We start from the raw sequence: 54,903 nt of genomic DNA, 5'->3' as shown, positions 1-54,903 counted from the left end.
CAAGGACGAGCTGCCGGTGGACCTGCCGCCGGCACCGAGCGATCCGACCGGCGTCCGTCGCCTTTACGGGCGCGGCTTGCTGGCGATGGCCAACGCCGGGCCGAACACGAACGGTTCGCAGTTCTTCGTCGTCTACGGCGACTCCGCGCTGCGGCCGAACTACACGGTGTTCGGCACGGTCGGTGCCGCCGGCCTGGAGACGCTCGACAAGATCGCTGCTGGCGGTATCGAGCCAACTGCGCAGGACCCGGCGCCTGTCGACGGCACGCCCGTGCTGCGGACCGAGCTGCTCAGCGTCCGGCCGTCCTGCCGGCCCTGATGAACTGCGGTGCTCGATCAGGCGGCATTCGGTCTGGGCGCGCTTGCCGGAGCGCACGTCATCGGGGCGGCTGCCGTCCTCGCACACCAGGCTTACAGCACATCCTTCCCGGCCTGGGGCAGGTCCTGGCCGCGCTGGCCCTGTTCCTGCCCTGGGGACGCGGGACGCGGGGCCAGGCCCCGTCACCCCGCCGGTCCCCGTACGGCCGACGCACAGAGGAGGCCGGCGGCAGGGATGAGGCCGGGGTCAGGCCACCGGTGGCTGGCTGGAGGGGGCGGCCTGGTCGGCGGGCTGGTCCAACTGCTGCTGGCGGCGGCGCTGTTCGTTCCGGTGGTCCTCGACGCGCTGGGTGAACAGCTTCAACGCCTCAACCTCCCCGACGTCGTCGAACTCGCTGTAGGGGCCAATACCAAGGAGAACGGCGTTGGCCTCCTGCTCGATGGCGTCGGCGGCCTGCTGGAGGAAGTAGCTGCGCTCGCGCAACTTGTAGTAGCCGGCGAACATCGCGGCCACCGTGATGGCGAAGCTGATCCCAGTCAGGGTGACGCTCTGCCAGGTCAGCTCCTTGCCGGTATCCAGGGCCGCGATCGTGGTCGTGGACGCGGAACCGATCATGATGAGGGACTGCAGGCTGTTGTGGATCCGCCGGTACTTGCGGCTGTCGTCCTGGTACTTCTCGATCGCGGTCGCGACTCCTCGAAGTAGAGCTGTCGCCGCTGAGGCAGGTCAGGGCGCCGTACGGCCTTCTGCTGCCACAGCGACTCCTGCGCGGGCGAGCTGCGCCTCAACGCTGGAGGGTGGGCAGGCCCCGCCCGGCGAAGCGCATCGCGACCAGCGCCAGCAGGGACAGCAGGAGCAGACACCCGCAGATCAGATCGCCCAGGATGAACCCTGCGGGGGTGCCCATGGTCAGCGCGGCGATGCTCGTGCCGATGACGGCGGCGAGCACCAGCCAGCTGACCGCCCATCCGGCACGCCAGATCCGGTCCAGCCGCCGGCGCCGGGCGAGCTTCTCCTTGGCGTCGATGACGAGGTTGGTGGTCACCACGTGAATCCGTTCCTTGGTGTCCCGCTGGCGGGCGCGGACCAGGTCGTCCGCAGCTCACATCCGGCGAATCGCGTCATCGTCGAAGTCCCGTGCCACGGGCTCAGCGGTCAAACGCTTCGGTCAGGCGCACCCGGTAGCCATCCTCTTCCATCAGCACGACGGTGACGCCGAACGGGTCGGGGTGGTCCAGCTCGATCGGGGTGAAGGAGAAGTCCACCGCGGCCTGGATCGGCGGCACCAGCTCGCCGCCGGGCTGCGGCCCGGGGGCCGGCCTCCAGTCCGGGGCGACCAATGCCCAGCACTCGGGACTGCGGGACAGGAGCTGCTCGGTGTAGGGGAACTGGTGCAGGACGTGCCCGTCGCGAGTGGCCACCACCATGTTCAGACACGGTGCCGGGCCAACGATGGGCAGCTCGCAGGCGGTGGCGACGTCGTGGGTCTCCCACGCGAGGACGACCTCGTCCGCCCGGGCGGCGGCGGCGATGTTCGAGAGTTCCGCGATCCCAGTGAGCGCGTCCCGGCCGACCTTGAGGGGGCGGACCCAGATCATCCCGACCAGCTCGCCGCGCACCATCGGCATCATGAGCGGGCGCGGGACCGCGCCCTCGCCCAGCCCGGCGGTGTACGCCTTCTTCGCCACGCTGACGAGTGCGTCCCACATCCGTGCTTCCACGGAAGCCCCCTCTGTCTGCCGAATCGATCACTGCCGACCCTGCCACGTGGAGTGATGCGGTGTCAGGGTGATGATCGGCCAGCCCCTTCAAGCGGCGGGTGCTGGGCTGATGAGAGGGGAGCCGCCAGACAGTGCCATGTGGTGTGAATCACAGCAGGTGCAGGGAAGATGAGTGCCGGATCAGCTCTCTCCCGCTGCAGGTAGGTGAACAGACCTACCCAAGCGACAAAGGAGGCCCGAGATGCCTGCGGATTCAACGTCGGACTCGGCACCCGAGGATGCCGAGCAGCGGCCTGCTGCAGCACCGTCCGAGGCAACAGGAGCGCTGCTCGTTGCCTCAGCGGAAGGATGCGGCTCGCCCGAAAACGTGGCGCTCGACGATCCGGGCGACGCCGGACTCGCAGCGCCGATGGACGGGCCCGACCTGGACCACGCTGTCTTCCCACTGATTGACGACGCCGTCCTGCACTCGGGCAGCCTGGCTGGTGTCGTGGACACGGCTTCCTTCATGTCAGGCATCAGTGACTCCCTCCAACCGCTGATCGGTCTCAACAAGATGCTCAGCGAGTTCACGGAGCGGGCGAACTTCGGCCTCGCTCCGGTCCTCGCCGGCATCGAGCTGGCAGTTCCCCGGCTACCCAACATCGGAGAGATGGTTGGCCAGTCGCTGCTGGACGGATCGAGGGCCCGCAATGCCGCCGTGTCGGCGCTGGCCGGCATGCAGCCCCAGGTCCTCTCGCTGTCCGAGACCGTGAACTCGGTAGTGCCCTCCGTCGTGAACACGCGGGGACTGCTGGACGGACTCAGCCAGGCCAGGGCGGTCTTGTCCGTGGTCGAACCGCAGGTCAGCAACCTGGCGAGCGTGGTGGGATCAGCCGCTCGCCTGACATCGATGGCTGACGCCTTCCAGCCGCTGGTCGGTCTCGGTGAACTCGTTCGTCAGTCACACCTCGGCCTGGCCCCGGTGCTCGAAGGTCTACCGGCTCTGATTCCCCCGGTACCCAGTCTGGCGAAGATGGCAGAAACACTCGCACCATGCTTCGCCGTCCAGGTGGGAGTGCCGCGGATGATGCAGGAGGTCCTACGCACCCTGCCGCCGGTGGCGGACGTCATCGGCGGCCATATGGCCAACCTCTTCGCCGGAGTCCGGTCTGTCGCCGACTGGGCGAAGCGGCTGAGGCCGTCCGTCCTTGCCGAGGCCCGCTACGCCTTCGACGCGTATATGAAGGGCGACACGGAGCCGATGAAGGACTTCCTGCGCCGCTGCCTGCGTCTGTGGCCGGTGCTGGAGGATCATTGTCAGGCCCTGGCTGTGGCGATGTTCGAGCGCGCATGGGAGCAGGAGGCCGACCTCACCGACGATCAGTCGGTGCGCAGAGTTTTGGTCCGGTACGCCCGCCAGGGCTGCGACTTTGAACGCGATCACCAGATCCGCGGTGCCTCGATCGGTTACATCCCGGAGGGTTGGGAGCAGCCGGACACCGTTCCCGGGCCGGAGGATCTGGTGATCCCCCGCCTCGTTCCCTGGGCCCAGCAGTTCGAGACCGCTCCGGTGCGCTACGTGGCAGGCCGGCTCAACGAGCAGGAACAGGCCCTGGTCCGTGCCTGGTCGGAGAACCACCCCATGACGTGGCCCAAAGCGTCGGACCTGGTACAGCAGGATGAGGCGCAAGGAGAGCGGGCCCGACGCAAACTGCACCGCCTCGGCAAGGAGTGGCGCAGGCGCGAGAACAACTTCCAGGAGCTTCCGTGAGTGCGCCGTCCGACCGATCGCAGGAGCCGCTGATGACGGTGCGTGCCGCGGTCATCTTGATGCTGGGCGCGCAGATCTCCGTGGCCGCCGGGGTGCTGACCGTGCTGGCAGGGAACGCGTGGGCTGTCGCAGTACTGGCTGCTGGGGGCGCCTTCGCCGGCACTGTCGCCTTCGCCCGGTCCGTGATCGGCTGAACCGGGCCCGGGCGGACAGACGCCCGGGCCGACGCCGTGGTCACAGCGAACTATGCAGATCCTCGCGGCGGGCGGTGACCAGGCCTCGCCATTGCCGCCGCGTGTGATGGGCTCCGTCGATCCAGCATGCCGGTGAGGCCTCCTCGAGGGGCAGGTCGGCCATGAAAGCGGCGATGTCGCTGTAATGGGCGAAGTCGCCGCCGCGGGTGTTCTCGCGCAGCCGGGCGGTCGTCGCGGCCACCTGGTCCCGGTCGTCGCGGACGGCGTGGTGGAAGGCGAGGGCGAGGTCCAGGGCGAGCTCGGTGTACGTCACGCCCGCTGTACGGATGTCGGCGCGCAGCATCTGGGCGCGGTCGTCGACGTCGGCGTCGGTGCGGCCGGCGTCGCGTGCGAGCGCCGCGATATGGGTGATCAGGGTCGTGGCGCGCAGTCCCACGTCGGCCAGAAGCTGCTCAGCGAGGGCGAGTTCGTCGTCGGCGACGACCGGGTCGGTGAAGGCCAGAGCGAAGGCGCGGGCCTGGCTGTTGCCGCGCTCTTCGGTGACGCCGTGGTGTTGCGTTCGGCGGGGCGCACGCCGGCCGTCGAGCCGGAGCGCTGATCCCTGCGATCATGGCGTGTCCCCCGACTTCGGCGGTGTTGTGTCCGCGAGGAAGTCGAAGGCGAGGCCGCTGTGGCCCTCGCCGCGGCCGACGCCGCGCTGGGCGCTGAGCCAGACGGAGACCCGGCCATCGCGCCAGCGGGTCCGGTTGTAGGACACGGTGAGCCTGGTGCCGGACTGCGGCACCTCCTCCTCGTTGACGAAGTACTGGAGTCGCGCGTCGAACCCCTCGCGCAGCAGGGACGTACGGGGACGGACCGGCAGGCCGTCGACGACGCCCGGCATGGCGGCGCGCTGGAGCTGGATGTCGCGGTTCTGGCCCGGCGTGTGCACGGGGACGAAGGGGATCCAGTTCTCGGGCACCGAGTTCATCGCCTCGTACCTGACCGGCGCGACCGGAGCCGGAGGCGTGGGCGGGGGATGCAGGACGAGGCGGTGGGCGAGGATCTCGGCGGCGACCTCGCTGCCGCGCCGTGACTCGCCGGTGGCGAGGCGCACGGTCTGCTCCACGCCCCACACCATGTTTGCGCTCTCGTCCCGGATGAGTGACACCTCCTCCAGGACCGGGCCTTCGGCGACCTTCGGCACGCTCGGCGGCAGCAGCAGACTGGTGTCCGCCGCGATGTCGTCGTCGCCGATGGTGTCGAGGGTGAACATCGTCCAGCGCTGCCAGTTCGCGTCGCTGCCCGAACCGGCGGGTGTGATCCACCGCTGCTGCCCGAAGACGTCGGTCACCGCGAGCCCCTGGATGGAGGCCAGTGTCCCGGCGGGCAGGTCGCAGGGGAGCTGGTACCAGTCGTTGCTGTAGACGAGAGCGAACTCCAGGAAGATCAGCCGCGCGAGGTCGGTGCTGTCCGGGCGTACCGCGGCGAAGTTGGTGCGCTCGTCCTCCAGGGCCCACCAGCGGGGCAGCGGCATGCCGGAGAAGCGGACGGGCGCGGGGAAGACGGTGCGGTGCAGGGCGGCCGCGGCGGGACCGGTGCCGCCGAGCGGGCCCTTGGGGTCGATCGAGAAGGCGTGCCAGTCGAGGGTCCCGCCGGGGTACTCCTGCGCGGTCAGGACCTTCTCCGTGGCGGTCCCGCCCTCGGGCGGGCGGGCCGAGACGGAAAAGCGGTGCTCGAGGCGGCGTGGGTCCCACGTGGCATTGGTCGTATGGGAGTTGGGGTCCACGGTGGGCTGGTCGATCAGTGCGTCGAACCAGGCGACCAGGCGTTTGCTGAGCCGCACCAGCTCGTTGCGGTGCAGCCCGAGCAGGCCGCTGATGCCGTCGTAGGCCGCCCCGCCGCCCTTGAGGAACAGATAGAACTCGTACCCGTCCATCCGTCGCCCCGCCAGCGCCTGCATCGTCGACCAGACCTCGGGGTGTGCCACCCGCGGGGTGTCGGCGTCGACGGTCGGGTCGGGCAGGGCGATGGGGTAGCGCGCGATGTACTTGCCGCGCACGTTCAGGCTGACGACGTTGAGGAGCAGGTTCTGGGCGAGCAGCTTCATCCAGCGGCGGCCGATGGCCAGGCGCAGGTCGAAGGAGATCCGGTCGGCGCCGAACGCGAACGGCAGGGCCCGCCGCTCGGCGACCGTCTCCAACGGCCGGTCGGACGGCAGGGGTTCGACGGCGCCGCCCGCGGGCCGGAACCGGGTCGGCGTTGTGGTGTTCACCGAGTACGTTGCGGTGACCGGTGACCCGGCGTCCGCGCCGCGGAACTCGCCGAGCTGCCACTGCCGCGTGAGCATCCACAGCGGGTCGCGGACCTCCGCGCGCAGCGCCCGGTCGAAGTCGGTGGTGCGGGGCCTGCCCTCGAGCCGGTTCCACAGGCCGACGGTCGGCGCTGTGCGGCCGTCGAGCGCCGCCCGGAGGTTGTCGATACGGGGCTCAGCCATGGGCCTGGGCCTTCCACCGGAGGTTGGAGACGGCGAGATCAGTGCTGATGGTGATCGGCTGCCGGGTCGCCGACAGGACGGTGGCGGGCAGCAGTTGGGCGTACGCGGTGTCGTCGAGGTGGTGCGGTTCGACGGCCCGGATCTTGGCCAGGTCGAGGGTCTCGTTGACGGCGGCCAGCAGGTCGTCCCACTTCCAGGTCTGGCTCTTCACGGGCGGGACGACCAGGAGCAGCGCCTGGGGCGGCTCGGAGTCCGGACGGTCGATGTGCACCGCGATCCCGGTGGTCTCGCGCTCGGCCGGGATCACCTCGGTCCACTCGTCCAGGAGCAGGCCGCAACGCTGCGCCGTGCCGAGGAGCGGTTCGGTGGCGTAGTGCGCGGTGAACAGCAGCCTGTCCTCGACGATCCGGGTGCCCGCCTTGAACTCCATGGCCAGCCAGTGGTCGTCCTCCCGGTAGGGCAACTGGACCGGTGTCAGGGCCGGTTCCTGCCATCCGGCGATGTTGCCGAGCAGTCCGCCGGGCCCGCGCAGTGCGTCCCCGAGCGCGACGGACTTCTCCCACAGGCGGAGCTTCTCCCGTACGCGTGCCATGCCGTGCACCCAGTCGTCGACCGGGAAGTCCCGGTCGAAGTCGTCGCCGAGGTGCTTGACGAGCCGGGCGCTGTCGTTGCGGGCCTTCTTCCACTCCGCCGCCAGCGGGTCGGACGGGGTGAACTCCGGTACGACCAGGACGTCCTGTCCGAGCAGCGACTTGAGGGCGTCGGTCGCGGCCAGGACCTGGTCGGGTCCCGTCACCGCGGCGTCGTACGCGAGCAGCGACGCGTCCGCGCCCTTGATCCGGTCGTCGGTGTCCTTCTTCAACGCCTGGGCCCGGGTGAGGAGATCGTGGCCGAAGGCAACGACCCGGTCCACGAACGGGGTCAGGTCGAGGCCGGTCGGGTCGAACGCGGTCAGCGGCAGCAGATCGGCCACCTCGGCGAGCAGCCCGCTCAGCGTCGTCGTACGGGTGGTCGCCACGTCCTTGAGGTCCCGCAGCCGGTTGTTGAACGCCGCCCGCCGATTGGCGACCGTGGCGCGTAGTTGCGCGGGGCGCGCGGGCCGGGGGCTGGTCGGCTGCGTCGCGAGCAGCCGCTCGGCCTGCTCCAGCAGGGCGAAGCGGTCCGCGTCCGCGGCGGCCTGCGGCAGTGCGTCGTAGCGCGTGAGGAGCGCGTCCGCCTGGGCGAGGGACTGGCCCATCCGCGCCGCGGCCACGGCGACCGCGGCCAGCACGTCCGCGAACACCTTGCGGCGCCAGCCGGTCAGCTCGCCCCAGCCGCTGCGCATCATGCCGAACTGGCCTGCGGTGGCGACGAGTTCGGCGTACCGGGTGAGGAAGGAGTCGATGTTCTGGATCAGGTCGTCGCGGTGCGGGGGCGCCGGGTCGGCCGGGTACAGCGGCGCGAGATCGGCGATGTACGCAATCACGTCGGTCCGCAGACCGTCGAGGGCCTCGCGGACGGCGGCCGGCCGCTGCCGGGGCAGGGACACGGCCTCGTCGGCGGACCGGTCGACCGTTGTGGTCCCGGCCGTGGCCACGAGATCGCTGGGCCGCAGCGGGCGGGCCGTGGTCACCAGTGACCGCAGCGCGTCCACCAACGGCGACAGCTCGAACAGGGTGATCTTTCCCGGGATTTGGCGGGTGTAGCGGATGGTGAGCTGTGCGTCGGGGCGTGGCCGGTCCCGGTCGACGACGAAGCCGATGATCCGGTCGTCCAGGTCCGTCATCGCGCTCTCGCCCGCAGGACGCAGCGCCCACAGCAGATCGATCGGTTGCAGGCCGAGGTCGGACTGCGTGACGACCCGGCTCTGCGCGTCGCCGTCCACGGGGTCGGTCCAGGTGACCAGGACGGCCACCTCCAGGCGGTTCGGCAGCAGAGCCGGAAGCCAGGCGTCGACCGCGGGCTCCGCCATCGCGCGCGGGGACGCGCCCGGGCGAAGCCCCGAGGTCAGCTGAAGAGCGAAGCGGTGGGTGAGGGTGACGCCACTGCGCGGGGTCTGCACCACCGTGGGATCCGGCGGGAAGCCCTCCTTGGCATACGCGTCGAGGGTCGCCGCCGCGCGCTCGGTGTTGCCGAGCAGGGCCTGGTGGGTGCCCTCGGCCACGGCGAGGTCGGCGAGCGCGTCGTGCAGGTCGAGGAGGCGCTGCACCTCCAGGTTCATCGCACGTTTCTCGTCGTCGGTGGCCGTCGGCATGTTCGGTGCGCCGAAGGGATAGGTGGGCACGGCCGGCGGCCGGGTCGCGCGCCGCACCAGCTCCAGACCGTCGACCACGTTGCGGGCCTCGACCACGTCGAGCGGCACCCCCGGTCCTGGCGTGACGTCGGACAGCTTGCCCGCGCGCAGCGGGAAGGCGCCGCGCAGCGCGGGCAGGAACTTGTCGAGTTCGACGCCGGCCGGATGGCCCGCCCCTTCGTGCAGGCCGCGCTCGAACCGGTAGCCGAGCAGCGCGCTGAGTGACTGGCCCTGCCGCAGCCCGTCGAGGACGGAAAGCGCCACCCGCACGCGCTCCGAACTCAGGTTCACGGCAAAGGAGTTGGCGTTGTTCGGAGATCCGTTGGCGAGGTACCCGGCCCGCAGCACCGCGGCCGTACGCGCATGCGCGGGCGACGGTGCGTGGATGTACCCGCCGTTCTTCGGGTCGTGCGCCATGGACGTGGTCCCGAACACCTGGGCCGCCTTGCCCGTCAGCGGGACCTGCGTGAGCTGCTGCCCTGTCTGCGGCGCGACGTTCTCCAGCCAGCCGTACGCGCCTACGTGGATGCCCCGACGTGGCGCCGATCCGCCGGTCCCGTACCGCAGTTCGGCCAGACGCTCGTTGGCGAGTCCGAGCAGCCACGCGTCGAGCCGGTACGTCGCAAGGTCGAGGTGCTCGGCGAACACCCGCTCCAGGCGGGCGGTCGGCAGGTCGGCGAGGAGCCCGATCGCCTTGGTCTGCTCGTCGAGCAGCGTGGTCGCCGGGTGGGTGCCGAGGACGCTCGGGATGTACTGGTGGACGAGCAGGCCGGGGTCCGCGCTTCCGGTGACAGCCTGGTCGGGCGCGTAGAGCTGACGGAAACGGCTCTCGCTCACCGGCGGCACGGGCTGGCCCGGCCGCTGCGTCCTGATGTGGACGAACAGCGGGTCCGCGAGCGAGGCGGCCGGGCGGCCCGCGGCGACGGCGAGGCGCCGTGCCGTGTCCTCCCAGCCCAGCAGCACCGCGTGCCGCAGCAGCAGGTAGAGCAGCGCGGCCGGTGGACGGCCGTCGGCGAAGCCGTCCTCCAGGCGGATCTTCTCCAGGTCGGTGCGCGCGAACTCGGCCAACCACCGCAGATAGTTGCGGGAGTTGGGATCGGGCGTGTAGCCGCGTACGGGATCGGTCTCCGACAGCGGCCGGTCGTCGACGAACGGCCCCGTCAGCGGGTACTGGGTGCCGACGAATAGCCGCCGGATGAGGTCGGGGTCCGGGTGGTCGGGGTCCTGCACGGTGTAGCCGAGGCGGGCCAGCAGGGCGCGGATCGGCTGCGGCATGTGCAGTTGGTCACGCAGGGCGTCCAGGACGGTGGGGCCCGCGGCGCCCAGGTTCTCCCGGTTGTAGAGGTCCTCGACGCTCTGCGCGTACCGCTGGTGGTACTCGGCCGACGTCGGGTGCAGCGCCAGGATGTCGAGGAGCCGCTGGTGCGGATCGGTGCTGCCGTTGTCGAGGTGGGCGACCTTGCCGGTGGCGGCGGTCCAGTCGTTCTGGGCCTCCCTGAGGAGGTGGTAGAGGACCCGCCGGGGCGCGGCCGTGTCCGGCCAGGCCAGACGGCTGAACGCGGTCGTGGGCAGGATCCCGTATGGCTGCCTGCCGATCTTGACAGCGGGCAACGGTCCACGGCCCGACACATGGCGCAGGAAGAAGTCCCTGGTCTGCGCCACGGCCGAAGGCGACAGGATCGGGTGGAGCGTCGTCTGCAGGAAGGTGCCCCAAGTGGCGGGCCACAGGGCGGTGTTGGCGGCCCGGGCGTCGCGCTGGTCGGTGCCGTCGGCGTTGGGCATGCCGGTGAGCACGGCCGGATCGAGACCGAGCAGCTCGGCGAAACGCCGGCCGTCTGTGACGGTGGTCCAGTCACTCGGCGCCGCCTCGGTGCGCAGTCCCGAGACCGACCGCAGTCCGGCCTCGGCCTCCGGGCGGGCACCCTGACCGGCCGGTTTCTGTTCGGAGTTGTTGGTGGCGGTGCCCTGGGGCAGCAGGCTGTAGCCCGCCGGGCTCTGGAGCTGCCGGGTGATGAGCGCGGTCAGGTCGGCGCCCGACTGGTCGGGGGTCTTCTGCTCGCGCAGCCCGAGGACGACGAGGCGGTGCAGGCCGCCGCGCCAGTGGTCGTCGAGCGGGATCCTGAGGCCCATGCCCCGGCGGACCGCCTCGTCGAAGTCGGTCAGCCACAACAGGTCGGTGGGGACGTGCAGGACGCCGGTCGTCTCGTCGATCTTCAACTGGTCGGTGGCGCCCGGGTCGGGGCTGACCTTGAGATCCCCGGTGATGGGCGCGCCGGTCGCCGTCATGACCTGCTGCCCGTCGCGGTAGCCGAACACGACGAACCGGTCGGGCAGCAGCCGGGCGGTGGCCGGAGTGGTCCACGAGTCGGGGGCGAGCGTCGGCCTGGGCAGCACCATGAAGGCCACGACGACCCCGTCGTGCGGGTTGGCCGGTGCCGCGTCGACGCCGGACGGCGGGCGGGCCCGGATGGCCTTGGCGCGGGCGGCCCCGACAGCGCTGAGCAGTGCGGCCTCGGCGGCCCGCAGCTTGACGCGGTCCCCGTGCGCCCGCCATACGGCCGTCCAGTACGTGACCGTCGGCTGCCGGTCGTTCGCGGGCAGCGCCGCAGGACTGACGATCACCAGGACCGTCGTGTCGGCAGGTACGTTCGCCGGTTTGTCGGGGCGGTTGGCGGGTGGGTACGTGGCCACCAGCCACGTGGCCCGGCCGCTCGCGACCCGCCTGGTGAACTCGTGCCAGGCCGCCTGCTCGGCGACGGCGTCGCCGCCTGCCCGCCACAGCGCCGTCCAGTACGCGCTGAGCGCCCCGAACTCGGCCTCACTGGGCAGCGGTTCGGACTTGTCGATCGCCCACTCGTCGGGGAACACCCGCACGAGGAGTTCGGTCGCGGTGAACCGCGTCTCCAGTCGGACGGGCCCGAGCAGCACCGGGAAGTCGTCACTGAGCGGCATCGATCAACATCTCCTGTGCGTGTACGGCGATCAGTACCGGCGCCTGGAACAGCATGTAGGCGATGTCGGCGGAGCTCAGCCGCGCGTTCCACAGCGGCAGTGCGATGTCCTCGCGCCGCTGCTCCTGCTTCTCCGGGTCGTCCTCGGACCCGTCGAACGGCACGAGCGGCACGGTGACGGCCGGGTCCAGCTCGATGAAGCGGCGGTCATGCGGGTCGACGTCCTTCCAGGACAGGTCGTTCCACACCTCGACCGGAGTCTCCTCCTGACCCTCGTCGACCCCGAACCGCGGATCGCCCGGCCGCTCCTTGAGCACGAAGAACCACCCCGGGTCGTCAGGCACGTGCCCGCGCGCCGCCTTCGAGGTCAGATCGAAGCCGAGCAACGTGATGTCGGGGTCGACCTTCGCCTCGTAGATCGGCAGCCTGACCAGATCCGTGGGCGGGTGCTCCAGGTCCGGGAAGTCGGCGAGCACCCGCTCCAACTCCGGGTGCGGAACGCCCTGTTCGTCACGGGCCCAGTCGGCCTTGTGCGCGTAGACGGCGGCAGTCGGGTACTTCTTGAGGAGCTCGCCGCGGATCACCAGGACGAGCTCGTTCTCCTGTGTCTGCCCGACGTCCCGGTTGTCGTGGGTGCCGAGCTCCGTGTCCGGGGCCCATTCGGCGATGCGCGTGATGTCGTACAGCCGCTCTTTGCGCACCTCGGGTGGCTCCCCGGGCAGTGCGGGAGCGGGACGCGGATCCCAGAACTGCCGGAAGGGCGTGCCCCGTTGGTCGGTCGGGAACTCGCGCCACAGCAGCTCGCGGGCCATCTCGTGGTTGAGGCCCACCATGAACGCCTCGATGAACTCCTGGTCGGTCTCCAGGAGCGTGATCGAGTTGGGCGGGACCAGGTTGAGGTTCGGCACGAACGTGTCCGCGGACAGGTCGATCAGCGCCTGGAACATCGGCAGGTCGATCACGGGATACGCCATCACCGGGATGAACCGGTTCGCGAACGGTTCCAGGCGCTCGCTGAGCAGCCGCACCGAGGCGAGCAGGCTCTTGGGTACGGTCTCGTCGGCCCGCAGCCCGTCGAGCATCTGGCCGGTGGCGGCCGCCACGCCGAGGAGCGGTCGCTCCGGCGTCCGCCCGCCGACCGCCGCGTCGTCCCAGCCCCGGTAGATGTCCCGCAGCCCGTCCTTGAACAACTGCGCCTCCCGGCTGTCGTCGCCGCCGGTGGGCGGCACGATGTGTTCGTCGGGCACGCTGAGGACGAAGTGGGAGCTGGTCGCGAGCCGGTCGACCGGATCGTCCTCCGCCAGACCGAGTGGTCGCGGATGGAGGATGCCGTCGAGCTGCTCGGGGGTGACGACCGCGGCCGGTGTCTTCTTGGGGGCCGCGGCGGTGACCGCGCCGGTCGCCCGGTCCATCTTCGGTACGAGGTCGTCGGGTTCCGCGGCGCTGAACAGGGTCCGCATGAGGGGCGACCCGGGCCGCATGATGCGCCGCATTTCGGGGGACACCGGGGCCGCCGAGACCTGGCTCGCGGCCACCTGGAACCCGACGGCCAGACTCTCGCCGAGCTCCTGGAGACCGGCGGTGAGCGCGGCCGCTCCGGTCGACGGAGTCACCCGGGGACCGGCGGGCGCGGTCAGCCGCAGCGCCCGGCCCGACGGGGCGGGCGCTGCGGCCGAGTCGGCGGACGCGGCCGGTGGGGACAGGTGCTTGCGCTGCAGTACATGCCCGACCTCGCGCGCCAACTGGGCTGCCCGGATGCGGTTGTTGGCCTCCAGGACGTCGCCGACCTGCGCCCAGGCCGCCGCCATGAACTCCTCCTGGCGGGCCTGCACCACCTGCGTGCCGAAGTTCGCCGCGATACGGAACCGGGGGTCCAGGTTGAGCCGGTGCACCCAGTTCTTGTTACGCGGGGCCGGAATCCGAGTGCCGTCGCGTTCGTGGAGCAGCCGTGACGTCTGGGCGTGCCATTTGCCGTACAGCGGCGGAGTGATGACCGGGTCGACCTCGTCCGCGAGGAACCGCAGCTCGGGCGCCCCGGCCAGGTTCGCGTGCGCCGCGGCCGGGGTGTGCTCCAGGTAGTCGTCGGCCAGATTGACGAGCCCGGCGAGGGCCTCCTGGAAGGGGTGCGGATACGGAGGCGGCGGAGGGGGCGGTGGCGGCGGCGCGGGGAAACGGCCGTCCCAGTTGTCCCACAGGTCCTGCTTGCGGTCGGGGATGCGCAGCGCCCCGCCGAGCCGCAACACCCCGCCGAGCCCCGCGGGCGTGGTGATCGGCGGCAGCCCGGGCCCGGCCTTCCGCTGGACGTCGAAGTCCCGCCGCGCCACCCGGTCGTCGGGCTTGCGCGGCTTGAGGAGTCGGACCAGGTACTCGAAGTCTCCGGCGGCACCCGTGGCGAAGAACCAGCGGTGATAGTAGGGGAGTTGACCGACACCTTGGCGGCCTTGGTAGTTGGGCCCCCAGCTTGAGTACAGCGGTCCCTGTGCGTTGGGCACCACGGGCGGGAAGCCGAGCCCCGCGAGCCGTCCGGTCTCGAAGGTGGGCACGAGGAAGGCGTGGTAGGGCCGGTTCGGCTGGAGGTGGCGCGGGCAGATCAGCCGGGCACAGGCCTGGTCCGGGTTGTTGCGCAGCACCTGGCGGAGTTGGGACAGGACGGCGGGCATGCTCTGCTCGTCCGACAGGATCCGGTCGTCGAGTTCACCGTTGACGTGCACGTGCGCCCAGGCGCCGAGCTGGTCGGCCCGGGGCAGGGTCGCGGCCGGGTTGGTGACAGTGATGTACGGCAGCGGGCGGCCGGGCAGCGATCCCTCGACGAACTCCCCTGGATCGCCTGCCTCGTTGGGGCCCTCAAGGACGATCAGCGCGAGCCACGGCAGCAGTCTGCCGTTGTCGTCCGGGACGGCCGGGCTGTAGGTCCAGAGGAAGTCCTCCTCGTAGAACTCGATGTGCGCGAGGTAGTTGGGCTCGACGTTGGTGATCCAGGGGCGTGGCTCGGTGCGGCAGATGGCCCGTGGATCGACGCCGATGACGTCGCCGGGCCCGTACAGCTGGATCGGCTGCTGGACCGGCCTGTCGATCTGTTGGGTGCCCTGGAGCGGGTCGCCGTGAAGGATGAGTTTCGCGAGGAAGTCGGCGCGGGTGGCGGGCGCGACCGGCGCCTTGGTGATCTTCGTGGCGATGCCCGCGCGCAGCCACGGCAGGAACGAGTAGGCGTTGGGGCTCACGAGGCGCCCCCGAGGGCGAACACCTCGGTGGTGGCGCTGAGTTGGGCGGTGTCCGGGTCCACGCCCGCGATGCCGGAGACGACGGTGCCGCCGGTGACGAGGGCCTTGCCGTCGGCGAGTGCTGCCGCCGCGAACGCCCAGCGGCCGGTGGTGAGACCTGCGGCGGCGGTCCAGGTGTCGGTGGCGTTGTCGTAGATCAGGGCGCTCTGGTAGCCGACGCCGTTGTGCTCGTCGGCGGTGCCGCCGGCCACCAGGAACGTGCCCGACCTCAGCGGGACGACCCGGTGGAAGCCGCGGCCGCCCGGGGAGGCTGCCCGGGCGGTCCACTTGTCGGTGGCGAGGTCGTAGCGCTCGACGGTGAGCCGGGTGAACGGGTCGAAGGTGCCGTCGCCCGGAGTGCCCGGGGTAGCACCGCCGACGACCAGCGCCGTGGTGTCCGACGCGAGCACCAGCTGGTGCCTGCTGCGGGGTTGCAGCAGATTCCCGGCCGGAGTCCAGGTGTCGGCAGTGGGGTTGTAGAGCTCGCAGAACGCGAGGGACGCGGCGTCGGCGCCGGAGATCGGCGCGGTGCCCCCGGCGACCAGCACCTGGCCGCCCTTGAACAGGACGCCGCTGTGCCCGGTGCGGGCGTCGGTCATCGGCTGCTTCGTCGGCGTCCAGGTGTCGGCGTCCGGGTCGTAGATCTCGGCCGTGGCCAGGGCCTTGGCCGAGTCGCCCGACCGGGTCGTGAGCCCGCCCGTCACCAGGACCTTGTGGTTCGCGAGGAGGATCGCGTGGTGGCCGCGGCGCGCCTCGCGCAGGCTGGCGACCGCCTTCCAGCTTCCGTCAGCAGGGTCGTACAACTCGACCGACGTGAGGGAGGGGGACAGCGGCGAGGAGCCGCTGGTCCCGCCGACCACCAGGACCTTCCCGCTGTCGAGCAGCGTCACGGTGTGCAGGCGGCGCGGGAACTGGAGGGTGCGGCCTGCCGTCCATGTCTTGGCCGTCGGGTTGTAGACCGCGGTCGTGTTGACCGCGACGCCCTTGGCGTCCGCGCCGCCGGCGAGCAGCACACCCTTGTCGTTCTTGAGCAGCACGGGCCCGTCGCACTGGCCGTACCAACTGGCAGCCGCGGGCAGGTCACCGGTCTTCGTCCAGGCTCCGGTGGCCGCCAGCGTGGGACTGGTCATGAGGTCGAACCCTTCGTGGTGGTGACCGGAGTCAGGGCGTGTACATCTCGGTGGTGGCGGTCAGGACGTCGGTGCCGTCCGGTGCCGGGGCCCCGGTCCGTACGAGGCCGCCGACAGCGAGGACCCGGCCGTCGGCCAGCTCCAGGGCGGTGAAGTCCCGGCGCCCCGTGGCCAGTCCGCCGGTGGCGGTCCAGGTACGGGCGGCCGGATCGTAGAGCGTCGCGGCGCGGAACCCCGCGGCGAAGGAGGGCCCGGCCGCGCCACCGGTGACCAGGACCTTGCCGGTGCGAAGGAGTACGGCTTGGTGCCCGCTGCGGTTGCCGCCGGGCAGACTCGCCACCGCCGTCCATGTGTTGGCGTTGGGGTCGTAGCGCTCCACCGAGTCAAGGCTGCCGAGGCCGAACCGGCCCGCGACCGGCAGCCCCGGTGCGTCGCCGCCGGTGACCAGGACCGACCCGTCGGGCAGCAGCGTCGCCCGATGGCCCTTGCGGGCGGTGCCGAGGCTCGCGGCCGGGGCCCAGGCGCCCGCGACCGGGTCGTACAGCTCGCAGAACGCGAGCGCAGCCGCGTCGCCGCCGGTCGCCAACTCGCCCCCGACGACCAGGACATGGCGCCCGCTGTCACGCAGCGCCACGGCCTGGTGCCCGGCCCTGGCATCGCTCATCGGCTGCTTCGTCGCCTCCCACTTGCCGGTCTTCGGGTCGAAGAGCTCGGCCGAGGACAGGGAGCGGCCGTGTACGCCGATACCTCCGGCGACGAGGATCTTCCCGGTGCTCAACAAGGTCGCCGAGTGCGCGGCCCGGGCCGTCGCCATGGGCGCGAGCGCCGTCCAGGCGTCGGCGACCGGGTCGTACACCTCGGCCGACGCCAGCACCGCGCCCTCCGTGCCCCGGCCGCCCGCCACCAGGACCCGGCCGTCAGCGAGCAGCGTGACACTGTGCCGACGCCGGCCCGCGAGCAGGGATTTGGCGGCCTTCCAGGTCTTGCGTACCGGGTCGAACAGCGCGGCCGTGGCCACGGCCGTCCCGGCACGGTCCCGGCCCGCTGCGACCAGCACGATGCCGCCCGCCAGACGTACCGCGTCGGTCTCCGTCGTCTCGGCAGGTGCGGGAGTCTCGGGCGACCAGGTGCCGGGCGCGGTGAGCGGCGCGGCGACCTCCGACTCCGGGATGACGTGCAGCTTGCCCGCCAGGGACGGATCGGCCACGACCCACCCGTCCAGCGCGTCGGCGGCCGTCGTCTCGCTGCGGAAACTGGTCCCGCCCTGGGCGACATCGGCGGTCGGCGGGAAGGCTTGGAGATTGTTGCGTACGTACGCCACCGCGAACCGCTGCCCGGTGACCCGCACGGTGTCCTCCGGCGCGAACGGCTGGCGGCGCTCGGCGTCCGTGCGCGACAGCGGCGAGCGGCTCGTGCTCGAACCCTCCAGGAGGCGGTTGAAGAGGGCCGGGCTGACGTTCTGGAACCGCTTCGGCGTGGTCGGCGGCGGGGACGCTTCCTGCACGGCGGCCAAGGTGGCGGGGGCGGTCCCCGGGGTGCGGCTGTCGATGATGTGCAGCTCGTAGCGGGCACTGCGGCGCACGGCGCGGACCGAGGCGAGGGCCTCCTTCGCGGCGCTCAGTTCCAGGCCCGCGTCCTGATTCTCGTACGGCGCCTTGGAGAGCTTCGCGGCGTCGTCCATGTCCTGGAACTGGGCCATCGCGAACTTGTCTCCGGTGACGGAGAGTTGGACGAGGCCGCCGGTCGGATCCGGGCTGACCGTGAAGCGTTTGCCGTCGCTGGGCCGCTGCGCGCCGACCCGGTCGACGCGGACACCGAGCGGGATGGACCGTTGACGCACGAAGAGGGTGCCGAGGGGATGCAGCACGAGCCGGTCGGTGTCGGCGAGTTGGCGCAGGGTGACCAGGGGATGGGTGCCGCCGCTGGGCAGCCGGGTCTCCCAGCCCTCCGTCTTGAGGATCTCGCCCGCCAGGAGCGCCAGCACCTCGACCGGGGGCAGTGTGGTGGTGCGCTCCTCGCCCCAGGTGATGTCGAAGTCGGCGGAGATCTCGAAGAACAGCAGGGAGATCGAGCCACGCCCGTGCGCCCGCCACGGCGAAACGCCCTCCAGCTCGAACCGCAGGTCGATACCGAACAGTCCGACACCGAACGCCTTCAGCGAGACACTGGCCGAGATGCTGATGACGAACGCGAACGGCGAGAAGCGGAACAGCGCGTCGAAGCTGAGCTGCCCCTCGATCCCGAAGTCGTCGAAACCCAGGCGCAGTTCGGCATGGGCGCCGAACTGGACGGTGTTGCTGGTGACGGCGAAATAGCCGGAGACCCGGATGAGTCGCCCCGGCATGTTGATGATGTCGACCGACAGGCGCTTGGGTACGGGGAAGGGCAGCGCGGGGGGCTTGAACGACGGATGGAAACCGCCGACCGTCAGCACCAGATCGGGGTTGTCGCCCCACGCGACGAGCAGCCCCATGCCGCCGTCGATGGTCATCGTCAGGATGCGGGAGTCGAAGAGCTGGGCGTAGAACCACAGCCGCGACTTGTCGAACTCGATCGCCCCGATGAACTGCACCTGGAGCACGAGGAGCGCCAACTCCTCTGTGGGGAGTACGCACGTGAGGACGCCGAGGACCGCGAGGTTCCCCGGGATCTCGATGATGACGCCGAGCGAGACGCTGACCAGCGTCGGCGTACCCCAGCCGATCTTCGCCATCGGCCCGATCAGGAACTTGCCCTGCTCGGGCGGGAAGTAGGCCCGCAGGTCACTGATGATCCGCGGGGCGTTGGCGACCACGTCGTGCGGGAACATCACCGAGTCGATGCGGCCGGTGCGTACGCCTTCCGTGAGGGCCTGTAGGTTCATCGCGCGGTTGAGGCCGATGAGTCCGCCGACCGCCAGAAGCGTGAAACCGTAGCCGAGTTGGATGCCACCGCCGCCGAACTCCGCGGTGATCACGACGAGGAGCGAGAACCCCTGTGAGCCGTCCGGCATCCGCGTGCTGATGAGCCCGATCGCCTTCAGGGCGAGGAAGTGCGCGAACTCCAGCTCCAGGGCGCCCGCGTACTCGCCGCGGTCCGTGTCGACGTACAGATAGCCGCCGCCGGAGATCACCCCGGCGTCGATCGCGAGACCGACCCCGTTGGGCGGCTTGAAGGCGAAGTCCAGGTTGAGCGGGCCGACGTTTCCGCCGCCGTCGGGCACGGACACGTCGACGACGACGCCCATCCGGTCGACGCTCGCCTTGACCGGGCCGAGCCACGCCGAGAATCCCGCGGACAGTTCGACGGGTACGCTGCCGCCGCCGATCCGGGCCGCGAGATAGATCTGCTGGATCTCGACCGGGCCCAGCTCCACATGGACGGGGACCTGCACCTCCAGGCCGCCGCTGCCGCTGAGTTGCAGGCCGTGCTGCGAGTCCATCGCGAAGGCCAGGTCGAACGTGGCGTCCAGCTTGCCGCCGCCGAGCACGGTCGACACGAACCCGTCGCCCTGGGAGGCGTCGATGAGCAGGCGGAGGCCGGTGACCTCACCGCCGAAGACCACCGCGCCCGTGGCGTGCCCGGCCGCCGGGTCCCAGCCGAGCCGTAGCCCCAGCTTCGCCGCGAGCCGGGCTGCTTCGAGGCGACTGCCGCCGGGCTGGCCGATCAGCAGATAGGGGGCGCCGCCAGGGCCGGTCGCGGTGACCACCATCGCCAGCTCGCCCTCGATCCGCTCGCCCGATGGCGGGGTGAGGGTGAAGTGGTCGTCGGCTTGGTGCAGGACCTCCGTGCCCAGGGGCAGCGGGAGTTGGAGCTGGAACGCGGCCTTCCAGTCGCCCCCGTCGTACTCGGTGAGCGTGAACGGGGCCAGCGGGTGGACGACCTTGTAGGCGAGGCCGGAGGGGGAGACGTCGCTGCGCGGAACCACCTCGACGAACACGACGTCGAGCAGCGGGCTCGACCCGCTGGAGTCCTCGATGACGGGGATGTCGAGGCCGCGCAGGATCCGGGCCATGGTGAGCAGCAGGACCACGCCGGTGAACCCCGGGGCACCCCACCCGTACAGGCCCTTGAGCTGCTCGCCGGGGTTCGCGATGAACGCGGCGATCTTGTCGACGTGCACCCGGCGCCGCACGAAGGCCGGGTGCGCGGCGTCTCCCGCCGCGACGGCGGTGCGCTCGATGCCGCCGACGAACTCGAGCGCCTCCGCGATGCCCGTCCGTGCCTCGGCGGCGCCGACGAGCAGATAGTCGAGGACCCGGGCGGAGAACGCGTCGGCGAACTTGTTGACCTCGTCCGGCGGGATACCGCTACCCGAGGGGACGCTCTTGAACGCGGCGCCGACCGCCCCTACCGCGTCCACGGCCAGCTTGACGGCCGCCGCCAGGCGCACGCTCTTGTCGAGGATGGCCGCCTCCGACCCCGAGTCGAGCGCACCGGCCAGCTCGGCGGCGAGCCCCGGGATCGCCCGCAGCTGCTGGTCGGCGCGTCCACTCGCCTCCACCATGGCCGGGGTGGTGTCGAGGGACGGCGGGAACTTCAGGCCCAGTTCGGTGGCGAACAGGCGAGGACCGCCAGGGCCGAATCGCCCCTGGACGGGTTGCACGAGCCCGGCGAGGGCAAGGGCGACGCTGCCGAGGGTGCCGGCTTGCTTGGCCATCGGAAGTCCCCGTCCCTCTAGGTCGGCTGCTGGTCGAGCAACGCGCCGAGTTGGCCGACGCTGTCGCAGGTGGCGAGTGCGGTGAACAGGGCGGGTGGGGCGTCGGCAAAGGCGGCGGCGAGCTCCGGGCTGCCCCGCTCGACGAGGGCCGTGCGCAGGGAGCTGAGCGCTTCCGCGCGCCCGACGCCCTGGATCGCGGCGGGCAGCCGGTACTCGGGAACCCGGGCGCTGCGGGCGAACGCGGCCGCCCAAGCAGGACCCTGCGCTCGGTGCCAGGCCACCAGGGCCCGGCGGTCGCGCCGGACCAGGTGCACAATCTCCCGGGCGTGGCGGGTGAGGGGCTCCAGGGCCGGGACGGTCAGCCACGGCTGGAGCTCGGGCGCGTCGACGAACGCATCGGCCGAGGCGTCGGAGAAGCCTCCGGTCACGCCCGGGGCGTCACTGCTGTCGGCGAAATAGATGCCCAACGTGTCGATGACATCGGTGATGTTGGACGCGACCCCGAGCAGGGTGGGCGGCACCGGCGTGTCGGGAGGCAGCGGCGGGTTGGGCTCCTCCCGGGCGTGGAGCAGGCCGACGACCCTGCGTGTCTTCATGTCCACGACCACCGAACCGGAGTCGCCGTGGTCGGCGAAGAGCCTCGGGGCCGCGAGCTTCGGGTCTTCGTTCGGCTTGACATCCACGTGCCCACGGATCTTGAGCTGTCCGATGAAGTCCCACCGCTCGCCGGTGCCCGGCAGTTTGATGGCGAACGGGGCGTCGGCATCGACGATCGTGCCCTCCACCCGGCCGGTCTTGATACCGACCTTGACGACCTCCAGATCCGCCACGGGCGGCATGGACCCGGTGATGCCTCCCGCGGTCTTGTCGACATTGAGCTCCTTGATCAACAGGGAGTACTTGGCCCCACTGGAGGAGCAGCACGAGGACGGTGGGATGACCTGGGCGATGGCGGCGTCGATCTTGACGGTCAGGAGTGCCTCGGCGACGGTTGCCACGTCGTTGCCCGCGCTCGTCGGCTTCCAGGGCAGTGGGCCGCCCGGGTAGTGCGCGTCGACAGGCTCCGGCTGGTACACCACCGTGCCCGGTGTGCCGAGGCCGTAGGCCGCGACGACGTGCGCGTTGGTCAGGATGCACGGCTTGCGGTCACCGAGCCGTCCGACGATCATGCCCAAGGTCCCCTTGGACAGCACGGGGTTGGCGTTGTTCGGGTGCTGCTCGTCCTTGCCGAGGAAGCCGTTGCAGATCGCGGTGCCGCCGATGAGCGGCCGGTCGACGGCGGCGGCCAGCGCCTCGACGACGGGTGCGACATCGACGCACGTGACGCCCCCGAGCACTTCGCACACGTCGGTCCGCACCCCGTCGACCACGCCGGGCACGAGCCGCTGTGGCGTCAGCTGTTCGGCGGGCAACTTCTTGGCCACGTACACCTTGAAGACGAACTCGTCGGTGATGCCGTCGCCGACCTCGCGGATCCCGACGGAGACATGCACGGTGTCGGGGAGCGCCATCAGCCGCTCGCGGGCCCCGGCGTCCAGGATCCGCAGCAACCGGTCGTTGGTGGCGCGTAGTTCGTCCAGGTCGCGCGGCATCAGGCACCTCCGGCCAGTTCGAGCAGCTCGCCCGTGGTACGGGCGCCGGTGAACGCCACGCGCAGCGGCTCGTGCCACCGGGCGAGATCGGCGCGCAGCTCCTCGCTCCCGAACTGCGTGAGGACCGCGAGCATCCGGCTGTACGCGGCCGCGCGCGTCACCCCGCCGATATCCGCGGGGAGTTGATAGTCGCCGTGCCGGGCGCCGCGGGCGAGAGCGGCGTACCAGGCCGGACCCTGGACGCGGTGCCAGGCGATGGTCACCCGGCGTTCGTGGTTGACGAGGTGGACCACCTCGCCGCGATGGGCGTCGAGCAGCTCGGACAGTCGCCGGCCCCCGCTGGTCGCCCGGAACCGTACGGCCAACTCCTGGACCAGGTCGTCCGGTTCGTCCGAGGCGAGGACCGAGCGCTCGCCTCCCTTGATGGTGATGCCGAGTGCGGCGACCACGTCGGCGATGTGGTTGGCCAGGCCGAAGCTGTCGTCGGCCGATGAGGCGAAGAACAGCCCCACGACCCGCCGGGAACCGTCGACGATCACCGATCCCGAGTCGCCGTGCGTGGCGAAGGGCGCGGTCTCGCCCGCCTGCAGCTGGATCTGGATCTGCCCGGTGAAGGTGTACGTCGTTCCGTCCCGCGGGATCGACACGGACGGGTAGTTCGCGGTGACCACCTTCCCGGCCCTGCGGTCGGTGGCCCGGCCGACCTTGAACACGTCCTGCCCGGCGACGACCGGGGCGGGAGCGATCCCCGCGATGGCGTCGCCGCCACCGACGTTCAGGTCGCGCACCGTGTTGCGGAAGCCGACGCCACAGTTGCAGCAGCTCGAATAGCAGGTGTTGACCCGGGCGATGGCGCCGTCGACCTTCTCGGTCACCTTGACGTCCACGATCGTGGCGACGGCGTTCTTCGAGCTCTTCGGGCGCTTGGGAAAGTCGTCCTCGATCCGGTCCTCTTCGGGTTCGGGAAGCGGTTGGAAGAGGCTGTCCCCGATCCGTCCGCCGTTCGCCGTCGCGACATGCCAGTTGGTGAGCAGCACCGGTTTGCCGTCGCTGGTACGCGTGGCGAAGCAGCCCAGCGTTCCCCGGCTCGACCTCACTTTGAGGGTTCCCGGGTCAAGTACCTTGATGCCGTTGGTGATTTGGATGCCACCGACCAGCGGGCGGTGCGCGGAGTCGTCCGCGGCGAAGCGGAACTCGGTGGGTACCTCGGTGACATCGGTCGGCACACCGTCGACCGTCGGCGGCACGACCTGGTCGGGCGGGAGTTCGTCGACGGACTTCTTGGTGTGCACATAGGTTTTGAAGCACAAGATGTCGGTGGCCCGTCCGCCGATTTCCTTCAGGCCGACGGCCGTGTGGAAGACACCGGAAAAGGCGAGAAGCCTCTCCCGTGCTCCCGAATCCATAAGATCTTCGAGCCGCCTGTTCTCGGCGGCGAGCGCGCTGATGGATTCCGGCATCATGCGGCTAATGCGGAACCGAAGACGAACGCGGGGCGAACGGTCATGGACATAAAGCCCCCCGAGGCTGCGACATTGCGGATCAAGAAGGGCCTGGCCAGGGCGTCTGCAGAATACTCCCGGGGTGACCTTCGACCAGATTGAATCTGGCAAAGTCCAGTGTCAACTGTCAATTCCGGCCATTGGGTTGATGGCCATTCGCTCTTCAGGAATCCGGAGAGAAACGGTTCGGCGGGGGAGGGGCGCTCCGCGTGCAGGCAAGGACGGTATCACTCTTTCGAGTTAATCCGTGGAATAGCTTCGCGGCAAAGAGGCGTCTCTGCTCTAATGCCCCGGCCCGTCGGTGAGGGACACACCTGCGGTGGCTCGATCCGCTCCCGGCACGGCGGCGCGCCCCGCCGTCAGCGCGGCACACCGACCGGACCCTGGCCGCACTGGAGAGGCTGCGGGGCTTCAGCGACACCGTCAGCGTGGCGAAGATGGTCGAGCTACTCGCGTGGACCACCGCCTCCGCCGGCGATCACCAACACACGGGCCGGCTCGTGGGCGTGGCCCAGGCGCTGCGAGACGACACGGGTACCGTCGCTGCGGGTGACCTTGATCCGCGGAACAAGGACTACCACGCCCGCTGCGAGACCCGGGTTCGGCAGGCACTGGGCCCGGCCGGCTTCGAGCAGGCACTGACGGCAGGCTACGCGGTCGACGGCCTGGACCAGGCCATCGCCTACGCCCTCGGCACCAGCGCTGGCGCCGGGTCGGCTGCCCCACCGGCTGCTGCGAGCCCCTTGACCGTGCGGGAGGAACAGGTGGCCGCGCTGATCGCCCAAGGCATGACCAACCGCAGGATCGCCGCCGAACTGGTGCTCTCTCCCCGTACCGTCGACAACCACGTCGACCGCATTCGGGCCAAGCTCGGCTTCTCCTCCCGCGCCCGGATCGCGGCCTGGTGGGCCGCACATCGGGTAGCCGTTGCGTAGAACTACTCACGACCTGGGGGCTGCCCCCGGCAGAGGCTCGTGCCGCGGCGCCAGGACGGCGCCTTTCCCCGAGGCAGCAGACCGCCTCGGGGAAAGGCCGAAACGAGCCAAGGAGCACGAGTGTCCTCCTCCCTTGCCCCGGCCTCCGCGCCTGAGGCGGAGCGCCGCACAACCAAGCCTCGGCTCCGGGGCCGCCGCCGGGTCCTGACCGTCGCGAGCGTGGTGCTCGCCCTGATGGGCGGCGTGATAGCCGACACCGGCACCGCCTTCGCCCAGCTGCCGTCGGGCTCCTGCACCCAGACCTGCAACAACCCCCCCCCGCGGGCATCAGCGTGGCGGACTGGAATGCCGCGCTTGATGCAGCGAACTTCTGGGCCAACCACCAGATCGATTGGCACCAGACGGATTGGTCCGGCGGCAGGAGCTACTACCACCTCGACCAGTGGGCCGGCCGCGGGTGGCCCGGGCAGACCACCGGCAACCAGTGGTTCGGATACTGGGAGTCCGCCACACGCCGCACCGAGTTCGTCTACTACGGCGGCACATACAACGACTGGAACGGGCTCGTCAGCTATGCCGAGCAGAACCTCCGCGGCGTCTCGACGTCCCGGGCCTTCTCCAGCGGGAACGGCCGGACGGCTCCCTACGTCGAGTACGACATCGACTACTACGGCGCGGCGAGGAGTTCGCGCAACGCGCGGCGGATCGTGCGCAACCCCCTCACCGGCAACGTCGTCGCCACGTTTGACCACTATCAGTCGTTCGAGTACCTGGGCCACTTCTAAGACCGTGTCCTACGTGGTGAGGCGGACGAGTCGCTTGTAGCAGCACATGGCTGCCGCGAGTCAGAGAAAACCCAGGTAGTTGCGGGGATTGCGCTCGTAGCGGGGGCTCAGTCTGCGGTAGCCGGACAGCCACGACATCGTCCGCTCGATCACCCATCTCCGACGCCCTAATCGTTCACTGGACTCGACTCCTTTGCGGGCAATGCGCACGCCGATGTGCTTGCTCCACAGCCATCTCCGCAGGTGGGGAACGTCGTAGGCCTTGTCGGCGTGCAGCCGCTGCGGCTTGAAGTACCGTCCGCGGTAGGGGTCATGTTGCGTTTGGTGGCCCTCGACCATGGGCTTCAGCCCGTCGCTGTCGTGGACGTTGGCGGCCGAGGCGCCGACGACAAGGGGCAGTCCGTTCGCGTCCGACAGGACGCGCATCTTGGAAGCCGGCTTGCCCCGGTCCACGGGGCTCGGGCCTGTGTTTTAGACGTCATCTCATTTGGGCGAGTAGGCTGCCGGTCGTGGTTTCGATCGTGGAGCGGCTGGTGCCGGATGAGTTGTGGGAGCTGTTCCAGCGGGTGGTCCCGGAGGCTCCGTCCCGGCCTCAGGGCGGCGGCCGACGCCGGCACGGTGACCGCGAGGTGCTGGCTGCAATCGTGTTCGTGGCCACGTCGGGCTGCACGTGGCAGCAGTTGCCGTCCGCATCGTTCGGTCCTTCGGGAGCGACAGCCCACCGGCGTTTCGCTGAGTGGTCGAAGGCCAGGGTGTGGGCCAAGCTGCACCGCCTGGTCCTCGACGAGCTCGGCGCCCGCGGCGAGCTGGACTGGTCCCGCTGCGCGATCGACTCGGTCAACATGCGGGCCCTGAAAAGGGGGACCTGACGGGCCCGAATCCTGTCGACCGGGGCAAGTACGGCTCGAAGATGCACCTGATCACCGAGCGGACCGGTCTGCCCCTGTCCGCCGGAATCTCGGGGGCGAACCTGCACGACAGCCAGGCGCTGATCCCGCTGGTGAAGGGCATACCACCGATGCGCTCCCGACGCGGACGGCGGCGGCGCAGACCGGGATAGCTCCACGCCGACAAAGGCTACGACTACGACCACCTGCGCCGATGGTTACGCGGGCGCGGCTTCCGGCACCGCATAGCCCGCAAGGGCATCGAGTCCTCGACCCGCCTGGGCCGCCACCGCTGGACCATGGAACGCACGATGTCCTGGCTTGCCGGATGCCGCCGACTGCACCGCCGCTACGAGCGCAAAGCCGAGCACTTCCTAGCCTTCACCAGCATCGCCTGCACCCTCATCTGCTACCGCAGACTCACCAAATGAGATGACGTATTAACTGGGGAGATCCGTCCACGTCCGGCTTCCTCGTCGTCAGCGTCATCGACCACGACGCGGATCCTGCGTCGAGGACATGTACGACGGCTGCCTTCGCGGTGCCTTCGACGTCGAACGTACGAACGGAGAGACTGTTCAGGTCATCACGTGCACCGGCATGAGCACCGGCAAGATCCTGTGTATCTCCTGGAAGGAAGCGGAGAAGTGAGCCCGGTTCGAACGGTTGAAGTGGCCTGGTACTACCGGGAACCGCGCGGCCGCCTGAGGCAGGACGAGACCGCGGAGCGCAAGACGGACGTGGTCCTGCTGGAGAAGTACGCCGACGAGCACAACGTGTCGCCGGACGTGTTCGGCGAAGTCCGTCGCTTCCCGGCCGTGAAGTACTTCGGAGAGAGCCTCAAGGGCAACAACGTCTTCGCCGACAGCATCACGAACGTCTGCAACTGCGACTCGACCGAGGCGAGTACGCCGAGTTCGACGGCCGGTTCAAGCTGAGCGACGGTTCCCGCATCGGCAGTATGACGATCCGAGAGAACGTGCCGAACCCGGGTGAGGGCTACCCGAACTCCAGGCTCGGGGTGGAGAACGTCAACAAGCAGTGGGCCGAGCTGACGCTGGCCGCGATCATCGAGCAGGAGGGGCACCGGTGAGCAACGTGCAGGAGCATGATGCTGCGGATCGTCGGCATCGAGAAGATCACCGCGCGGAACACCGAGAAGGTGTGGGTCCGCATCCGGATGTAGGAGACCGCCGTCCCGGCCTCCCATTGGGACGGCGACGCGGACACAGAGCTGCTCACGACGGTCGAGGAAGTGCGTGAGAACGTGGGCGTGGCCGCAGTCGACAACACGAAGAACTCCTCCAAGAGCTGCCGGAGTTACCGCAGGCCAGAGTGCGCGTCCTCGGCGTCGACGACTGACGGGTGGTTTCTCCCAGGGCTTGCGCCGGTCGACTGCCAGCGGGAGCGCGAGGCGGAGCTGGGTGTGTGCGGCTGATCTTGGTTCGTGCTCGGGACAGCAGGGCGGCCGTTCTTCACGCTTCGAGGTGTCGAGCAACGTCGCGTGAAGGAACGGCCGCTGGTGAACAGTCTCGTTCCTGAACGGCCCGCGGGGCGGACGCGCTCTTCGAGCTCACCGTCGCGGTGCTGTACGCGGACGGGCCGGTGACGTCGCCAGCGATACGAGGCGGTCAACCACGGCCGGCTGGAGCCGCGCCACCTGCGCAGTAACCATCGCCGCAAAGCCGTTGAACCTGACAAGAGAGCGTCGGTCGAGAGAGGCTTTCAGACCTTGTGTCGCTGTCCTGTCGTGCGGCAGTCGCTGGAACGGAGAGCGACCTGCCCGCGATCGGCGAGTGGGGAAACATAGCTCCATCAGAACGGCGTTCTGCGCTGCCTTGAGCGTGACCTTGCCGCAGCAAATGGCGTGCGTCTACCAGACCGACGCGACCGGCGACTCGATGTCGCCGTAGTAGCCGTACGGGGCTCCGCCTGGGGTACCCCAGAAGCCGACCTTCACCATGTAGGCACCGTTCAGGCCACCGACCGTCTGCGAGACGATGTTGGTCGTCAGGCCGTTAGGGCCGCCGGACAGCCACCCGTCCTTGGTGCAATGCAGATCCGCCACCTGGTTCCAGTGGCCGAACCCATCGCTCTTGTACAACTGCGCGCACGGGAACACGCCCATGCTGCCGGGGGCCTCCTGGACGCGGATGATGCCGTAGAAGCCCTTGCTGCCGTCGGTGGCGGGCTCGATGCACGAGTCCAGGGAGACGCCGCCGCCGACATCGACGTAGCCGAGCGGGTTGCCGTTGCGGTCGAGCTGGTCGCCGCGGCAGCCCCAGTTGCTCGTCGCGGCGGAGGCGGAGGAGGTGCCGACGGCGATGCCGCCGAGCACGAGAGCGCCGATGGTGGCGAAGCGGGCGAGATGGCCGAGCGTCTTCAAGGGGTCTCCTTGACAGGTTGGTTGATTGGTGGTGCCAGCGTGCAGGGCTGGCGAGGCATTGCGTGAGGTGTCTGGTTGCACGTGAGGAAGGGGTTCTGCTGCCGCAGTGCACAGCGAGCCCGGAGACACAGGCGGGTCCTTTGTCCCGGCGCTGACGGCAATAGGAGGCTGTCCTTTCTGCCGGCAGGAGACGACGGGGCCCGGAATGGTCCCTGGTCTCGGCTCGGCCGTTGCACCACATCCTCGGCGGCCCGGGACGGGACCTCCATGACGGCAGCTTGACGTTCGTCTGTCGTTCGGACCGGGCCGGTACAGCTCCCGCTGGAGGGGCATGTTCCCCCGTCCTGGAAAGCGGCTCGGTGCGATTCCAAGGCGCTCGGGCATACCGGGCATCATCGGCAGTACCGGGTGCGAGCGGTCCAGCGCCTGAGTCTGGCTCTTTTCATCAACGGACCTACGGTCGGCCGAAGTCTGAACTGGAGTGTCTGCTCCGCGCCGGTCCCAACGGCATGCCGGACCGGCTCGTCGCGAACTCCTCTATGGGTTGTGGGCTCGCACGCAGGAGACTCTGCTGCTCAATTCCGGGACTGCCCTGGCTGTGTCGCGCAACCGGCGATCAGTGTCCGGTTCATCTCAGTTCGCAACGTCGACTTCGCCGCACAGGAAAGGGGGATGTGCTCGGTTTGTGAATTGAGCAGCAGAGTCGCAGGACAGCTCAAAGCCCGGCCCGAGCGCGTGCGTCCGCCATCAGACCATGACCTGTCCGTCGGCACCCGCCCCTCACCTCCGCTGCGCCCGATCCGAAGGACGCCTCTTTGCCCATCAGGGCTTTGGGGGGGAACGGTCTTGCCGAACCGCCTGCCTGTGGCCAGATCCCACCCGTGCAGTGTGCCGTCCTCACAGCCGACGAACGGTCACGGGGCGGGTTCACGACGAAGATCCACCTGGCCTGTGAGCAGGGTCAGAGACCGTTGTCGCTGCTCATCACCGCGGGGCACCGGCACGACAGCCCGCAGTTCGAGCCGGTCCTGGAGGCCATTCGTGTGCCTCGGATCGGTCCTGGCCGGCCGCGATCCCGCCCGGACAAGGTCCGGGCGGACAAGGCCTACCGCTCCCGCGCGAACCGCGCCTACCTGCGCAGACGCGGTATCGGGTGCACGATCCCGGAGAAGACCGATCAAGTCCGCAACCGCACCAAGGGTGGTTCGCAAGGGGGCCGACCGCCGAAGTTCGACAAGATCGACTATCGCGAGCGCCATGCGGTCGAGTGCCGGATCAGCCGTCTCAAGCAGCACCGGGCAGTGGCCACCCGATTCGACAAGCTCACGGTTCGCTACGAGGCGACGGTTCACATCGCGGCGATCCACCAGTGGTTGTGAGCCGTCGGGCGGCTGGGCGGCCGTGCCATGCTGGCCGCGGGCACTTCGAGCAGCACACGCATGGGGAGGTCCGGTGGCCGCTGATTACTACTGCGCGGACAGCGAGAACGGCGACCACGTCGACGACCCGTCCGAAGACGCCCTGTTCGAGCTGGTCAGCGACCTGAATGGCACAGACAACACCTTCGTCGTTATCCAGCCCGACGAGGACGATCCCGTCTGGTTCGCGTCCGTCGCCGTCCTGGAGACGGGCGGCTACGAGATCGTCCGGCGTGACACCAGCCGCCGTGAGCACGACGTCACCGTAGAAACCATCATCGACAAGATCGCGGGCGACCTCACCAAATGGCTGGCCACCCGTGCTACCTAAAACACGGCCCAGTAGTGACCTGAGTCGCCGATGCGTCGCTTGATATGCCTGGGGCGCCCAGTGCCGCGGTGGGCCGAGCTCGTGTTGTCGGAGCATGAACGTGCAGTGCTCAGTGGGTGGGTGGCCGACGACCGTCCTGCTCCCTACAGGCACGGCAAAGTTGAACCGAAAGGTCATTCGACCAGGTATGGTCCGACAGGCCCGTGCGGGTTCAGTAGCTGACCGTTTCCAGGGGGAGGGAATGGGCGGTAGTGCCTTTGGGGAGCTTCTGCGCGATTGGCGGCTTTCGGTCGGCTGGACGCAAGACGAACTAGCAGTCCGGTCCGGGGTGTCGGTGCACTCGATCAGCGTGTTGGAGGCAGGGCGGCGACAGCCGCGGCTCTCCTCGGTGAACCTGCTCGCCGACGCCCTCGCACTCGATCCGCGCCGCCGCGAGCAGCTGCTCGCGGCGGCGCGGATCGACACCACGATGTCGTCCCTGGCACCGCCCCGACCGAGTGCCGCGGTGCCGCGGCAGCTGCCGTGCGCGGTGGCGGGCTTCACCGGTCGGGCATCCCAGCTCAAGGAGCTCACCAGCTTGCTGGAACGGGAAGACACCGTGGTGATCTCGACGATCAACGGCACGGCGGGCGTGGGCAAGACCGCACTCGCGGTCCACTGGTCGCACCAGGTCGCGGACCGGTTTCCCGACGGGCAGCTCTACGTCAACCTGCGGGGTTTCGACCCCGGCAGCCAACCGGTCGAGCCGGCCGAGGCGATCCGGGGCCTCTTGGGCGCGCTGGGGGTGCCGGCTCAGCGGATACCGGCCGGTCTGGCCGAGCAGGCGGCGCTGTACCGATCCAAGCTGGCCGACAGGCGGATCCTCGTGGTGCTGGACAACGCCCGCGACACCAGTCAGGTCCGGCCGCTGCTGCCGGGAACGGCCCGGTGTCTGACCGTGGTCACCAGCCGTGACCACCTCGGCGGGCTGATCGTCAGCGAGGGGGCACGCGCCATCCCCCTGGACCTGATGACCACCACCGAGGCCCATGACCTGCTGGCGAACCGGCTGGGCCCGGAACGGCTCGCCGCGGAACCGCAGGCCGTCGACAACTTGATCGAGTTGTGCGTGCACCTGCCGCTGGCGCTGAGCATCGTCGCCGCGCGAGCCACCCTCACCCCAGCCGTGTCACTGACCGAGCTGGCCCAGCAGCTGCGGGACGTGCGCGATCGGCTGCACGCCTTGGACATCGGCGACACCAGCGTTGACCTCAGCGCGGTGTTCTCCTGTTCCTACCGGACGCTGAGCGCCGAGGCGGCCCGGATGTTCCGGCTGCTGAGCCTGCACCCGGGGCCGGTCGTCTCGGTGTCCGCGGCCGCCAGCCTCGTCGGAACCGGCCGCGATCAGGCCCGCGCGGCGCTGTCCGAGCTGACCAGGGCCAAGTTGCTCATCGAACCCAGCGCCAGCCGATTCGCCTACCACGACCTGCTGCGGGCGTACTCGGCCGGCCAGGCGCACCAGGAAGAGTCCGAGCAGACGCGCCACGCCGCCATGCACCGCATGGTCGACCACTACCTGCACACCGCGCACGCCGCGGCGCTGCTGCTCAACCCGCCCAACGACCGGCTGTCGCTGGGCGAACCCCAGCCCGGGACTGTCGTCGACGAACTCGTCGACGACGAGCAGGCATGGCAGTGGTTCACGGCCGAGCGCGCGGTGTTCCCGGCCGCCATCGGCCGCGCCGCCGACGCCGGCTTCAACACCCACGCCTGGCAACTCGCCTGGAGCGTGGCCAGTTTCTGCATCCGCGCCGGGCACTGGAAACAGCTGGTCGACACCCAATTCGTCGCGATCGCCGCGGCTGAACGGGCCGGTGAACTGCACGGGCAGGCATGGTCGCTGCGTGAACTGGGCCGGGCCTACATCCGGCTCGGCCACTATCCGGACGCGCGGGCCAGCCTCCTCCGCGCGCTCGAACTGGACGAGCCGCTCGGCGACCTGGTCGGCCAGGCCCGCAGCTACAACAACCTCGGCATCGTCGCCTACGCGCAGGGCGACCACCCGGAGGCGTTGGAGCACGGCAAGGCCGCCTACGCGTTGTTCCACGCGGCCGGACACCGGGCGGGCCAGGCGGAAGCGCTGAACGCGATCGGCTGGATGCAGACCCAGCTCGGCCAGCACGACGAGGCACTGCGCTCCTGCGCCCAGGCGCTCGAACTGCACCGCGCGGTCGGCAGCCGGCACGGCGAAGCGGACACCTGGGACAGCCTCGGCGTCGCCCACCAACACCTCGGCGAGCACCAGCGGGCCGTCGCCTGCTACGACAACGCGCTGGACCTGTACGAGAAGTTGGGCAGTCGCCATCCCCAGGCCGACACGCTCATCCGCCTCGGCAACACCTACCGGGACGCGGGCGACATCCCGGCCGCGCACCGCTGCTGGCGGCGAGCGCTGCCCATCCTCGACGACCTGGGCCACCCCGACGCCGACGTCCTGCGCGCGCGGCTGGCCCCCTGAGCCCGCATCCCTGCCATAAGTGATGACTGGCGGATGGACCGGATCGGAATTGCACTGCGCGGTGAGAACCCCACCGTGCCCAGGCGTCTCGAAGCGGGTTTCGCGGTGATCGGAGACGTTCAGTTCCTGCGGGCCATTCAGTGCTCTTGGAGGATGACGCAACCGTGCAGCGGCTGGCTCTGACGTTGCTAAACGGGTTCTGTCAGCGATCGCGGAGAGCCGCCACAGGGTGAGGTGGCGTTCGATTCTCTCGCCTGCGCAGGGGCATGCTCTGGCGATGCTGCCGCCTATCTGACGCTCCCTCAAGCCTGATGCCGAGTACGCGGAGGGCGCCTACTTCCGGGCCCTGCAGCACACTCAAAGGTGGTCGAAACGAGTGCCGTTCGGGATGCGTAGTTCGGGGTGATTTGACGGTGCGGTGCTGACTCCCGTGCTGGTTTGGTGCTGACTAAAAGCCCACGTCATCACCCGTCCTCACCTCTCCCGTGCTGACTTGGTGCTGACTACGCTCCGTTGAACTCGGACATCTGGGGTTGATCGGCTCAGAGTCGTTGCGTGGTAGGCGGGGGACTGAGGGACGGAGCCCGACCTTGCGGCTCAGCCTCCGCGGGCATGGGTATGGTGCTGCGCCCGAACGCGGTGCGCGTTCGGGCGCAGCACATTCTTCGTCTCTTGGTGGTACACGAGCACTACCCACGCTGACCCGGCCTTATCTGCATCTGGCAAGTGCAACTGCTGGCCACATGCCCATAGCCTGTGCAGGCACATCAGGCACGTTCCTTGCCGCCGGACGCGGGAGAGTCGGCACGATAGGAGCCACGGACGAGGCACTTGAGCGGAGCGAGGACGAGATGAACGACCCTCCTCAGCGACGACTGATGGCAATCCCTGAAAACGGCCGCGCTGTCGGTGCGGCCCCCTACAGTTCCGTCATGTCCAACTATCAACGGCCGCAGCCGAATCGAAAGTTCATGCTGGTCGAGTTCCCCGCCGGCACCCACCTCGACCGTTCCCGTGCCTCCTCCGGCGGTATGCGGGGTACCGCCCGCGACGACCGGGACAACTCGCTCGTTGCCCAGGCCGAACTCTTCGACGCCGACGACCGGTACGACGAGGGCTACAGGGACGGCCTAAGGAACATCCTCGTCAGCTGCGCCACCGACATTGCGGTGGAGGTCGCTCGAACCGTGACGGTCGCCGCCGTGGCGGTTGCCACCCCGTACCTCAAGGACGGAGCGCGCCGTTTCAAGGAGAAGGTGCGACGCAAGCCCAGGGACACTTCGGCCGCCGAGGTGGTGCAGGAGGCTGCCCCCGAGCGGCCGACTGCGTCTGGTCTCCGGCCGGTGACCGCTGCCGCAAACGGCCGCGACCAACTGGACCTCGTCCTGCGTGCCGACCAGGGTGACGCCAGCGGGCAGGCCGCTCTGGCGCGGATCAACACGCGAGCAGCCGAGACATACAGCATCGCCGCGCACTACTCCGCCGGCCTGCCCGCGGCAGACGTCGTCGGCGAGGCCGTGCGCCAGGCCCTGGCAGCAGCCGCGCCCAGCTACGTCGCCGCCGCCCTCGAACGCCTCGCCTTCGACGACGAGCTCGGCCTGACCCCCGCGCAGCAGATGCGCCTGCGGGATCGCGCCGCGGAGCTCGACCCGGGCGTGGTCGAAGACCTCACCGGCGCCAACGCCCCGCTCGCGTAGGCCGGACGTTCCGAAGGGCGACGCTGATGGACTTCCGCCCTGTCACGCGGGCACGCGGAGCGTTCCAGCAATCCGTGACCCCGGAAGAGATCGAGACGATCTGCCGCCGCGCTTTCGGGACGAACACCAAGGTCACTTCGGCGACCGAACTCGGCACCGGGATGTACAACACGACGTACCGGGTCACCGTCGTGGGCCAGGAGCGCGGGGTGATTCTTCGGATCGCTCCAGAGCCGGAACGCCAGTTCACCTCGGAACGGGCCTTGATGCGCAACGAGTACGCCAGCCTGCCCTACCTCGCGGCACTCGGGCCGCTCCTGCCGCGCGTCCTCGCGGCCGACTTCACCCACGAGATCCTCGGCCGTGACCACATGGTGCAATCGTTCCTCGACGGCATCCCGGCGACCGAACACCTGCGTACATACCCGCGATCGGTGTGGCCGGTGTACTACCGGCAGCTCGGCGAGATCGCACGGCGCGTCCACGACGTCCGAGGTCCTGCCTTCGGCCCCATCACCGGGCCCGCATACGGCAGTTGGAGCGAGGCGGTCGTGGCTTCCTTGGAGGCGATCACCACGGACCTGGAGGGCGTCGGCCTCGACACATCCGATGTACGCAAGGTCATCACGGCGGCACACCACCACCAGGACGTCCTCGACGAGATCACCGAGCCCCGAATGCTTGTTGGGGACCTGTGGCTCCCCAACACACAGCTTGATCACCAAGCTCCGGAGCCCGTGATCACCGGCGCGTACGACTTCGACCGCACCTGCTGGGGCTTCCCTGTCAAGTCAGCGTGTCGAGACCTGGCTGTCGCCTGCGGTGGGACGGTCCAGCGGTGCAGACTGCGGCCTCGGCGACCAGCGACCTGCGGTAGGACCCGGCGAATCACGAGGGGGCGTGCTGTATCCGGACGACGTGTGAGGGGATGCCGTGGAATTCCAGCAGCTTGAGCGGCCGCAGGGTGCTTTCCAGCAGTCGGTCTCTGCTGAGCAGGTGCAGATGATGTGCCGCCGGGCCTTCGGCAGCGGCCGTCAGGTTGTGTCCGTCGTGGAGCTCGGCGGCGGAATGTATAACAACACCTATCGAGTCGAATTCGCCGGAGAACAGCCCGTGATCTTGCGGGTGGCCCCGGAGCCGTCCCGGCAAAGTCGCATTGAGCGCGAGCTGATGCGGAATGAACACGCGGTGCAGCCATTCCTCGCGCCGATCGCGTCGTTGCTGCCTCGGATCCTGGCAGTCGACTTCACCCACCAGATCATCAGCCGCGACTGGATGATCCAGAGTCTGCTTCCCGGCGTCCCGGCCCCGGAGGGGTTCAAGATCCGGCCGCGTTCCGAGTGGGGACCGTTCTTCGCCCAGCTCGGCGCCATCACCCGACAGCTCCATGACGTCCGCGGACCGCACTTCGGGCCGATCACGGGTCCCGGGTTCAGCCGCTGGAGCGACGCCGTCATCGCGGTCCTCCAGCACACCGCGGCCGACCTGGAGGACGTCGGCCTGGATGCCCGAGATGTGCGGGAGGCCGTGGCGATCGCGGAGAAGAACCGCCCGCTGCTGGACGAGGCCGCCAAGCCGAGGCTCCTGACCGGGGACCTGTTCACGATCAACTGCCTGGTCCGGGATGGCGACGGACCACTGACGATCACCGGCGTCATCGACTTTGATCGCGCGACCTGGGGTCTGCCGGACGCTGACTGGACGATCTTCATGGCGTCTCGGCGGACGAGTACCGAGCGGGACGAATTCTGGACGACGTATGGCCCTCTCAGCACGGATGCTGCCGCCGTCCAGCGCAGGCTGATCTATCGAGTCGTGCATCTCGGAGCAATCCGTCTGGAACGGCAGCGGACCGGTCGCGTGGACGCACTCGCGGAGTCCTATGAGGAGATGTCCGAGGTCCTGGCCGGCCTGCGCTGAGTGCGTTGCGGCAAAGGGAGTCCCTGTTCGATGAGCAGGGGCTCCTTCGTGTGCGGGGCATGATCGCGACGGGGTAGGAGCAGGCAGCGTACGGCTTGTTGTGGTTCGAGGAGGGTGCGATGCCGTCGGTGCCGGGTTGATGGAACATCGTGAGGCGCGGGCGGGGCAGGATCTCGATGGCTTTGTTCACGAGCAGGAGCAGCGTTTGTTCACGACTTCGACTTCGGGAGGCACTGGCGCAGACTCATGAATCGAACGACCGCGACGCCGACAGCCTGCGACGGCGATACTCGTGCTCCAACCAGGGCCGGGCTGCTCCCCTCCCGGACGCCGGAGCAGGCGCGGGCCCGTAGGACCGCCGCCCGTGGGGTGCGCGTGCAATACCCATCGAGTGATCTTCAACCCCGGTCAGTTTTCCCAGACTTCCTGGTGGACAGCTCCTGATGCGTCTGATCCCTTTAACACAATGGAGTGCGCTATGCGCGTACGCACCCTTCTCGCCGCCATCGTCCTTGCCGCCACAGCGGCCCTCGGGGGCGCGACCAGCGCAGGAGCCGCCGTCGGCGACGGATCCTCGGGTGCCTCAGCCCCTGCGAGCAACCTGCTAAGTGGCCTGATCCCTGTCAACCTCCAAGGTCTGATCGGTTCCGTGGGCCTCGACTGTCGCCCAGCGCTCGGCAACGTCCCTTGCTCCTTGGGATAACTGGCAAACGGCCAGTGATAACCAAGCGGCATTGCCATCAGACCCGTAGCGCTTCAGGGCAGCCGGCCTCTGCTTCGCTGGACGTGATCTTCGTCTGCTGGGTGGTGGCATGGCTGGCCAGTGTCGACAGTCCCAAGGCGTGAACGCCCGTCAGCTGCAGGAATGGAACCGGAACGGGTGGCACCGTTGCCGTGGACAGGGACAGCGGAAGCAGCCCGAAGACGCGGCCGCTGATCAGCCCCGCGCGGAAGCGGACGTCACCTGAAAGCGTCAGGCGGCGCGCGCGGATGCAGGTACCGGCCTGCCCTGGGGGCCCGGGATTGCCGATCTGTACGTGTTCGAGCGTTACCCGTTCAGCGTGGCATACGCCCTTGCCGAGCGTGGGCAGTGCGCAGGAGAGGCCGGTGGCGGTGAGGGTGCGAGCCTGCAGCTGGGTTCCGCCCGAGCCGCGGGGATGCGAGCCGGTGGCGCCCAGACACTCCTGCATGGTGCGGGCAGCACTTAGGACGGCCGACCCTCGCGGTGCTGCTCGGGGAAGGGCTTCGACCGTGCAGGAGGAGGGCAGCTCAGGACGGCCTGACGGTGACATGGTGACGGTCGGTGATATCCCCTGGGCGGCGCTCGTCGGGCCGGTGGGGTGCCCAAGGAGGCATGTGGCGATCAGAAGCAGGGCCACTGGGCGCAACGCCGGCGGTTCAGCCACGGTTCGGCGCCGACGGAGTGTCATCTTCCGTGGTCCGCCATGCAAGGGCCAGAGACCCGCCGGTCAGCGCGAGCAGCATGCCGATGAGGAATCCGCCGAGGTTGGCCAGCGGATAGGAGAGCAGGCCGAGCAGTACGGCGGCAGCGCCCGTCCGGGCGGCGGTGGCCGGCCGTGTCCACAGCTGCCAGGCGCAGCCGATGAGGGCGGCCGCCAGTAGCAGGGCGGCCGTACCGCTGAGGCCCTGGACGCCGAGCAGGGCAGGGCGTAAGAGGGGGAATGCGGCGAGTTCCAGGCCGGCGCAGCCTAGGAGGAGGCTGGCGGCGACGGGGCGTGGGTGGCGGGTCATGGGCAGGGCTGTTCCCCCCGTTTGATGGACAGGGTGGCGTCGGACAGCGAGAACAGTCCGGCTGTCAGTGACCAGGCTTTCAGTCGCATGCCGGTGATGGTCAGGGTGCGCGCCTGCTGTCCGTAGGTGCTTGCGGGTCCGGTGACGCCGGAGCTTTTCAGGGTGGATGCGTCCCGTCCCATTTCCACTGACTGGAAGGTCATGTCGCCAGTGACCTCGGCGAGGTCGAGGACCATGTCCTGGGCCTGTACCGGCTGCTCTGCGTCGGAGCGGACGATGACGGTGGCGGAACCCAGGGGGGTGTGTGCCACGGCGGACTGGCACAGGCCGCTGATCTCGGCATCACGGATGCCGACGACGGCCACCGGGTGGTCGTGGCCGCCGATGTCCTGGCGGAAGGAGGCGAACTGGGTGGCGCCGGTGGCGGTGAGCTTCCGGGCGGTGACGGTGAACGGGTTGCTGGCGACGGCGATGGAGACGGGAATCGCGGTGGCCGTGGTGGTGGCGATCATCCCGGACGCCAGCGCGGTGGCCGTGAGGAACGCGAGGGTGAAGCGCGGCCAGTCCGTCCGGCTCTGACGCTGCCTGCTGGGCGCCGCGCGGTACCTCCGCCGTCCGAACCGCTTCACAGATCTGTGTCCCTTCCTGGTACCAGGGCGGCCATGTGCCGTGTTGTCACTAGGACTTCAGCTCTTTCAGGACGCGGTTGCAGAGCGATTCAAGGGTGGCTGCAGGAGCTGGTGCCGAGCCGGAGCGCTTAAGCCCTGTCACAGTCGAGTCGGGGCGCAGTGCGGTGCGGGTGTACTTAATGGTCCGGTTTGTCGCAGACCAGGGCGTGATAGCCGGCTGTTCGCCCCAGAGTCTGATGGGCTCGGAGGACAGCAGTGAGGTTCTGCCAGTCTTGGTCGGCGAGTTCGGCCAGGCCGGGCCACCGCAGACGCAGCATGTTGCGCCCGCCACGGGAGGATGCAAGGTGGCTGGCCAGGCCGAGGAGTTGAGTGGATCGGTGAACGACCGGACGGGTCCAGTCCAGCAGTGCACGGACGTCGAATCCGGCGGAGGCGGCATGAGCGACGTAGGTCTTCGGAGTGCCGAAGTCTTCGAACTGCCAGGTGTCGCGCACCAGCCTGTGAGGGTCCAACTTGGCGAGCGTCTGCGCTGCCGTGTCGGGCCAGGTGAGGTCCACCAGTACAAGGCGGCCACCGGGGCGTAGCACCCGGTAGCTTTCGGCGAGGAAGGCACGGCGGCCGGCCGGTCCGAAGTGGAAGGCGGCTTCCAGGCAGTGGACGCGGTCGATGCTGCCCGGGGCGAGGTCCATGCCGGAGGCCTCTTCGGGGAGGCGGGTCACGTCGGCGACGGCGAAGGAGACACCGGGCCGGTGGCCGAAGCGTTGGCGGGCCAGTTCGATCTGCTCGGGTTGGAGGTCGACGCCGAGTGCCTGGCAGGAGTTGTCGGCCAGGGACGCTGTGGTGTGGCCACGTCCGCAGGCGGCGTCCAGAACGACATGCCCGGGCGATGTGTCCAGCAGCGCCAGCGACTTGCGCGCGAGAGTCCGTTGGAAGGAGGCCAGCCCGCCCAAGGCCGCGGGCAGCGTGGGCAGGGTGAAGTAGCCGATGTTGACCAGGTCGCCCCAGCCAAGATGGCGGAGGAAACGGAACAGGATGCTGGTGTCGTTGTAGGCATCGGCGAGGTTTTGTACCACTGGGTGTGCCTCTCTTGCGGGCCAAGGGCGACGACATGGCGCTGACGGCACGTGTCTGCAGTCGACCCGGGCCTGCCGTGTATCTCGTGCGGCGGTGCTTGTACGGGGTATCGGGCCCGGTGCCGCGTGGCGAGGTCATGCGGGGTTCGTGCAGTTCGCTGCGGCCCGGGTGAGTCGCCATGACTCACCCGGGCGACGGCTCACCCAGCCACCAGGGCTTCACCGCGGGAGAAGGCCCGGGCCAGGTAGGCGTGGTCGACGGGGGCGGGGTCGGGGAGGCCGTCGAGCGCGGCGATGAGGTTGGTCCGGTCGTAGGTGCGGCGGTGGGTGCTGTAGGTCAGCAGGGGAGCGCCGTGCTGGGCGACGAGGCGCTCCAGCGGCGTCGGACGGGACAGCCGTTCGGCCATGGACACGGTCAGTCCCGGGAAGCGGGTCTGCAGGGCTGCGGCGGCAGTGGCGAACGACACGTTGTGGGGGTGGGTGACGTGCAGGGTCCGCACGCCCGTCGTCGGCCGTGCGCGGGATGCGGCCCGCACCATGGCGTGTGCCGCGTAGTCGGCCTGCAGCATGTTGAGGCTGCCCTGCGGATCGCCCTCGACGCGGAAGTGCAGATCCGAGGCCCGGTGACCGGCTTCGCCGCGTGGCCGGTGCAGCAGCGCCCGTACCTGCGAGGTCCGCTCTGCCCGGCTGCGCAGGTGACGTTCCAGAGGGCGGAGAAGAAAGTCGGCCGGCTGGGCGGGCAGGTCTTCGGGGACGGGCCGGTCGGTGACGAGGAGGCTGGGGCGGAACACCGTCACGTCGCGTTCGTTACGGCCCGCCCAGGCGTGGACCAGCCGCTCGGCCGTGTACTTCGATTCCTCGTACGGGACCTGGAAGCCATCCGTGTCCAGAAGGTCGTCTTCCCTGATGATTCCCGTGGCGCGCCGCCCCGCGACGTAAGCGGTGCTCACGTGCAGCAGACGGGCGTCAGGTGCCTCGTCGGCGAGCTCCAGAACGCGGCGGGTGCCGATGACGTTCGCGTGGTGCAGCGGTGCCGGGTCGCTCGCCATCTCAAGCAGGGCCGCGCAGTGCCACAGCGCGGTCAGCCCGTCCGTGATCCGGGCTCGCTCCAGCGGGCTGAGGCCGAGGCCCGGCCGGGTCAGGTCGCCGCTGGCATAGCGGACGGCGGCGAGTGCGTCGTGCGGGAGACGCGGAGTGTCCAGCCACTGCACGGCGGCTTCGACGCGGTCACGCAGCTTCTCCGGAGTGCCGCGGCCCAGGACGGTGATGTCCTCCTCGCCGTGGGCGAGCAGTTCGCGCAGAAGGCGGCAGCCGAGGAATCCGGTCGCGCCAGTGAGCAGCACGGGCAAAGGGGTCTCCTGAGGAAGGGGTGGGGGCGGGGTGACACGGTACGCGGTCGCCGCTGGTCGCGGGGGGTGAGGCGGTGCAATTTCCACATGATCACTCGTACGAGCGGTCAGTGGCAGGACGGGCGTTGACCACTCGTCCGGCTGCTTTCGGTGCCGGGAATACGGCGAACGGCTGTGATGACGTGACGCACCCAACTCACGGATGGTTACGGTCCGTTGCTGTCTTGTCCGCACAGTGAAAGGCCGCGCATGACGCAGCACTCGACACCCGACGCCCTGAACCGGGGCATCGCCATCATCGGTGCCTCATGTCGCCTCCCCGGTGGCATCCAAGGCCTCGACGCGCTGTGGGGCGCCCTGCTGGAAGGGCACAACGCGATCGGCGAGGCGCCGGCGGACCGGTTCGACGCCCGCCGGTTCGTAACGACCGACATGGCCCGTACGGGCCGGAGTTACACCGCGGCGGGCGGTTTCCTCGACGACGTGGCGGGCTTCGACGCCGACTACTTCGGCATCTCCCCGAAGGAAGCCGGACAGATGGATCCGCAGCACCGGATGCTGCTTGAGCTGGCCGCCGAGGCCCTGGACGATGCGGCTCTTGCTCCCGCCCGGCTCGCCGGCAGCGACACAGCCGTGTACGTCGGCATCTCCGACGCCTCCTACGGGGCGATGCAGATGCTGTCGCTGCACACGGTCAACCCGTACACGATGTCGGGCGCGGCCTCGTCGATCGCGGCCAACCGCCTGTCGCACGCCTTCGACCTGCGCGGTCCCAGCATGGCGGTGGACACCGCCTGTTCATCCTCACTCGTGGCCCTGGACCGTGCGTGCCGCACGCTGTGGGACGGCACCAGCCGGGCGGCGCTGTGCGGCGGCGTCAACATCCTGCTCAGCCCCTATCACTATGTGGGGTTCTCCCAGGCGTCGATGCTGTCGAAGCGCGGACACTGCGCGGCGTTCTCCGCGGACGCCGACGGGTTCGTCCGCGCCGAGGGCGGCGGCATGGTCGTCCTCAAGCGGCTGCCGGACGCCCTCGCGGACGGGGACCGGGTGCTCGGCGTGATCCTTGGCAGCGGCAGCAACAGCGACGGGCACACGATGGGTCTCGCCCTGCCCAGCGCCGAGGCGCAAGAGGAGTTGCTGCGCAGCGTCTACGCCGACGCCGGCATCGATCCGGACGAAGTGGTCTACTTCGAGGCCCACGGCACCGGCACACCGGTCGGCGATCCGCTGGAGGCCCAGGCCATCGGCCATGCACTCGGGGTCCGCCGGATCACCGGCGCGCTGCCCATCGGCTCGGTCAAGACCAACGTCGGCCACCTGGAGCCGGCTTCGGGCATGGCGGGTCTGTGCAAGGCGCTGCTGGTGCTGCGGCACGGCATCGCCCCTGCCTCGTTGCACGCTGAAACCCCGCACCCGGACATCGACTTCACCGGGCTCGGCCTGAGCCTTACCACCCAGCCACAGCAGCTGCCCGCGGTCGCCCGGCCTGTCGTGGGCGTCAACTCCTTCGGATTCGGCGGCTCCAACGCCCACGTCGCCCTCACCGCCGCACCGCCGAGCACCGCTTGTGCCGCGCCCGCGCCGCCGCCCGAGGGACTGCCCCTGATGGCCAGCGGCCGTACTCCGCAGGCCGTGTCGGCTGCCGCGGCCGCCATGGCCCAACGGCTGGCCCACGCAAGTGAGGAGGAGTTCTACGACCTGGCCTACACCTCCTGCCGGCGCCGCGGCCTGCACGAGCACCGGGCCGCCGTCCTGGCCCACTCGCCGAAGGAGGCCGCACAGGGCTTTGCCGCGCTCGCCGAAAATGCGGGCGAGGACACCCCCGAGGCCGACGCGGACAGCGCAGCGGCTTCGCGGGTGTCCGCGGCCGTGGCCGAGGCAGCGCGCTGCGGCCACGTCACATTCGTCTTCTCCGGCAACGGCTCACAGTGGGCCGGGATGGGCGCCGACCTGCTCCAGGACCCGGTCTTCCGCACGGCCGTGGAGGAGGCGGACACCGAACTCGCCTGCCGACTGGGATGGTCGGTCGTCGAAGAGCTCGGCCGGCCCGCCGACGACTGGCGGCTCGATGCCACCGAGGTCGCGCAGCCGCTGCTGTTCGCCGTACAGCTGGGCATCGTGGCCATGCTGCGTGAGCGGGGCATCACGCCGGCGATGGTTCTGGGCCACAGCGTGGGCGAGGTGGCCGCCGCCCACACGGCCGGAGCCCTGACCCTCGCCCAGGCCGCGCAGGTGATCACCGAACGCAGCCGGGTGCAGGCAGAGACTGCGGGCCTGGGCCGCATGGCCGCCGTCGGCCTCTCTCCCGACCAGGCGGCGAACGAAATCGCGGCCTGCGGCGAGACGCTGGAGCTCGCCGCCGTCAACAGTCCCAAGGACGTCACCGTCGCCGGCGACGCCGACGCCCTGGCAGCGCTCGGTGCCCGTCTCGCCGAGCGTGGTGTCTTCTTCCGGGACCTGGAACTCGACTACGCCTTCCACAGCCGCGCCATGGACGGCCAGCGCGAACCGCTCGCCGCGGCTTTGAACGGCCTGGAACCCCGCGACGGCGACATCGCGCTGTACTCCACCGTGACCGGCGGACGGCTCCAGGGCAGCGCTCTGAACGCCGAGTACTGGTGGCACAACGTGCGCCGGCCGGTCCAGTTCGCTGCCGCGGTCGAACGGGCCGCCGACGACGGCGGCGACATCTTCGTCGAAATCGGCCCCCACCCCGTGCTGCGGACGTACCTACGGCGCACCGCCACCGCACAGCCGGGCGGGAAAGCGACCACCATTGCCACCCTGCGCAGGGACACGGACGGCCGCCGGACACTGACCGCCGTGCCGGCCGCGCTGATCGCGGCAGGGGCCGACACCGACTGGGACCGGTACTTCCCCAAGCCTGGACGCGTCACCACGCTGCCCGCCTACCCGTGGCAGCGCGAACGGCACTGGAACGGCGACCCGGACGTCTGGTACGTGCAGGGTGCCCTCGTACACCCGCTGCTGGGCTCGCGTATCAGTGCACCACACCCGGTGTGGGAAGGCACCGTCGAGCCGGGCCTGGTTCCCTGGCTCACCGACCACCGCGTCGCCGGCTCCGTCGTCATGCCGGCCACCGGTTACGTGGAGATGGCACTCGCCGCCGGCCGCCTGGCGCTCGGCAAGCCCGCCGAGGTCGAGCACCTGGACATCCAGACGGCCCTCGTCGTGCCCTGGTCCGAAGCCCCCACCGTCAGCGTCCAGACAGCCCTGCAGCCCGACAGCGGCACGCTGACCATCACCAGCACCACCACCAGCTCCCCGGAACCGCGCACCCACGTCCAGGCACGGGTCCGCACTCTGCTGCATCCCCGGCCGGCAGCACTGGATCTGAACACGCTGGCAGCCCACTGCCCGCGTCACCTCACCGGCGAAGAGCACTACACCGCCTGCGCCACCGCCGGCCTCACCTACGGGCCGACGTTCCAGGTGCTGACCGGCCTGAACGTCGGCGACGGCGAGGTCCTCGCCCACTACCGCCACGACACGCCAGGACAGCCGTACACGATTCACCCCGCCCTCCTCGACGGCGCACTCCAGGCCGGTGCCCCGCTGCTGCACGACCTCGCAGCCGAGCAAGCCGCCTTCCTGCCCGCAGCGATCGGCGCCATCCGGGTCTGGGACGAACCCACCCCGACCGGCGCCATCCGTGTACGCGAACGCAGCCGAAGCGATCACGAAGTGTGCTGGGACATCACCCTCAGCGACGACAACGGACACGTCACCGCCCAGATGGACGGCTGCCGGCTACGCCGCGTCACGGCAGCAGGCCGCACACCGCTCACCGTCCACCACACAGAGCTGAAGGCCGCACCGCGCCGCGACAGCCCGGCCGCCCCTTCCCCGCTGCCCTCCCCGCAGCGCATCGGCCAAGCAGCCGCACACCGGATCGCTCGACTGCGGGAACAACTGCCGGACCACTGCGGCCCTGCGATGGCTGTGCTGCGTGAGGTGACCGCCCGCCGGGCAGCCTCAGGGTTCGCCGCCATGCTGGCCGATCCGGACGTCCCCTTCACCGCGGATGATCTGGTGGCGGGCGGGATGCTGGAAAAGCACACGCGGATGCTGGCACTCATCCTGCCCGACATGGAAGAAATGGGCCTGATCGGAGCAGAAGGCCCCGGACGGTGGCGGCTGACAGCAGCCGACCGCTCCACGGACCACCTGATTCGTCACGCTGCCGCCAGCTCGCCCGACCAGAACGCCGCTCTCAGCATCGCCGTCCGTCACATCGCCAGGTTCGATGCACTCCTGCGCGGTGAGGCAGACCCTCTCGAATTGCTGGTGGACGACCACACCGCACAGGCGTTGGAGCACTTCTACGATCTCCTGCCTGTCACGCGGTTCCACAACCGTGTCGTACAGGCCCTCACCCGGGAGATCGTCGCTCAGTGGCCCCAAGGACGTTCGCTGCGGGTCCTTGAGGTGGGAGCCGGAACAGGGGCCACGGCGGCGGCCCTGCTGCCGCTGCTGCCACCCGAGCGCACCCGCTACTGCTTCAGCGACATCTCCGCCTTCTTCTTCTCTCGTGCGCAAAGCCGACTGGCCTCCTACGATTTCGTCGACTACCGCACTTTCGACCTCTCCCAGGACCCGGTGGGCCAAGGCTTCACCCCGCACAGCTTCGACGTCGTCGTCGCCGGACTCTCCCTGCACACCGCCCCCGACCTGGCGGACGCCCTGGGCAACGTGGCAACCCTGCTGGCGCCCGGCGGACAGCTGCTGGCCACCGAAGTGCACGACCCGCAGATCCTGCTGCCCTACTTCGGCTTCCTGGACAGCTTCTACGGCAACACCGACACCGAACTGCGTCCCCGCTCTCTCCTGTTGCCCCGTGACGAGTGGCCGGACCTGCTGCGCCGCTGCGGCTACGTTGACGTTCTCCAGACCGGGTACGACACCGGCCCCGTGCGCGACGGATTCTGCGTCCTGCTCGCCGCGACCCCGTCCCGGCCACCAGCCGAGCAGCCGGTCCCCGCGCGACGCCAGGCCAACGGCAGTGCCGTTGTGCTGGCGATCGAGTCTGCCGCCGAGCGGGAACTGGCCGAGGCTGTCAGCACTGAGCTCACCCAAGCCGGTGGCACCGCCTGCGTCGTGGAGATGAGCGACCACGATGACGCCTGGAGGGACGTTCTCTCCCAGGCTCACACCGCCCCTGGCACCGAACGCCGCGCGGTCGTCCTGATTCTCGGCGAGGTAACGGATCAAGCACCGGAACAACTGACCGCTTTGGCCAGTCAGCGGGCCGAAGCCGTGCGGGCCTTGATGACCACGGTCGGCACAGCACCACAGGGCGCACCGCCGGAACTGTGGCTGGTGAGCCGCCCCTGCGGCACCATGCCCGCCCCCGGCACCCCCCAGGAACTGGACGCCGCCCTCTGGGGCATGACCCGCAGCCTGGTCAACGAAGTCCCCGAACTGCTCAGCCGCCGCATCGGCCTGGAACGCACCACGGACACCGCGAGTGACGCCGGCCGGCTCGCCGAGGAACTGCTTGACCCCACTGCTGAGGACGAGGTCCTGCTGACCGCCGCGGACCGTTTCGTCCCCCGCGAACGCCACCGGCCCGCGGCCCGGCCCGCCGACGGCACCGTCCCGTACACCCTCCGGGTGCACAACCCCGGCCTCTCCTACCGGCTTGCCTGGCAGCAGCAGGAGATGCCGCAGCCAGGCCCCGGCGAGGTTCTGCTCGAAGTGCGCGCGGCCGCGCTGAATTATCGCGACCTGATGCAAAGTGTCGGCCTGCTGCCGGAAGAGGCCGTCGAGGGCACACTGTCGGCAAAGGGCTGCGGACTGGAGTGCGCCGGCGTCGTGGTCGCCTGCGGCGAGGGCGTGACCCATGTATCGCCCGGTGACCGCGTGGCGGGGATGGCGCCTGCCTCTCTCGCTTCCCATACGGTGACCAACTCCCGCGCGATCTGGCCGCTGCCCGACGACATGAGCTTCGCCGCAGCGGCCACCATGCCGGTCGCCTTCATCACCGTGCACTACAGCCTCGGACAGCTTGCCCGCCTGCAGCCCGGTGAGACCATCCTCGTGCACGGCGCCGCGGGCGGCGTCGGCCTCGCGGCGATCCAGTACGCGCACGCACAGGGGGCCCACGTCATCGCCACGGCCGGCAGCGGCCTCAAGCGCGATCTGTTGCGCAGCCTGGGAGTGCGGCACGTGCTGGACTCACGAACCCTGGACTTCGCCGTCCAGGTGCAGGAGATCACCGAAGGACGCGGCGTCGACGTCGTCCTCAACTCGCTCGCCGGCGAGGCCATCAGCCGCAGCCTGGAACTGCTGCGGCCGGGCGGCAGGTTCATCGAACTCGGCAAACGGGACATCTACGAGAACAAGCCGCTGCTGCTGCGCCCGTTCGCCAACAACATCGCCTTCTTCGGCGTCGACCTCACCAAGGTGCTGGAGGACGAACAACAAGCCCAGGCGGGCCTGGCAGGTGTCAGCGAAGAGATCAAGCACAACCGGTTCCGCCCCCTGCTGCACACCGTGTACCCCGCCGCGCGCGTGGATGAGGCGTTCCGGCTCATGCAGCACTCACGCCACATCGGCAAGGTCGTCGTTGCCTTCGATCCGCTGGACGAGCCGCCCTTGGTGGAACCGATCCGGCCGCCCTTCCAACTGGAGCGGACGGCCACCTACTTGGTCACCGGTGGTACCGGCGGATTCGGTGGGGCCACCGCTCAGTGGCTCGCCGACCTCGGCGCCCGCCACGTGGCCCTGGTCAGCCGCCGCGGCACCGAGGCGCCCGAGGCCGACGATGTCCTGGCCGCACTCACTGCCCGCGGAGTGACGGCCACGGCCTATGCGGCGGACGTCACCCATCTTGAAGCGATGCGGGACATCACCGCCCGCATCGACGCCACCGGGTACCCGCTGCGTGGAGCTGTGCACTGTGCCATGCACCTGGACGACACCCTGCTCAACGAACTGGACAGAGACCGGATCACCGCGGTCCTGGCCCCCAAGATCACCGGCGCGGCCGTCCTGGACCTGCTCCTACGGGACCGTGACTGCGACCTGTTCCTGATGTACTCGTCAGAAGCCGCGACCATGGGCAATCTCATGCAAACGGCTTACGCGGCCGGCAACACCTACCTTGAGGCCCTCGTTCGCCGCCGCCGCCAGGAGGGACTGGCGGGCATGGCCATCGCCTGGGGAGCCATTGGGGACACCGGATACGTGGCCCGCAGCGCCATGCAGCAGACCCTGGCCGCCATCGGCCTGGAACCGCTCACCTCACAGGAGGCGTTCGCTTCGGCCGCATCGCTACTGGGCACCGACACCGAGGTCGCCGGCGTCGCGCGCTTCAACTGGGCCCGAGCCGCGAAGGTGCTGGGTTCCTCCATGAGCACACCACGGCTGAGCGCGCTGGTGCCGAAGAACACCGACGGCGGCTTCGACAGAGAGGAACTGATGCGCACGCTGTCTCAGATGCCAGCCGACGAAGCCGTCGCCTACCTGACCGACAGTCTCGCCACTGTCCTGGCGGACATTCTGCAGATGGACAGCGGCCAGTTCGACCCCCACCGCCGTCTGGACAGCTACGGGCTGGACTCCCTGATGGCCACCGAACTCCTGGTCACTCTCAACGAGCGCTTCAGCGTCGACATCCCTCCCATGGAACTGCTGCGCAGCAGCACCGGCACCCTCGCAGACGTCGCCCAGACGGTGTATCTGCGTCTCGGACTCCACACCGCCCAACACTCTGATCCCCAACCCGCCATTCCGCACCAGGCGGACAGCCCCGACAGTGAAAGGGCCACCGCGTCCACCAACTGATCCAAGCAGCGACCAATGTCTCCTCCGCGCCGCGCTCTCCGGAGCACTGCGCCGGGGAGACATTGGCACGCTGCGCCAGACGTTCCCCCACTCAAAACCTTCATCGTCCCGGTGGTCGGCCGGCCGGGCTCGTCTGCCCGGTACCGTCGGGGCCCGGTGACGGGCACCCGCAGCGTGTTGGTGGGCCCTGCAGATCGTCGAGTCCACGCTCGCCATTGACCAGTCGATTCGCCGCTGCGCATCGGCATCGACTTGCACGGCTCGCAGGAGCATTTCCCATGTGCCGTCCGCCGACCAGCGGCGATGCCGGTCGTATATCGTCTGCCACTTACCGAACCGGGATGGCAGATCGCGCCACGGGATACCGGTCCGCAACCGGAACAGAATCCCGTTGATCACCCTTGCGGTGACACTTCCAACGCCCGCCCCACCCAACGTTTCCTGGCAAGTACGGCTTCAGCCCGGCCCACTCCGCGTCACTGAGATCTCCCCGTCCCACGTGCCTGGGAACGAGTTCTCGTCTCGGTTCGTCACCGACCCATCAGACAGGCCCTGGTGAGCTGGTCCGGAGATCCTGTCGCAGTAGTGGCCCCCCTCCCCCCCCCACACACACAAGGGCTTGGCGCCGACGATCTGAGGCTTGAGACCTGTCGACTGATCACCCGGTCGGATGGTCCTCGTATGAGTCACGCCGAAGGTTCTGGACGGGCCCTTTCCCTGGTCACGGGCCCATGATGCGCTTGTCGGCAGCTGTCGCGTGTGCTCCGTAGGGCGCGACGTCCGGGACAGTGCATCGTTGCTGTTGGTGTTCAACCGATAACGGTAGGCAAATCAGTCTCGATGTACCGGCAATGGAGGACCGAGGGATCCATGCGTAAGTTTCAGCAGGCCATGATCGCAGCAGTGACGGTGGCTGGCGCCCTGGCCGCCATCGGCGCCGGCGCAGGCACCGCCTACGCCACCGACGGCGCGCCGCCGGTGACCGACCACTACCGCCCCTACCAGGAGTGCAGTCCGCAGATGGGGGCCGAAGACAACACCCCGCTCAACGTGCTCGGCCTCTCCGACACCCTCGGCACCATCTGCGGCCAGTTCGAGAACGCATTCACTCGGTGAGGTCGGCGGCGTAATCCCCCCAACCTCGCGCCGCATGGCGGCAACCGACCGGGCGGCCAGCGCCAGGACCATCGCGGCCACCGGATTGCCGGCGTGCGGAGGCCGTCGGCCAGGGGTAACCGCAGGCCACCTCTGTCGAAAGGGCCGGGTGTGCAGCGCGGTCCGCGGCAGAGGTGGTGTGGGTCTTCGTGGTCTAGGCGGTGAGGAAGTGGCGGTAGTGGGCGACGCTGCTGAAGACCGCGGGTGAGTTGGCCTGGGCGCAGCCGCGACTCCAGGAGAGGATGCCGACGACGGTGCCGTTGACGACGAGGGGGTCGCCGGAATCACCGTTGCAGGTGCCCTTGCCGCCCTGGGGGTAGCCGGCGCACAGGTTGCCGTCGCCCACGACCGGGGTCAGGCCCTCCAAGGGGTTGTTCTCGTCGCCGCCGATGTTGAGGTTCGGTCCGGAGTAGTCCGCTTGGCAGGTGGCGCGGGTGGTGATGGGGAGCTGGACCGTATGGAGAGCTGTGGGCAGAGTGGGGCTGCCTTCCTGGGTCTTCCCCCATCCGGTGACCCTGGCTTGTGCTCCCGGCTCGGGATCGTGGGTTGCCAGGCGGGCGAAGTGGACCGTGGCGCTCTCACTCACGGGTTGCGCCATCTTGAGGACGGCGACATCGTCGGCGAAGGTTTCGGCATTCCACCGCGGGTGCCCATGCACACTGATGATGAGCCTGCTGTGGGGGAGCCGGTTGCGGTCCAGACCGCCGAAGCCCACCTTCAGCTGACTGGCGCTCCAGCCGTTGACACAGTGGGCGGCCGTGATCACCGTGTTCGCGTCAATGAGGACGCCGCCGCAGACGTGGGACCATCCGAAAAGACCCTGCGCCTGGATGCTGACCACGGAGGATCTCACGCTGGTGGTGGCGGGGGTTCCGCCGACGATGGCGGCGGCGGGTGAGGTGCTCGCGACGGCCAGCCCAAGGGCTGCCGCGGCGGAGGCGACGAGCTTACGCAGCAATGAGAACTCCTGTATGGGCAGCGGCCGTTGACGGGTGCGCCGCGGGTGACACAGCCACGTGAGGCTATCGTAGATCTTGAACGTCCTGCGGTCCCTCGGGCTCGGCCAGAAGACCGTACGCGTCTGGTCAGGCCCGTCCCGGAGGCCGCGTCTTCAGAGTCGTTTCTGACGTCCTCGCCTCGTGCCGTTCCATCAACCCAAGCACCGACGGCGTCGCACCCTCCCGACCGACAACAAGCCGTCCGCTGCCTTCCCCCACCACTCCACGATCACGCTCCGCGCGCGAAGCAGCCCCTGCTCATCGAACAGGAGGTCCCTTTGCTACAACGCACTGAGGGCCGCAGCCCTGGTCAGGGCCTCGGCCGGACGAGCGGGACGACGTTTGCCCGGGCCCCTTCGAGTGCCTGGCGAAACTGCTGGTTCTCCAGCGTCAGCTGGTTGACGGCGCGGACGAGCGCGGGGACGTCCGCGCGGAGCTGTTCCAGTTCCTTGTTCTTGTTGTCGATTGTCTTCTTGAGCTTGGTGATCTTGGCCCGCAGTCGGACCTCGGTGTCGTTCACGGCCCCGCGCTCGGCGACGTGGTCGTAGAACTCCTTCTTCAGGTCCAGGTGCCGCTGGGTGAGGGCGTTTCTCGGGACGCCAGCCTCCTGGGCCAGGGCGACGATGGTCAGAGCGCCATTGGAGTTCTCCGGCTTTCCGGACAGGATGCGGTCCATCGCGGCCCGGATGCGGTCGCGTTCGTCAAGGGCGGGGCTCACGCGGTGTCCTTCTCAAGGGTGATTCGGGTCTGGTCGTGCTGGTCGGCGAGGTCCCGCAGCCGGGCGGCGTTCTTGCGGAACCGATCGCTGAGTGGCTGGGGAACGAACTCGGCCCGCCTGTCCAAGGTGTTCGCTCGGTCGCGGAGCTGGGCGGCGTGCTGGTCGGTGCGGACGATGTTGCCGCAGCCGGCGACGCAGTGGTCGAGGTTGGGGGTCTCGCGCTCGATGTCGCGGTGGCAGAGGGCCTGCTCGCGCCGGTAGTGGCAGAGAAGGAGAGCGTGCGGGTTGTCATAGAGCAGGGCGTCCTCGTTGGCCGGCAGCCGCCGGGCGGTGGTGGCCGTGATGATCGTCCCGGCGAACCGTGGGGCCTGGGCCGCCGCGTTGATCGCGCGTCGTGCGGCGGGTCCGGAGACTCCTCCGCCGGCTTCGAGGTCGTCGTGGAGGTCGGCGACGGTGTCGGCGACCGCGCGGACGGTCTCGATGTCGATGAGTTCATGGATGCCGTCCCGGCTGCGGGCCGCGTACCCCTCGGTGACAAAGGCCGTCCGTAGGTGGCCGTATTGGATGGCCAGGGCGACGAGCCCGCCGGGGCGGCGGGCGATGTGCCAGGCCAGAGACCTGCGGAAACGCTTGATGCCGATGCGGCCGTGCGGGTCCGGTGCGATGACGTCACCGGTCTGGTGGCGGGCGGCCTCCTGGTTGGCCCATTCGACGAACGCATCGATCCGGGTCCGCATGGCCCCGTGCTTGAGCGAGCCGGTGTCCTCGCGGCGAAGGTGCAGATCGTGGGCATTGTGGTCGAAGAGCAAGTGCCCGTCGGGGACCATGCGTTCAAGGACACGGATTGCGTGGACGACGGGGGTGATGGCGACCCAGGTGACCTCTCGTTCGGTGCCGACGGAGCGGTGGTTGCCGTCCTCGTCGATCGCGGTCTTGTATTCGTTGCCGCGGATCAGGTGCCGTCCGACGCGGTTGTCGGGGCCGGGCTCCGGGTCAGGACAGCAGCCGGTTCGCAGGCCGAGAGCCTCCCCGGCCGCATTCCAGTCAAATAGGACAGGACGATGAAGCAGGCGGTGCCCAGGTGCCGCATGAGGGCGACGGTCTCGTTGAAGTCCATCGCCTCCCGCCAAGGGCGGCCCGCGATCTTCCCGGTGACTGGCGAGTCCATCGGACACGGTCCGGGACGCTGCGGTGCCAGGTCCCTGATCCCGTGGCGTTGGATAAAAGCCTGGATGTGGCCCTTGGAGGCGCCGGTCAGACCGCCGACGTAGGAGCGGGCCAGGCTGATGTGTCCGCGGATGGACGTGGTCGGCAGCGGGTTTCCGCTGTTGATCAGCGGGAGGAGGAGAGTGTCCAGGGCCTCCTTGCCGGCCTGGTTGGCCGGGTTGGAACAGGCGACGGTGACCAGCCGGTGTCTCTCCTGCCAGGCCGCCAGGATGTCGTCGGCGAAGTCGTCGATCATGCGGATCGCCCAGACCAGCATCGGTCCCATGGTCTGCTCGGCCAGGATCTCGGTGGTGTTCTCCCCGCCCTGGGACGTGGCGGCCGGCAGGTAGTCGTCCGCCCCGAACTCGTCCCAGGGCGGCCGTCCGACCCCGGCGGGCCGTGCACTGAGCTCGTCATAGGCCCAGAGCCGGGTCAGGGCGTTGAGCACGGTCCGGGCTCGTTCGCGGCCGCGGGCTGAGGAGTCACGAATAGCCTTGCGGGCCCGGTCGGCAGCTTCTTCGGCCCCGGCCGCGATGATCTCCACCGAGCGTTCCTGAACCTGGTCGTCGGGCAGGACGTAGTTCCGGTCGTGAGTCTCCTGGCTGCTCTGTCCCGGCTCCCGGCGGTCGAGCGCGTTCACCGTCCGCCGGCCCCGCTGGAACGGGGACCCCCCCAAGCCCCTGGGAGGCCGCCCATTCCTTGGCGGTGGCGTCATCGACGCCGAAGTGGAACAGCCCGACGGGCGGTTGGCGGTCATGCTGGGTCCAGCGCGAGCGGGGCCCGGTGCCCGTGCGCCAGACGATGAGCCGGTCGGTCCCCGGGGCGAGGTCCTCGACGATCGCGCGGGCGAACCGCGTGGCCTGAAGAGCTTGGGTGATCAACCGCCCCTTCGAGGCGGCCCCGTCGTCGGTCACGTTCCGCGTCTCAAAGTGGCGCCCGGCGCCCCGAGGGAGCTTCTCCAGCGGAATCCGGTAGGTCGGATGCCCGTCCTCGCCGGCATCCGGGGTGGCCCGGGGAACCTCGGCCCGGTCGATGACCGAGAGGTTCCAGCCGTATTCGGCCAGCAGAAGCACTCCGAGTGCGGCCGCCTCCAGCCGTGACAGGAACAGCCGTTGCCAGGTCACGGCCGCTTTCGACCCGCCCAGGGCCTTGCGGAACGGGCCCGTCAGCGTCAGGTTGTCGTTCTTGTCGGTGTAGTAGGCGAGGTCGCCGGTGCGGGCCAGCAGGTCCAGTGCCTCACCGATCTTCCAATCCCGGCTCCCGGCGGGGATCTCGCCGGCCCGCCATCGCTCCAGATGGGCAGCGTTCTCCTCGATCCGCAACAAGGCGGTCCGGAACATCCGACGGGCAGCCGTCTTGATGTCGTCGAACTCCGTCTCGGGGTAGGACTGGACGCGGCTCTTGGGCTTCGCGATCCGCCGTACCAGTTCGTCCGCGACGCGTCCGCTCTGAGAGGGCGGTATGTGACGCGATGTCACTGTGGATGTCACCGGAACGTGTGCGGCCGCCGCGCAAGCCGATCCGCGCCTGACGCAGAAATCGAGGA

General features: G+C 69.5%; 37 protein-coding genes and 5 pseudogenes. 18 read left to right on the top strand and 24 right to left on the bottom strand.

Annotation, left to right across the window (positions count from 1 at the left end; genetic code table 11):
- Positions 1-319 (top strand): peptidylprolyl isomerase (locus IH68_RS0147250; protein WP_030949600.1); only part of this gene is annotated, 319 nt, incomplete at its 5' end.
- 246 nt (positions 320-565) lie between these two features.
- Here IH68_RS0147250 and IH68_RS54685 read toward each other — a convergent pair.
- The 3 genes from IH68_RS54685 to IH68_RS0147235 form a co-directional block, all read right to left on the bottom strand.
- Positions 566-1,000: a DUF4231 domain-containing protein gene (locus IH68_RS54685; RefSeq protein WP_078912942.1), complete on the bottom strand. Its 435-nt coding sequence runs from the start codon at positions 998-1,000 to the stop codon at positions 566-568.
- A 103-nt stretch (positions 1,001-1,103) separates the two neighbouring features.
- A complete protein-coding gene (locus IH68_RS0147240; protein WP_030949596.1) occupies positions 1,104-1,367 on the bottom strand; it encodes a hypothetical protein in 264 nt (87 codons plus the stop codon).
- 100 nt (positions 1,368-1,467) lie between these two features.
- Positions 1,468-2,028, bottom strand: coding sequence for a hypothetical protein (locus IH68_RS0147235; RefSeq protein WP_199932012.1), 561 nt, complete (start codon positions 2,026-2,028; stop codon positions 1,468-1,470).
- A gap of 253 nt (positions 2,029-2,281) precedes the next feature.
- Here IH68_RS0147235 and IH68_RS0147230 point away from each other — a divergent pair, with 253 nt between their 5' ends.
- Positions 2,282-3,793, top strand: coding sequence for a hypothetical protein (locus IH68_RS0147230; RefSeq protein ID WP_030949594.1), 1,512 nt, complete (start codon positions 2,282-2,284; stop codon positions 3,791-3,793).
- Between the two features lie 32 nt (positions 3,794-3,825).
- Positions 3,826-3,987 (top strand): hypothetical protein, encoded by a 162-nt coding sequence (locus tag IH68_RS0147225; protein WP_234341834.1) that lies wholly within the window; start codon positions 3,826-3,828, stop codon positions 3,985-3,987.
- A gap of 40 nt (positions 3,988-4,027) precedes the next feature.
- Here IH68_RS0147225 and IH68_RS0147220 read toward each other — a convergent pair whose 3' ends face one another.
- Positions 4,028-4,423, bottom strand: a complete 396-nt coding sequence (locus IH68_RS0147220) for a hypothetical protein (RefSeq protein ID WP_030949589.1) — start codon at positions 4,421-4,423, stop codon at positions 4,028-4,030.
- Between IH68_RS0147220 and IH68_RS57535 the strand changes: the two genes are divergently transcribed.
- Positions 4,391-4,585, top strand: a complete 195-nt coding sequence (locus IH68_RS57535) for a hypothetical protein (protein WP_199932009.1) — start codon at positions 4,391-4,393, stop codon at positions 4,583-4,585. The two genes, IH68_RS0147220 and IH68_RS57535, sit on opposite strands and share 33 nt — an antisense overlap.
- A gap of 9 nt (positions 4,586-4,594) precedes the next feature.
- Here IH68_RS57535 and IH68_RS0147215 read toward each other — a convergent pair whose 3' ends face one another.
- From IH68_RS0147215 to IH68_RS0147185, 7 genes are read right to left on the bottom strand one after another with little or no spacing between them, the layout of a single operon-like run.
- The gene (locus IH68_RS0147215) at positions 4,595-6,463 is read right to left on the bottom strand and encodes a hypothetical protein (RefSeq protein WP_030949587.1); all 1,869 of its coding nucleotides are present in this window, start codon (positions 6,461-6,463) and stop codon (positions 4,595-4,597) included.
- Positions 6,456-11,687, bottom strand: coding sequence for a hypothetical protein (locus IH68_RS0147210; protein ID WP_030949584.1), 5,232 nt, complete (start codon positions 11,685-11,687; stop codon positions 6,456-6,458). Before IH68_RS0147210 ends, IH68_RS0147215 begins: the two co-directional genes overlap by 8 nt.
- Entirely contained in the window at positions 11,674-14,907 is a 3,234-nt protein-coding gene (locus IH68_RS0147205) for a hypothetical protein (RefSeq protein WP_030949582.1), read from the bottom strand. Before IH68_RS0147205 ends, IH68_RS0147210 begins: the two co-directional genes overlap by 14 nt.
- On the bottom strand, positions 14,904-16,076 hold the full coding sequence (locus IH68_RS0147200) for a Kelch repeat-containing protein (RefSeq protein ID WP_030949580.1): 1,173 nt from the start codon (positions 16,074-16,076) through the stop codon (positions 14,904-14,906). The genes IH68_RS0147205 and IH68_RS0147200 overlap by 4 nt, the downstream gene beginning before the upstream one ends.
- A 31-nt stretch (positions 16,077-16,107) precedes the next feature.
- A complete protein-coding gene (locus IH68_RS0147195) occupies positions 16,108-20,715 on the bottom strand; it encodes a DUF6603 domain-containing protein (RefSeq protein WP_051834106.1) in 4,608 nt (1,535 codons plus the stop codon).
- Positions 20,716-20,732: 17 nt separating this feature from the next.
- Positions 20,733-22,307, bottom strand: coding sequence for a hypothetical protein (locus tag IH68_RS0147190; protein ID WP_030949574.1), 1,575 nt, complete (start codon positions 22,305-22,307; stop codon positions 20,733-20,735).
- Entirely contained in the window at positions 22,307-23,770 is a 1,464-nt protein-coding gene (locus tag IH68_RS0147185) for a hypothetical protein (RefSeq protein WP_159403874.1), read from the bottom strand. Before IH68_RS0147185 ends, IH68_RS0147190 begins: the two co-directional genes overlap by 1 nt.
- A 476-nt stretch (positions 23,771-24,246) precedes the next feature.
- On the opposite strand from IH68_RS0147185, the gene IH68_RS0147180 reads away from it, so the two are divergent.
- Positions 24,247-24,744, top strand: a complete 498-nt coding sequence (locus IH68_RS0147180) for a helix-turn-helix domain-containing protein (protein ID WP_159403873.1) — start codon at positions 24,247-24,249, stop codon at positions 24,742-24,744.
- Between the two features lie 332 nt (positions 24,745-25,076).
- Complete coding sequence (locus tag IH68_RS0147175) at positions 25,077-25,529, top strand: ribonuclease domain-containing protein (protein ID WP_030949566.1); 453 nt, start codon at positions 25,077-25,079, stop codon at positions 25,527-25,529.
- Positions 25,530-25,589: 60 nt separating this feature from the next.
- Here the strand turns inward: IH68_RS0147175 and IH68_RS51075 are convergent.
- A pseudogene (locus IH68_RS51075) lies at positions 25,590-25,997 on the bottom strand (transposase); the annotation flags it as partial.
- 50 nt (positions 25,998-26,047) lie between these two features.
- On the opposite strand from IH68_RS51075, the pseudogene IH68_RS56005 reads away from it, so the two are divergent.
- The 3 genes and pseudogenes from IH68_RS56005 (at position 26,048) to IH68_RS59345 (ending at position 27,509) form a co-directional block, all read left to right on the top strand.
- Positions 26,048-26,847: pseudogene (locus IH68_RS56005) on the top strand (IS5 family transposase).
- A 216-nt stretch (positions 26,848-27,063) separates the two neighbouring features.
- Entirely contained in the window at positions 27,064-27,354 is a 291-nt protein-coding gene (locus tag IH68_RS0147150; protein ID WP_159403872.1) for a hypothetical protein, read from the top strand.
- A 23-nt stretch (positions 27,355-27,377) separates the two neighbouring features.
- Complete coding sequence (locus IH68_RS59345; protein WP_267883796.1) at positions 27,378-27,509, top strand: hypothetical protein; 132 nt, start codon at positions 27,378-27,380, stop codon at positions 27,507-27,509.
- A 780-nt stretch (positions 27,510-28,289) separates the two neighbouring features.
- Here the strand turns inward: IH68_RS59345 and IH68_RS56860 are convergent.
- Complete coding sequence (locus IH68_RS56860) at positions 28,290-28,802, bottom strand: hypothetical protein (RefSeq protein WP_030949558.1); 513 nt, start codon at positions 28,800-28,802, stop codon at positions 28,290-28,292.
- 911 nt (positions 28,803-29,713) lie between these two features.
- Between IH68_RS56860 and IH68_RS0147135 the strand changes: the two are divergent.
- The 7 genes and pseudogenes from IH68_RS0147135 to IH68_RS0147110 form a co-directional block, all read left to right on the top strand.
- Positions 29,714-30,181 (top strand): annotated as a pseudogene (locus IH68_RS0147135) (IS5 family transposase); the annotation flags it as partial.
- A 73-nt stretch (positions 30,182-30,254) separates the two neighbouring features.
- Complete coding sequence (locus IH68_RS0147130) at positions 30,255-30,551, top strand: hypothetical protein (protein WP_030949553.1); 297 nt, start codon at positions 30,255-30,257, stop codon at positions 30,549-30,551.
- Positions 30,552-30,645: 94 nt separating this feature from the next.
- Entirely contained in the window at positions 30,646-33,048 is a 2,403-nt protein-coding gene (locus IH68_RS0147125; protein ID WP_078912940.1) for an ATP-binding protein, read from the top strand.
- A gap of 15 nt (positions 33,049-33,063) precedes the next feature.
- A pseudogene (locus tag IH68_RS58865) lies at positions 33,064-33,227 on the top strand (diadenosine tetraphosphate hydrolase); the annotation flags it as partial.
- Between the two features lie 753 nt (positions 33,228-33,980).
- Positions 33,981-34,745: a hypothetical protein gene (locus tag IH68_RS0147120; RefSeq protein ID WP_159403870.1), complete on the top strand. Its 765-nt coding sequence runs from the start codon at positions 33,981-33,983 to the stop codon at positions 34,743-34,745.
- Between the two features lie 74 nt (positions 34,746-34,819).
- Positions 34,820-35,698 carry a phosphotransferase family protein gene (locus IH68_RS0147115; protein WP_051834103.1) on the top strand — a complete coding sequence of 293 codons (879 nt, stop codon included), beginning with the start codon at positions 34,820-34,822 and terminating at the stop codon, positions 35,696-35,698.
- Positions 35,699-35,795: 97 nt separating this feature from the next.
- A complete protein-coding gene (locus IH68_RS0147110) occupies positions 35,796-36,665 on the top strand; it encodes a phosphotransferase family protein (RefSeq protein WP_234341833.1) in 870 nt (289 codons plus the stop codon).
- A gap of 740 nt (positions 36,666-37,405) precedes the next feature.
- On the opposite strand, the gene IH68_RS0147105 is transcribed toward IH68_RS0147110, so the two are convergent.
- From IH68_RS0147105 to IH68_RS0147085, 5 genes are all read right to left on the bottom strand, one after another.
- Positions 37,406-37,855 (bottom strand): hypothetical protein, encoded by a 450-nt coding sequence (locus IH68_RS0147105; protein ID WP_051834102.1) that lies wholly within the window; start codon positions 37,853-37,855, stop codon positions 37,406-37,408.
- 208 nt (positions 37,856-38,063) lie between these two features.
- A complete protein-coding gene (locus IH68_RS0147100; RefSeq protein ID WP_234341832.1) occupies positions 38,064-38,417 on the bottom strand; it encodes a DUF6114 domain-containing protein in 354 nt (117 codons plus the stop codon).
- Entirely contained in the window at positions 38,414-39,046 is a 633-nt protein-coding gene (locus IH68_RS59340; RefSeq protein ID WP_199932013.1) for a DUF6230 family protein, read from the bottom strand. The genes IH68_RS0147100 and IH68_RS59340 overlap by 4 nt, the downstream gene beginning before the upstream one ends.
- 176 nt (positions 39,047-39,222) lie before the next feature.
- Entirely contained in the window at positions 39,223-40,119 is an 897-nt protein-coding gene (locus IH68_RS0147090) for a class I SAM-dependent methyltransferase (RefSeq protein ID WP_234341831.1), read from the bottom strand.
- A gap of 200 nt (positions 40,120-40,319) precedes the next feature.
- Positions 40,320-41,462 carry an SDR family oxidoreductase gene (locus IH68_RS0147085; RefSeq protein WP_234341830.1) on the bottom strand — a complete coding sequence of 381 codons (1,143 nt, stop codon included), beginning with the start codon at positions 41,460-41,462 and terminating at the stop codon, positions 40,320-40,322.
- A gap of 255 nt (positions 41,463-41,717) precedes the next feature.
- Here IH68_RS0147085 and IH68_RS0147080 point away from each other — a divergent pair, with 255 nt between their 5' ends.
- Positions 41,718-49,280 (top strand): type I polyketide synthase, encoded by a 7,563-nt coding sequence (locus tag IH68_RS0147080; protein ID WP_030949530.1) that lies wholly within the window; start codon positions 41,718-41,720, stop codon positions 49,278-49,280.
- 99 nt (positions 49,281-49,379) lie between these two features.
- Here IH68_RS0147080 and IH68_RS54665 read toward each other — a convergent pair.
- Positions 49,380-49,779, bottom strand: a pseudogene (locus IH68_RS54665) (IS5 family transposase); the annotation flags it as partial.
- Between the two features lie 371 nt (positions 49,780-50,150).
- On the opposite strand from IH68_RS54665, the gene IH68_RS0147075 reads away from it, so the two are divergent.
- Positions 50,151-50,396, top strand: a complete 246-nt coding sequence (locus IH68_RS0147075; RefSeq protein ID WP_030949527.1) for a hypothetical protein — start codon at positions 50,151-50,153, stop codon at positions 50,394-50,396.
- Between the two features lie 193 nt (positions 50,397-50,589).
- Here the strand turns inward: IH68_RS0147075 and IH68_RS0147070 are convergent, their stop codons facing one another.
- From IH68_RS0147070 to IH68_RS51055, 5 genes are all read right to left on the bottom strand, one after another.
- Positions 50,590-51,393 carry a S1 family serine peptidase gene (locus IH68_RS0147070; protein WP_030949524.1) on the bottom strand — a complete coding sequence of 268 codons (804 nt, stop codon included), beginning with the start codon at positions 51,391-51,393 and terminating at the stop codon, positions 50,590-50,592.
- Positions 51,394-51,743: 350 nt separating this feature from the next.
- Complete coding sequence (locus IH68_RS0147065) at positions 51,744-52,151, bottom strand: hypothetical protein (RefSeq protein WP_037886474.1); 408 nt, start codon at positions 52,149-52,151, stop codon at positions 51,744-51,746.
- Positions 52,148-52,978: a hypothetical protein gene (locus IH68_RS54660; protein WP_078912937.1), complete on the bottom strand. Its 831-nt coding sequence runs from the start codon at positions 52,976-52,978 to the stop codon at positions 52,148-52,150. The genes IH68_RS0147065 and IH68_RS54660 overlap by 4 nt, the downstream gene beginning before the upstream one ends.
- Before the next feature lie 125 nt (positions 52,979-53,103).
- Positions 53,104-53,805, bottom strand: a complete 702-nt coding sequence (locus IH68_RS51060; RefSeq protein ID WP_037886473.1) for a hypothetical protein — start codon at positions 53,803-53,805, stop codon at positions 53,104-53,106.
- Positions 53,806-53,839: 34 nt separating this feature from the next.
- Positions 53,840-54,835, bottom strand: a complete 996-nt coding sequence (locus IH68_RS51055) for a hypothetical protein (protein WP_051834101.1) — start codon at positions 54,833-54,835, stop codon at positions 53,840-53,842.
- Positions 54,836-54,903: the final 68 nt, after the last annotated feature.

Source organism: Streptomyces sp. NRRL S-646 (genome assembly GCF_000720765.1).
In the GTDB taxonomy this organism is placed as follows: Bacteria; Actinomycetota; Actinomycetes; order Streptomycetales; family Streptomycetaceae; genus Streptomyces.
The sequence above is the reverse complement of the archived record's forward strand: the minus strand, read 5'-3'. Positions and strand labels throughout refer to the sequence as shown.

Coding starts and splice junctions, on each gene's coding strand:
- IH68_RS0147235 (WP_199932012.1), bottom strand. CDS start 2,028: ATGTGGGACGCACTCGTCAGCGTGGCGAAGAAGGCGTACACCGCCGGG.
- IH68_RS0147230 (WP_030949594.1), top strand. CDS start 2,282: ATGCCTGCGGATTCAACGTCGGACTCGGCACCCGAGGATGCCGAGCAG.
- IH68_RS0147225 (WP_234341834.1), top strand. CDS start 3,826: ATGACGGTGCGTGCCGCGGTCATCTTGATGCTGGGCGCGCAGATCTCC.
- IH68_RS57535 (WP_199932009.1), top strand. CDS start 4,391: ATGGGTGATCAGGGTCGTGGCGCGCAGTCCCACGTCGGCCAGAAGCTG.
- IH68_RS0147215 (WP_030949587.1), bottom strand. CDS start 6,463: ATGGCTGAGCCCCGTATCGACAACCTCCGGGCGGCGCTCGACGGCCGC.
- IH68_RS0147210 (WP_030949584.1), bottom strand. CDS start 11,687: ATGCCGCTCAGTGACGACTTCCCGGTGCTGCTCGGGCCCGTCCGACTG.
- IH68_RS0147200 (WP_030949580.1), bottom strand. CDS start 16,076: ATGACCAGTCCCACGCTGGCGGCCACCGGAGCCTGGACGAAGACCGGT.
- IH68_RS0147195 (WP_051834106.1), bottom strand. CDS start 20,715: ATGGCCAAGCAAGCCGGCACCCTCGGCAGCGTCGCCCTTGCCCTCGCC.
- IH68_RS0147190 (WP_030949574.1), bottom strand. CDS start 22,307: ATGCCGCGCGACCTGGACGAACTACGCGCCACCAACGACCGGTTGCTG.
- IH68_RS0147185 (WP_159403874.1), bottom strand. CDS start 23,770: ATGATGCCGGAATCCATCAGCGCGCTCGCCGCCGAGAACAGGCGGCTC.
- IH68_RS0147180 (WP_159403873.1), top strand. CDS start 24,247: ATGGTCGAGCTACTCGCGTGGACCACCGCCTCCGCCGGCGATCACCAA.
- IH68_RS59345 (WP_267883796.1), top strand. CDS start 27,378: ATGACGATCCGAGAGAACGTGCCGAACCCGGGTGAGGGCTACCCGAAC.
- IH68_RS0147125 (WP_078912940.1), top strand. CDS start 30,646: ATGAACGTGCAGTGCTCAGTGGGTGGGTGGCCGACGACCGTCCTGCTC.
- IH68_RS0147120 (WP_159403870.1), top strand. CDS start 33,981: ATGTCCAACTATCAACGGCCGCAGCCGAATCGAAAGTTCATGCTGGTC.
- IH68_RS0147105 (WP_051834102.1), bottom strand. CDS start 37,855: ATGCAGGAGTGTCTGGGCGCCACCGGCTCGCATCCCCGCGGCTCGGGC.
- IH68_RS0147100 (WP_234341832.1), bottom strand. CDS start 38,417: ATGACCCGCCACCCACGCCCCGTCGCCGCCAGCCTCCTCCTAGGCTGC.
- IH68_RS0147080 (WP_030949530.1), top strand. CDS start 41,718: ATGACGCAGCACTCGACACCCGACGCCCTGAACCGGGGCATCGCCATC.
- IH68_RS0147075 (WP_030949527.1), top strand. CDS start 50,151: ATGCGTAAGTTTCAGCAGGCCATGATCGCAGCAGTGACGGTGGCTGGC.
- IH68_RS54660 (WP_078912937.1), bottom strand. CDS start 52,978: ATGGTCCCCGACGGGCACTTGCTCTTCGACCACAATGCCCACGATCTG.